Origin of the sequence: Natronorubrum sulfidifaciens JCM 14089 (assembly GCF_000337735.1) — an archaeon.
Taxonomy (GTDB): domain Archaea; phylum Halobacteriota; class Halobacteria; order Halobacteriales; family Natrialbaceae; genus Natronorubrum; species Natronorubrum sulfidifaciens.
Genome location: NZ_AOHX01000002.1, coordinates 57,672 through 115,342 on the forward strand (window position 1 = coordinate 57,672; position 57,671 = coordinate 115,342).

The window sequence follows — 57,671 nt, forward strand, 5'->3', positions numbered from 1 at the left end:
CTGGCGATCACTGGCGGGTTTTCTTCACATACACGCATATGTCCGTTTCCGGCAGTCGCGGCGTGTTGCCGTCTCGAGCCGTAGCAATACGATTACAAAGCACCGACGGCGGCTATCTCGATTCAATGCGGATCCTCGTCTTTGCGAACACGCCCGCGCACGTTCATCTGTATCGACACGCCGTTGATCGCCTCGAGTCTGCAGGCCACGACGTGCTGGTCTTGACTCGAGAGTACGCCTGTACGACTGACTTACTCGACTTTTTCGGGATGCCGTATCGGGTGTACGGCACACACGGAACCGAGAGCTACTCGAAACTCAGGTTCGCCCGTGAACTCGGTGGCCAGTTCGTCACGATCGCCCGCGAAGCGGTCCGATTCGATCCGGACGTCATCTTCGGTCGGGGACCGTACGCCGCCTATGCGGGCACGCTCACTCGGTCGCCGGTTGTGCTCGTCCTTGACGACGAACCGGGTGATTTCAACCACACCGTCTCTCGTCCGTTCGCGGAGACGATCCTCTCACCGGCGGTCACCCGCCGTGATCTCGGCGAGAACCACTATACGTTCACCGGATTCAAAGAGTGTGCGTATCTCCATCCCGACGTCTTCTCCCGCGACGAAAACGTCCGTGAGTTCCTCGGCGTCGGCCCGGATGAGCCCTACGTCATCGCTCGATTCAACGCCCTCGATGCGCTGCACGATGCAGATATCGAAGGCTTCTCTCCCTCCCAGCGACGTGACCTGCTCGAGCGACTGAGCGAGCACGCGACCGTCTTCGTCTCGGACGAAGGGGGTCGGATGGAGTTGCGGGACCTACCCGCCCGGCCGTACGATCTTCACCCCGCCTTGATCCACGACGCGATGGCCGAGGCGTCACTGCTGGTCGCCGATACGGGCACGATGGCCACCGAAGCGGCACTGCTCGGGACGCCCGCGTTCCGGTATCGTGGAACGGACACCCACGAGTACGGCGAGTTTCAGGAACTCGAGCGCGCGGGGCTGGCAGAGCAGTTCGACGAGTACATCGACGTTCGCGAGCGCTCACTCGAGATCCTCGCTGACGACGACGCGCCGGCTCGCTGGCAACGGCGGCGACAGGAATACATCGCAACCCTGACGAATTTGGCCGAGTTGCTGGTTGCGGTTGCCGAAGCTCGCGGATCGATCGACCGACTGAGTCCGGCGATACGGCAGACGGTCCAACCTGTTCAGCGGGAAACAGCGTGGCCGGAACAGTAGAGCGAAGCACGCTTTCTGTATTTAGAACATCCCGGGCAACTCGTGTCACGTGCAGGTGAAGCCATTAACACCACGGCAATCAGAATCTACGTTAATTATCATTTTGATTGCGGTTGCGTCGTGGTTGAGCTTTCCTGAATAGCGGCCTCGCAGCTACCGACAGTCCGATGAATAAGATAAAAAATGTGATTCCCAGCCATGAAGCTGGCAGTCCGAGGAGATATACTCCAACAGTTCCGATGAGTGCCAGCACGAGAACTGTTATAAGATCTAAATGAACATCTCCGAAAGCACCAGTGACCTTCGAATCACCGTACATATCATACTCTTCATTTTATTCATATATATGCATGGTGTATAACCCGATATCGGATTTTACATTTAGATCTGATAACAGATACTGAAGCCGTATTACCAATTACTGGTACCCGTACTGTCAACTCCTGCTGGTAACAGTCGGCCTCGAGCCACGGGGACCCGGAGACGGCAAGTCCGGGATGTATCCGCGTCTCCGTCGAATGTCTAGCCACACGATGTACCAGGATCTGTTGCTCGCCACCGACGGGAGTGAGGGCGCTCGCCAGGCCACAGAGCATGCGATCGAACTCGCCGCCCAGCTCGATGCGACCCTGCACATCCTCTCGGTGTCCGAGGAAGGACCGCACAGTTCGGAGAAACAGGATCGAATGCGCACTGATCCGGAATCCGAAGCTACCGACGCGCTCGAGAACGCCGACCGAGCAGCCACCGACGCGGGCCTCGAGACGACGACGACCGTCCGCCACGGGGTCGCACAGGAGGAAATCGTCGCCGTCGCCGAGACGAACCCGATCGATATGATCGTCATGGGAACTCACGGTCGAACCGGCCTCGATCATCTGGTCGTTGGGAGCGTCGCCGAAGAGGTCGTCCGAAACGCACCGGTTCCGGTCGTCACGATATGAGAGCGGACCTGAGCCTGCGCCTCGTGTCTCCGACTGATCGCGCTTTGTCATACGGATGCTGGTAGCACAGCCTCTCCCGTGTCCGAACGCGCCTTGACATCCTCCCCGCTGAAGGGCGAGAATTCCCGAACATTGGGATATTAAGGTTCGCAACCCACCTGTTCACTCGGTGCGAAACGCCCCGAGGTTTGGTTGAACAGGTAGGCTACTGGCCGTGCCAAACGACCGTTACTCATATCCCCCGAAGGAGGATTCTGAGTTATCTTTCTCCGAATGTTCACCGCGCCATTCACGTCCGCGTTCATCGTCACACCACACGACTCACAGACGTACAAGCCACGCTCTACACGATTCGCGTCACGCTTCCGACCACAGCACGAACACGTCTTGCTCGTGTCGCGCTCGCTCTTGCGGTCGACGAGAATACCGTGTTCTTCGGCCTTGTATTCGAGCAACGTGGTGAAACGGTCGAACTCCCAGCCGTGGAGTTTCTTGTTCCCACGCTTACCCCAGTTTCGAGACTCGCCGTTCTCGTCCTCACGAATCTTGCTCAAGTCACCGATAGCGATACGACCAACATCATGGTCGATACATCGCTCAACAATGTGTTTGGCGAGAGCGTGCAGGAAGTGGTTTTTCCGACGCGAGAGTTTCTGCCGAGCGCGAAGCGCACGGCGTGACGGGCCGTTCTCACCTTCCGTGTCGTACTCGTCGCGGGTGAAGTAGTGCTTGTCTTGATTCAGCACGTTCCCCGGATACAACTCGGCGTCCCCATTGTCGTAGGCGGTGGCGAGGTAGTTCTTGATACCGGGGTCGATTCCAGCGGTGTTGTCGCCGGGGGCGTCCTCGACGGAGATTTCGACCTTGCAGACGAGATGGAGTTCCCAGCGGTCGTCGTTCCAGACGGCACGTACTTGCTGGATGTTCTCCACGATTACGTCCGGGCGTGTCTCGTACTCTACGAGGATGAAGTCCGAACGGTGTTGTTTGAGGTTGAATCCCTTACTCAGACGGAGTTTGTTGTGTTTGGAATCGTGTTTGATGCCGTTTTGCTTCCACGTCACGGTGGAGCGTGGGTGGTTGTCACCTCGCTTCCGGTAGCCGGGTGGATTCGCGTCTGTGTCCCCGTTTTTGCGCTTTTTGAACCAGCCATTGAACGACTCAGCAAGCTCTTCTAGGATAGTGGTTGTGCGTGGAATATCCAGTCGTGCAGTAATCGGTAGAAGGCGTCATCCCGTGACGGCGCGTATCCCTGCCGTAAACGGCGAGGTTTTGCGCCTGTTCATCTCATAATCCGGCACTACTCGAGGGTATGGAACTGATAATTAACCAGTTCGCACTGCAACACCGCGTCATCGTGGCCGTTCGTCGTGCGAACTCCCGCAGTCGATCGCTGGCTGAGCAGCAGCCACCTCCCCTCGAGCGACCACGCTGGCGACCATCTCGAACGACGGTGAGCGGCCGGTGAGCGATGAGTCGACTGCTGCTGTCGGCGATGTCGTTCGCGTGCTCGTCGTCGGCGACTCGAGGCCGGTCGATGCGGCGATGGACGCACTGTCGTCGCAACTCTCCTCCATCTCGCTCGTCAGGGAGCGAACGCTGTCGAGCGCCGTTGAACGACTGACACAGCTCGAGATTCACTGTGTCGTCTGTCCGTTCGAGCTGTCGACACTCACCGCGCTTCGAGAGCGAGCCGATGCCGTGCCGATCGTCGCTGTCGTCGACAGCGAGACGGTCGACGAGGAGACGATCGAACAGGCACTCGAGGCGGGGGCAACCGACCTCGTCGAATCCGATGCGCCACGGTCGCTCGTCGCCACGCGAGTCAGCAACGTCGCGGCGCGGTCCCGACTCGAGGGCACGTCTGATCAGCGCAGTCGGTCGATCCTCGAACGATCCGACGCGCTCGTCTTGGTGCTCGACGAGGCGGGTTCGATCGCGTACGCAAGCGCAGCTGTCGAACCGCGGCTCGGATATACGCCGGCCGAACTCGAGCGAACGGCCCTCCCACAGCTCGTCCATCCGGACGACCGCGAACCGATCGAGAAGACGCTCGAGACCGTGTCAGCGGCTGCGTTCGGTGCGACCGAGCGGGTGGCCGTGCGGCTCGGTCACGCCGACGGCACGTGGCACGCGTACGAACTGACCGTCACCAATCGGATTGCCGACCCGCTCGTCGATGGCCTCGTGGCGACGCTCTCGGCGACCAGTGTCGCCGAGTCAGCCGACGACGCTCGGACGGCGTTCGAACGCCTCGAGGAGCCGGTGTTCACGCTCGGTCCGCAGTGGGAGCTTCGATACGCAAACGCGGCCGCACATCAGCTGTTCGATCCCGATTCGGCTCCCGAGCCCGGAACCGTCGTCTGGGATCTTCTCGACGACGCCATCCGAGAGCAGTTCTACGAACGCGTTCTCGAGGCGACAACGACGAACGCCACCGTCGAGTTCGAGACCATCGTTCCCACACTCGAGACTCGGTTCGTGGTGTCCATCTACCCCGGTGACGACGGCGTCACGGTGGCTGCACACGAGACACCCGACGCTGAACCTGTCGGGGTCGATCGGGAGCGGTTCGACCTCCTCGAGTCAGTCGTCGACACGCTCGATGACGGCCTGCTCGTCCTCGAGGGGGCGACGATCCGGTTTGCCAACGCGACGCTGTTCGAGCTTGTAGCTGGTGACACGCTCGTCGGCCGCGAACTCGATGCCGTCTTCGATGACGACCTCGTGGCGGCAGTTCTCGAGCGCGCGCAGTCGCCGGTCGTCAGGTGGATGGACCCCGTTTCGGGCGCACTTGTGGCTGGTGACGCTCGCCGTCCGGTCGACGTGTTCGTCGCACCGCTTCCCGGCGACGACCGAACTCTCTGTGTCGTCCGCGATAGACGCCGCTCACCGGCTGCGTCCCTGTCGACGATTCAACGCATGATCCGCGAAATGGGTGACGCCGAGAGCCACACCGCCGTTCGGCAGTCGGCCGTCGACGCGATGGTGGAGTGCTCGGAGGCCGATCTCGCCGGCTGGTATCTCGTCGAGGAAGCCGTCTTCAGACCGGCGGCCGTCGCCACTCGAAACGAGTCCAACGCTGTCGACCTTCCGCCGATCGAACGTTCCGGTCTCGAGTTGTTCGAGCGTCTCGAGGCCGAGACAGCCGGTGCTGGAGAGTGTGTGATCTTCGATCGGCCCGACATCGAGCCAGCGCTCTCCCGCGCTGGACTCCGAGCCGAGCGGGTGCTTGTCGTTTCAGTCGCCGATCACGGCGTTCTCCTCGCGACGAGTCCCGATCCGATGGCCTTCGAGGCACGCGAGCAACTTCCCGTCGAAATCGTCGCTCGAGCGGCGACGAGTGCACTCGACGCCCTCGAGTGTGAGTCGACGGTCCAGCGTCAACGCGGTGACCTCGACCAACTCGAGACCGCGGCAGATCGGTGTCAACATCTACACGAAAGCGAGCGGACGCTGTTAGCCTGTGACTCTCGGGACACCCTCGAACAGCGCCTCTGTGACGCCCTCGTTTCCCTCCCGTTCGACGAGCTGTCAGGGTCGATCGAGCAGGCATGGGTTGGCGACAGTACGACCGGTTCGGAACGAATCACGCCGAGCGCGTGGGCTGGCCGGAACGGTGACTTCGTCGAGTCGATCTCGGTGCCGATCAGGGGTGTCGATGAGCCGCCCCATCCTGCAGCACAGGCAGCCGAAACCCTCCAACCGGCGAGTATCGACGACCTCGACGCTGAGGGTATCGATCAGGCGTGGCGACGTCGCACGCTCGAGGCGGAGTTTCGGTCCGTGCTGAGCGTGCCACTCGTCGTCGATAACTTCTGTTATGGGACGCTGACTGTCTATGCGGATCAGCCGTCGCTGTTCGACGCCAACGTTCGACAGCTCTGTGTCCACCTCGCCGCGGTCGCCAGTGCCACCATCGCGTCGATCGAACGGAAACGCGCGTTGCTGGCCGATCGCATCACTGAACTCGAGGTCGTCATCCGGGACGAGTCGGCGGCGCTGTCGGCGCTTGCACAGCAGTTCCAGCGGCGGCTCGACGTACAGACGGTCGTCCCCCGGTCGTCAGGCGGCTCGACGGTGTTCTGTACGGTTCCCGATGTCTCCGAAGACGAAATTCACGCCGCCATCGAGTCAGTTTCGGGAATCGAATCGGGCCGCCTCGTCGGCGAGCGTGCCGACGAATCGCTGCTCGAACTCGTCCTCGCCGACTCGTCCGTCGCGGAGACGCTTGCGACACACGGTGGCGTGTTGCGATCGGTGACGCCGGTCGACGACCGAACGCGGCTGGTGATCGCGCTCTCGAGTACCGTCGACGTCCGATCGTTCGTCCGGATGCTCGAGCGAACCCATCCGGGCGCGGAGTTGCTTGCTCGCCGACAACGCGATCGCTCCGAGCGCCCGGTCCGCGCGTTCGATGCCGAACTTCGAAGTCGGCTCTCGGAGCGCCAACTTAAAACCCTCGAGACGGCGTACTACGGCGGCTTTTTCGAGTGGCCTCGAGAGAGTACCGGCGAAACGATCGCCGATTCGCTCGGCGTCTCTCAACCGACGTTCAGTCGTCATCTCCGGCTTGCCCAACAGAAGCTGTTCGAGCTGTTGTTCGATGAGCGCGACACCGGACACCGCAACTGAGCGCTCATGCACTCTCACCGTACGACGGTCCTTCGATGTATCTCTCTTAGATCATCCCGTCTGCTGTCCCGAGCACGGGTGTGCGGCGGGCCATGCCGCCAGCAGTCCGTCTCAGTCACACCAGTAGAACGGCGATCATCCAACGAACCGCCCTGTCTTGCCCGCCAATCCGTCGTGTGCAACGGTGGTATTCGGTACTTACTAATCCACGCAACCGTGACAATAGCGGTAATACGCTGTTTCTTTTCGCTTGAAACAGTCAGCATAAACGACGGCTGAATACATATAGCGGTATGGCGCCCCTGTTATTTCTTGTATAGCGTCTACGACCATATGCCAGCGGTCGAATCAGACGCTCAATGAGCGAGGTTGCGGTAACAGGATATTACGACGGTCATCCACTCGGATGGCGGATCGATCTGTGAGCATCGAGAGCACCAACGCCAACCGAGAGCCACGCATTCGGTCGCAGGCCGATGGCGGGATCGTTACGCAGCTCCGACTCGATCACTCGTCGCTGTTCTTGCGTCCAACCCTGCGGCGTGCAGCCGACGTCACCGTCGAACCGGAGTACTGGACGACCCTCGAGACGGGACAAACGCTCGTCTTCTGTAGCGTCTACGGGAGCGCGTTCGACACCTTCGAGACGGCCCTCGAAATGGACCGGACCGTCACTGATCCGATCCTCGTCGACCGCTACCCTGACCGACGCGTTTATCGGGTGGCACTTACCGATCGGGCGGTGCCGTTCATTTCGGAGACGGCGGCTGCCGGTGGTCGACTCCTCGAACTCTCGAGTTCACGCGATGGCTGGCTCGTCCAGTTGCAGTTCCCGAGCCGGGACGATCTCGTCTCGTTCAACGACTACTGTCGCGAGCGCGGGATCTCGGTGACGGTCGATCATCTGCGACTGTCTGACGACGACGACGACGGCGTCGTTGCACTGACCGAAAAACAACAGGAACTCCTCGTCGTTGCCCACGAGGAGGGCTATTTCGACGTTCCGCGGGGCATCTCGCAGGACGAACTGGCAGACCGACTCGGTGTTTCGAAATCGGCTGTTTCACAGCGTCTTCGCCGCGCAATCGGCGAACTCTGTGCGTCGAAGCTGTGCTGATCGTCGTCCCAGTTGTCTTTCGAACGTGCGACTCGCTGTCGGGGAGTCGTGATATAGTAACAACTGAACCGATTGACACACGCATCGCACAGCGAACGGGCCACGTCGTTTCCCGCTCGCCAGTTCGCGGTTCTCGCTCACGTCGTTCGCTCACGGGTCGTTCCTCCCCGTTCGCGTTTCCGCGGGTCTCGCTCACGTCGNTCGCGGTTCTCGCTCACGTCGTTCGCTCACGGGTCGTTCCTCCCCGTTCGCGTTTCCGCGGGTCTCGCTCACGTCGTTCGCTTCGACCCGCGCACGCTCCGACCCGCGCACGCTCCGACCCGCGCTCCCGTCGTGCGATGCGGTGTGTAGTGACGTGCAGTGGCTACTATAGTTACTACATTGCGGTCCGTTGAGTAGCCGGTTCGAAAAGGCAGAATTACTTCGTTCCACTGAGTTGCCCCGGTACCGCAGTGGATGCCGACTCTCGTGGCTCGTCTCCGATTGCTTACGCGTCGTCTTCGTCGTCGTCTTTCATCGAGCCGAGCTGGGAGACGAGCTCGTCGGTTGAGGCGTTGGACTCGAAGGACAGCTGTCCGTTGTGGTCGTTTTCGTGGACGTTGACGGCCTCTACGTCGTCGTCATCGTCGGCCGTCTGTTGCTGTTGTTCGGATTCGTCGTAGCTACCAAAACCCATATGACCAACTTGGTCAGTGAGTAGTAAAGGTGTGCCGGTTCAGTTTGCCGCTGTGGGCTGTCTTCATGAGATACTGTCGCATCTCTCCGTGAGCAGGCGCTTGACCCGTCACTTGAGCCGCAAGTACTGGCGATCGTACTCGGGTTCTCCTTGACGTGGATGGATCGTGATGAACGACTCCGGCGGCATTTCGGCGAGTCGTTTCGGCAGTTCCTCGAGTTCAGTGTGCCAGCCGACGTCGCCCTGACGCGGCGAGATGCTGACGATGAGATCGTCGCTGTCGGTTTCGGCCTCGAGCATCGGCAGGAGCGCCCCCCAGTCGTCGATTTCGTCGAACTCCGCTGTGGCGTCTTCTTCGACCAGTTCAAACAGCTGTTCGAACTGGTGGGCCGATCCCTCGACGACGATAACGTGTAGCTCCGCTCCGAGCCCGGCAGCCAGTCGTTTGACTAGGTGAACGGCTTCGTAGAACCCTTCGTGATGGTCGGCACCGATTGGGACGACTACGAAGATCCGTCTGGTCGTGTTGATCGGATGACCAAGCCGAGAGATCAACACGGGCAGTGTCGTCCGTTTGAGGACCTGATCGATGATACTCCCGAAGATTCGATGGCTAAACGTCTCGGTCGCGTCCCAACCCATGATGATCTGGTCAGATTCGACTTCGACCGAGCCCTGGACGACGCCGGACGCGATGTTGTGGTTGACACGCGTCTCCGTTTCGACAGGGATCTCTGCGGCACTGCCAGCCGCAGCGAGTTCCTCGAGATCGTCGTTGACCGACGCGACCTGCGTTTCGGTCGACCGCTTGCTGTCGGGCTGGACGACCGTCATCACGTGAACCGGTTCGGACCCACCGTCCCCTTTGATGACGAACGCCAGTTCGAGCAGCCGTTGCTGGAGTTCAGCGTTGTGCGACAGCGGCAACAGGATGTTGGGATCTTTTGCGCTGTCCTCACCGTTACCGACCTCTCGCTCGAGGGCGAGATCCGTCGCCGCCCGCTCGGTTAGCCACGGACTTACGAGGGCGGTCACGAGCAACAGCAAGACGACGGCGTTGAGGACTTCCGCACCGAACAGCCCCTCCTCGAAGCCGATGAGTGTGATCGCCAGTGCGGCGGCTGCTTGTCCAACCGAGAGGCCGAAGATGACGTTGCGCTCGTTGGGTGTGTACCCCTGAATCTGGGCGACGAACCACGCGGCTCCACCTTTCGTCAGAACCATCACGACGACGATGAGAGCCGTGATCTGGAGCGTCTCGGGACCGTCGAGAATTACGCTCGGATCGACGAGCATCCCGACGTGCAACAGGAAAAACGGGATGAAAAACGCGTTTCCGACGAACTCGATACGGTTCATCAGCGTCCCACCCTGTGGGATCAGTTGATTCAGTGCCAACCCGGCGACGAACGCCCCGAGAATGGCTGCGAGTTCGAGGAGTTCGGCGAGGCTGGCGGCCGCGAAGATCGCGACCATCACGAACAGGAACTCGAAGTAGCTCTCCTCGCTGAAGTTCTGGAAGAACCACCGTGAAACCGGCGGTAGGACGAACCAGGCGCTACCGAACAGGACGACGATGGCGAGACCGACCTGTGCGAACAGCCAGACGGTGAGTTCGCCTTCGACGGCCCCGGTGACGATCGCGAGGACGACCAGCGCGAGCGTATCAGTAAAGAGAATCCCACCAAAAACCGCAGTGACAGCTCGGTTTTTCGTCACACCCAGTCGATTGACGATCGGGTACGCGAGCAACGTGTGCGAGGCGAACACCGACGAGAGCAACAGCGCAGCCCAGATATCGAGTCCGAGGATCGTATACGTGGCTGCGGTTCCGATGAGAAATGGGATGAAGAAACTCGACAGTCCGAACAGCGCCGCGTTCTCGGGTGCCTCCTTGAATCCTCGCATGTCGAGTTCGAGCCCCACAGTGAACAGCAGGTAGATCAACCCGACTTCGCCGAGGAGTTCGATCGCAGACGAGTGCTCGACGATCTCGAGCGCACCCGGGCCGATGACCGCGCCGAGGATGACGATGCCGACGATCCCCGGCTGACCGAACCGTTTGACCACGAGTGGACCAACGAGAAAGACTGCCATCGCGATCGTAAAGACTAGCACCGGCTGGTCGAGGGGGAGTCCAAGGCTGTCGACGACGAGTGGCACGATCATTGACAGAGGGAGTAGCGTCGCTTTCGAGATGAGCAACTCGCTCGAGCAGTTGACGGGGTCGACGACCGTTCGTCAGTCGACTCATCGAGTCGGCGACAGTACCGTGCTGACGCCGGGGGTGCTGTTGCGAGTTCCGGCAAACGATGCAGCATTCGGCTGATTTCGTCTCGTAACAGCGTAATCATCGCGGAAAATGCACGGGTGAGTAATAAAATATCTCATTTCGATCTGTGGATTCGGATACGTGTGTAATTATTTTTTGGCGAGTCGACACCGACAAACGGTCGATCTATCGCAGCAACTGAGACTGTCTGCGGTACCGATGCCCCGTCACAACTGTCATACGGGTTCAGGCTGTGGCGGAACTGACCGTCAGCAGCCCGTCGCAGGCGTCGTGACATCCAACCCAGTGTGTGTCTCCGCTCCCCGACAGGTCCGGGTCGCTGTTTGGCTGTCGATACTCCGATTTCGTCTGTCCATACTCGTCGCCGCCCTGTCTGTTTGGTTTACATACCACTTTTCTAATCGCATTCTGGTCGATTTTCACCAAAATAAACCGGACAAATCATACAAACACGGTGAAGAGTGGTTCGAGAACCGAACTGTACTGCTTCCATATCTGTTCTTCACTCGCTTCGAGACCGTCTGTTACCTGCTAACTACCCTCTCCAGTAGTCCGTCTATAGTAATGACTGCAGACGAGTAGGTCTGTGATATGTCCGCGCACCGTTTCCCATCTCGAACAGTCGCTACGGGTGACCAACTCCCCATGAGGCCATCATACCCCTCCCACACGACGTTCGATACTCACTTTGCGGTCGCTCGAGGTCACGCTCGAAACCTATCACATCGGTCCGGGACCGCGTTCCCGAACGCGATCACGGGGGGTCACTGATGTGTGGAATCATCGGCCGGGTCGGTGATGGGAACGCTTTAGAGCCGTTGCTGACTGGTCTCGAGAATCTCGAGTACCGTGGCTACGATTCGGCTGGCGTCGCCGTCCAAAACGGCTCCGGTATCGATGTCCAGAAGCGATCGGGCAAGGTCGACGAACTGAAAGCATCGATCGGCGACACGCCGCTCGAGGGCGAGGTCGGAATCGGCCACACGCGCTGGAGCACCCACGGGCCGCCGACCGACGCGAACGCCCATCCGCATACGGACGGGACGAAAGACGTTGCTGTCGTCCACAACGGCATCATCGAGAACTACGCCGAACTCAAAGCGTGGCTGGCCGACCACGGCCACGAGTTTACCAGCGACACCGATACCGAGGTCATCCCACATCTCATCCAGTTCTATCTTGATGATGGCATGGGTAACGAGGCGGCGTTTCGTCGTGCAATCGGAGACCTCGAGGGAAGCTACGCTGTGACGGCGATGCTGTCGGGCGAACACGTCCTCTACGCTGCTCGACAGGGCTCGCCGCTCGTTGTCGGTATGGAAGACGGCGAGTACTTCCTCGCGAGCGACGTGCCAGCGTTTCTCGAGTATACGGACAGCGTGGTCTATCTCGAGGACGGCGACGTCGTCATCGTCGACGACGACGGCGTCGAGTTCACTGATCTCGAGGGGAACCCGGTCGCCCGTGAATCCGAAACGATCGAGTGGGACCCCGAACAGGCTGGCAAGGGCGAGTACGATCACTTCATGCTGAAGGAGATCCACGAGCAGCCGACGTCGCTGACACAGGCACTCGAGGGGCGGATCGATCCCGAAAACGGGCGGATCGCGCTCTCGGATTTCGAACCGGGAACGTTCGCCGACGTCGAGAGTGTTCAACTCCTCGCCTGCGGAACGTCGTATCATGCGGCACTGTACGGCTCGCTCGCGTTGAATCAGGCGGGCATTCAATCAACGGCGCTGCTTGCAAACGAGTACAGCGTTTCGGCACCGCCGATCGACGACGAGACGCTGGTAATCGCAGTCACTCAGAGCGGTGAGACGGCAGATACGCTGAGCGCCCTTCGACAGGCCAACGCTGCGGGGGCGACGACGGTGACAGTCACGAACGTCGTCGGCTCGACGGCCGCTCGCGAGGCCGACGAGACGCTGTTTATTCGGGCCGGTCCCGAAATCGGGGTCGCCGCGACGAAGACGTTCTCTTCACAGGCCGTCATGCTGTTGTTACTCGGTCAGTGTATCGCCGCCGACCACCATGGTGAGCCGCCGGCCGACCTCGAGACGCTCCTGCCGGCGCTCGCTACGATGCCCGATGCGATCGACGGCTTGCTCGAGACCTCCGAGGCCGACGCGATCGCCGAGCAGTACGCACACAGTCAGTCGTACTTCTTCATCGGTCGCGGACTCGGCTTCTCGGTGGCACTCGAGGGTGCGTTGAAGTTCAAGGAGATCACCTACGAACACGCCGAAGGCTTCGCCTCGGGTGAGCTCAAACACGGGCCACTGGCTCTTGTGACGCCTGATACGCCCGTTTTTGCCGTCTTCACCGGCGAAGAAGACGAAAAGACGCTCAAAAACGCCGAGGAGGCACAGACTCGCGGCGCACCCGTGGTCGCCGTCTGTCCGGATGACCATCGAGCGGTCGACGTCGCGGACGAACACCTCTCGATTCCCGAGACAGCACCCGACCTCGCCGGACTGCTCGCCAACGTCCAGTTGCAGCTGGTTTCCTACCACGCCGCTGATCTCCTCGATCGACCGATCGACAAACCGCGAAACCTCGCGAAAAGCGTCACCGTCGAGTAGCCCCGTCACATTTTCGCGCTCGCTCGAGTCCCGTTGTAAGTCGTTGTCGAACTCGAGTCCGAGTCATCGATGCCGACGGACCCGGACCACCCCCGTAGACTCGGGTCCGAACGGGGTTGCCGGCATCGATTCGCACTCGAACGAACGGAATCGTCCCGGAGAGAACTACCCACCAGTGTTTTCTGAACCGGGTTCCGCGCCGACGCAGCGCGATCGTGCGATCGGGTGGGTACCGCCGGCCAGTGGCGACATCTTCCGGGCAGGTCTCTCCATCTGGCTAGCCACCATACCGGCATATAAAGGCCACACGTGAGAGTGATGGGGAGTTGATAGCCGTCGCGGGAAGCTGTGCGTCGAGTGTCTCGTCGCCGCGGCCACGGCGGTTGGCCACTGACTGTGTTCGATAGTTCCGTTCTCGAGTCGACTTCGACATCGCTCGTTGTCTGCTATGGCGGTGGTGACGATGTCGAGACAAACTGGCGGTAACTACCCCGTTAAAACGAGATATTACGTGGTATAAATACCGTATTACTGCCGTGTAAACCTGTAACACTGCTGTTTTCAGAACATTCTTCTCTCAGTGATTTTCACGGGTTGAACTGGACTGGAATCGTGTTTATCTTGATTATGCTGTCTATAGTAAATACCGTTCTGTGGCTACGGGTTGATGATGTCGACGGAACCAACTGATACGAAGTGGACACCGATGACGTCCGGCCAGCAAACGACTGCCCCTCGCTGTGTCAACTGTGGGAATCAGGTCACTCGGCAGTTCGCTCGTGTCTTTGGGGACAATCGTGACGTCGTCCACGCCTGTCCCGACTGCGCTACGTACCGAGAGATGAAAACGTCCGACTTTATCCCGAAAGAGCAGCGGTAGCTAACTCTCGCGTGCGTGTGTCCGGTTGTGGACGCTGTGTTCGATCACTCGACGCGTTCTCTCACGACATGACGACGAGCCCGTTTCCATGTTCTTTGCTCGAGTGCATTGGTGCAGTCCTTTCGACAATCGCGTAGACGCGATCACCGGTTGCGACCACTGGTTGGCTCACTCATCACGACGGGATCAGCAGCCTCGAGTCAGCAGCGCCGATCTGAGCGTGTCACTCATTGTGCGACCCGGGACGGTGTTACACTCTCCGAGTGTCGTCCACCCGGACGAATATAGTAGCCACTGAAAGCCACTGCACACCAGATCGCATGACGGCTATGCGATCTATGTGTAAATCGTTTCAGTTGTTACTATAGCTGCTGTTGTCGGCTCGGGCTGTCCCTCCCTCGCCGACGTGATCGCCACTCCTTGCCTCCTGTGTGACTCGTGCCGTCCGCGGATATTCATACGGGCTCGAGTCAGTGCCGGCGCACTCGTGACCCTGCTGTGGATGCATCGGTACACCTGTCCGTCTCACTGATGGTATCCGACAGTAGACGAACGGTCGTAACAGCTGAAACGATTCTATACCGATCCTATGGGGTGTTTCGGACGACGATAACTGACTTTCAGTGGCTACGATACTCTCGTTTCTATCCGTTCACCACTGCGAGTGCCATCCCGTCGCCGAGCACTCCTCCGGTTGCACCCACCGTTCCCCCTCGTTAGATCCTCCCTATATTTCTGAACTGTCTGTATCGTATATACGGTACACTCGCGTCGGACCTATCTGATCATGCATTCAGTATCGTTTCGTCGTCGACGGGCCGAGTTGACCGACAGTGTGGCCGGAGATCGAACGCCGACTGCATCAGTTGCTCGAGCGAAATCACAGCGTGGCGTGCGAACTGAGACCGCTTGCCTGCGGAGCAAACGATGAGTGCCACCGAACCGGAGTCCGAGGTCGACGGCGAGGCCACTGACTCGGATTCGGAACCGTCGTTGACCGAACTTCCACCGAGTTCGAAACTCGTCTACAAGGTTCTCGAGTACGAGGGGTCGATGACCCAAGAGGAGATCGCCACGGAATCCCGACTCTGTCCGCGGACCGTCCGGTACGGGCTTGGCAAACTCGAGAACGAAGATCTCGTCACCAGCCGCATCTCGCTCGAGGACGCTCGACAGTCGAAGTACCGAATCGCCGACTGATACGGATTGCTGTCCCTGTGTCCCGCCGATCGCCAGCACGGGTCGGCGATCGGGGATCAGTGACGACAGGAAACCGGATGAGCGTATCCGCGTTTCGGTTTTGATCAGCGGTGTTTCCGGTACTGATCGACCACCAGATCGAGGCCGAACGCACCCGACGTGATCTCGTAGTGGAGCTCGAGACGGGGGTTGAACTTCGCTTTGTACCGGTTGATGCTTGGCACGCCGGCACCGACGAGGTCGTATCGCTCGAGGCCGTCTCGGAGGCCGTCGCGCATGACGTGCCAGTCGAGGAGGTCGTTGATCGGCAGATCGATCTCGGTGTCCGGCTTGACGCCACCTTGCCATCGATAGCGGGTCGTCTTGGATTCGACGACCAAGATCCCGCCGACGACCTCGCCGTCGACACGACAGACGTAGGGTCGGAGCGACCCGTCGGGCAACACGGTGTGAACGGACCGTGCGAACGCCGGGTTCAGATGGAACGCCTGTCCCTGGTTTTCATACCGTCTCGCGACCTGATCGACGATCCGCTCGACGTCGTCGGTGTCGCCTTCCTCGATGACGTAGGCGTCGTCGTCTGCGTTCCGGATGTTGTTCCGGGCGTCGCTGCTGAACCGTTTCAACAGCGTCTCCTCATCGTCCTCGAGATCGACGACGTACGTGTAGCCGGGTTCGACGGTGTAGCCGTTCCACGTGAACGGTCGGATGTCGTCGAACTCGGCGGCGACGAACTTCGAGTACACCGGCGAAATTTCGTCCTCGATCCACTCGATACTGCCCTCGAGGAACTGCTTCGTTCGCCGGTCGGCCTTTCGCTGCTTGAGTTTGCCGACGTTCAACAGTGATGGGCCGAGGTAACACGACCACGAGAACGGGGCTGGCGAGAACGCACCCGTAATAGGACCTTTGCTGTACTCGAAGACGGGGAAGAGACCGACGGCTTCCTGGCCTTTGAATCCGGCCAGTAGGTGCAGCGTCGATCCGGTATCAGCAGCCTGTAATCGCAGCGCCTCGGCTCGGTAGAACGGATTGGTGCCGTCCGATCGCTCGACGTAGCGGTTCCACTCGTCGGCGTCGGTCCACGGATCGAGTGTAGTTACCTCGATGCCCATCGTTAGAGATACCCCAGATCCGAGAGTCGGTCTTCGACGGCCGTCTCATCGGTCGCACGGATCGGATCGGGTTCGTAGGCGGGGTACGATGCCTCCGTCTCGCCGTCGATAACGGGGAGCGTCGTCCCATCCATCTCGGTGTCGACAGGGATATCGAACAGCGTACAGATTGTCGGTGCGACGTCGAATATCGTCGCGCCCTGAATCGTGGCCGACTCGTCGAACTCGGTGCCCGTGGCCGCGACGACGCCGGTCTGCTTGTGATTCCACGACTCCATCGGCTCGCCGAACTGGTCGACCCCGACGTCGGCGACGATCGCGTTGTTGAACGCTGTGGGAACCGTCAGGATATCGGGACCGTTGTCGATGTGCGGCCCGGAGAAGTACGCCTCCCGTGGTTCGACCGCCTCGAACATGGGTTCACCGTCCGGTGTTCGGACAGCGGAGAGTTGGTCGATGAGCTCCGCCCGGATCGACTCGTACTCCGATTCCGGCACTTGTCCGTTCGGCTCCCGTCCCTCGAGGTTGATTCGGATGCCCAACTCGCTTTTGGATCGGACGTACGCCTCCGACTCCGGGAAGTCGACCTGTTCGCTCGCGGCCCGGATCATGTCGTTGGGGATGCGGCTGCCGATCGGCTCTTTCAGGTTGACCGTCTCGAGGGCGCTTGCGACTCGCTGTGTCGTGAGCCCGACCGTTGCGGCCACGTTCATCAACTGCTCGAGGGCGCTGCCGTCGTGTTGGCCGGCGTCTTCGCCCTCGAGAAGGTCGTTTTCCCACGCTTTCGACCAGGTCGGCATCCCTTCGCCGCCGCTTTTGGCCTCGAGGAACCCCTGTTCGCGGAAGAACTCGTTGACCCGAAACTCCGTTCCGGTCACTTTCCCCATTCCGTGGTCGCTGACGACCAAGATGTTGTCCGGATCGGTCGCCTCGATCGTGTCCGCGAGTTGTCGGTCGACAACACGGTAGACGGCTTCGATCGCCTCTTTGTCCCCCGGTCGCTCGTGGAACACGGTGTCAGTCTGTTGGAACTGGAGGAAGCCGAAACCGGGATCGACCCGCCGACACAGGTATCGGAACGCCTTCCCGCGGCGGTCGATCGTCTGCTCGTAGCCGTCGATCGACTGGTCCGGCGCGTCGGTGCTCTGTGGGTAGACGTGATAGTCGCCACAGGCCATTTTGACGTCCTCGAGAACCCCTTCGGGGTGGCAGGTCGGTTCTTCCGGCGCGGTCATCCCCGGGATCAGTGCGCCATCGAACGCCGTGGGTGGATGGGTGACGGGAACGTTGACGACGACACTCGAGATGCCGTGTTCGCTCAACAGTTCCCAGACTGGCCGCTCCCGTACGTGTGTCGAGTTGACGACGTCCCAGTCGTAGCCGTCGAACGAGAGGAAATCGAAGACGCCGTGTTTCCCCGGATTCTTCCCCGTGTACATCGACGGCCACGCGCTTGCCGTCCACGGCGGAATCTGTGACTCGAGGGCGCCGCTGGTCCCGGTCTCGAACAGTCGCTGGAGTGTTGGAATCTCGTCCGCCTCGAACAGTGGCTCGAGGATCGAACGGCAGCCAGCATCGAGCCCAACAACGAGGAGGCGAAGGTCAGTTTCGTCGGCCGAATCTCTCATAGTCGTCTTCCACAGCGTACCGTGATTTTGTTATCCGACTGTTTTCACCTGTAGGCTCAGACTGCGTTCATGACATCGAATCGTGTGAGTAACGGGATCTGGTCTGTAAGCGATCCCTGATCATGCTCGTCTCGCTAGTATCATCCCAATCACTATAGACCACGTTCGTCGTATATGATGGCTGTGTTGACACGCGGACGCGCTCCGACGAGGCCAACACGCGTCACACACCGACCGAACACGAACACCGTCGCCACGGGAGACGCGTCTCGAGGCTCGTTCGGCCCGCGACCGACTGTCGTCCGATACTCCGATACAGATGATCAGCGAACATCCGATACTGTCCGTCCGCTCGCTATCCGAGCCACAGCCCGCCGGTCTTAAATCGTTTCTCGAGCGTTCGTCGACCGATTGCTCGTTCTATGGCTCCGGGAAGGCGGCGCTGTATGACGGTCTTGCCGGGCTCGTCGATGCCGGAGACAACGTTCTCGTTCCCGCATACCTTCCGGACGCAGTCGTCGAACCGCTGACCGAGCTTGGTCTCGAGACCCGCTACTATCGACTGCAGGAGGATCTCGCGCCCGATCTCGCTGACGTCGAACGGCGGCTCGATGACGAGACGGTCGCAGTCATGTCCGTCAACTACTTCGGCTTTCCCCAGCCCGGACTCGAGGAGTTCATTTCGCTCATCGATGAGTACGATTGTTACCACATCGACGACAACGCTCATTCCCCGATCAGTGTCGACAATGGTGTGTTGTTGGGGACTCGCGGTGATCTCGGTGTGACGAGCCTCTGGAAGCTGTTGCCGATCCCCGACGGTGCGGTCCTCTACTGCAACGACGACACCGTTGCCGAGCAGGTCGTTCCGTCGTCGTTTGCCGGTGTCCAGTCGCAGTTCGGAGGCGACGACTGTCGGTTTCTCCTCAAATCCGTGGTCGCCAGTCTGCTCGAGACGAACGAGACGATCCATCGGTCAGTCGATGCGTTCGTCGCCAGTCGTGGGCCGTCTCGGTCGGTTCCGGGTCCCGTGGCTCGATACGAGGCCGGAAAAAAACCGATGTCGAAACTGTCGGCCCACGTCGTCGAGCACGCGGACCCGCGGACGATCCGTGACGCCCGTCGCGAAAACTACCTCGCGTGGCACCGGATCTTCGACACTCGCCAAGACGCCGAGACTCTCTACGAGTCGTTACCTGAGGGGATCTGTCCGCAGGTCTTCCCGATTCGAGCCGCCACCCCACACCGACTCCTCGAGGACCTCGAACGCTGTGGTGTCGATGGCGCACACACGTGGCCACGCCTCTCGAGTACCGTTCTCGAGAGTTCGACGTACGACGTTTCGACGACGCTGTCTCGAGAGGTCCTCGTCTTGCCCGTCCATCAGCACGTCGAGTCGGCGACGATCGAGGCTGTCGGCGACCGATTGCCGTAGCGCGTTCGTCTCGAGGGGCGATTCGCGTGTCTCTCTGACGGCGTGTAGGCTGGGCCTGAATCGCCGCCCGGAACGCTTACTCGGCGTTTGCCATCGCGTTCAGTTCCGATCGGATGTCGTCATCGAGCGTGTACGTCCGTTCGGCGGGTCGATCGAGAACGCCTTCGGTCCGCAACTCCGAGAGCAGTCCCTGCACTGCGACCGCCGATCGATCGACGCGGTCGGCGACGGCAACTGTCTCGAGCGCTCCGTTTCGGGCCAAGACCACGAGCGATTTTCGTGCTGTTTCGACGGTACACTGTGACTGGTCGGCCGCGCGCGTGAGTCGGTCGTTGATCCACTCCCCGTCGAAGTCCGCCTCGTCAATCGCTGTCGTCGCTGGCGTGGTGACCGGTGACCGATCGCTGGTCGCCATCTCTTCCCTCTCATCCTCCGCAGTCGACTCCCCGAACGGCGTGTAGCCGAACTCGATCTCGTCACCGCCAGCCTGAATAATCGTCGACTCCGCCGTGGCGTCTCTCTCCTGTGTCGTCTCGAGGTCGGTCACTCGCTCTCGCAGCCGTTTGTTTTCCCCGCGCAGGCGCTCTATCGTCTCCGCTCGCGAGTCGAGTTTTGCCTCGAGCGTTTCGATCCGATCGTCTCTCTCGGCGAGTGTCGACTCGAGGTCGTCCCGCTCGGTCTCGAGGGCGTGGAGTTCGTCGTGGAGTCGCCGTTGTTCGTCCTCTGGCAGTTGTGTCTGAACGGTGTTCGGTCCCGTCAGCGCATCCGCCATCTGCTTGGCCGCACTCGAGACGTCCCGGGCCGACTCGAGGTCGGCTTCCAGTGTCTCGATGCGTTTTTCTTTTTTCTCGAGTTCGTTCTCGAGTTCGAGGATACGGTTTTCCTCGTGTTGCTTTCGCTCCGAGATGTCTTGGAGGTCGCCAACGAGCGCATCGGAGACGGACTTCAGTTCGGGCCGTTCGAAGTCGTCGAGTCCGGGCGTCGCGCCCGCGTCGAAGGTCCGTTTTCGACGGAACTGGACCTTTCGGACATCCGTTTCGGTCCAGTCGGTCTGAACGAACGCCTGTCCGTCGTTGAGTTCCGAGACGAGTTCCGAGTACTCGGTGTCGATGATTCGGCCGACGACCTTAGTGTCGTTATCCCATGTCAACCGGTGCCAGACGAGCCAGTTCGCCTGCGTGATGAAATCCTTCTTGACGTCGGCTGGTCGCTGGCTGATCCCGAGGATGCCGAGGCCGTGCTTGCGCCCGCGCTTGCTGATCTTGATCAACAGGTTCCCCGTCTCGCCGACGCCGCCACCCTCTGGAATGTACTCGTGGACCTCCTCGACGACCAGCAGGAAGGGCTTTTTCAGCTTCTTCTCTTTGACGAACAGCTGGCGGGCGATCTTCCGCAGGAGTTCGTCCGCAACCTCTTCGTCGAGGTAGCCCGAGACGTCGAGGATCACCGGGACGTTCTCCTCGAGTGCCAGCGACGCCATCTGTTCGGCGTGTTCCGGCCCGATTTGGATGTCACACTCCTCGTCGGCCCCGGCGTGGAGCATCTCGTACTCCTCTTTCAGCCCGTAGTACTCGCCGTCGGTGTCGACGATCAACAGCGGAAAGCCCGCCTCGAGTAACTCCTCGGCGATGACCGATGCCGTGTTCGACTTTCCAGAGCCCGACTTTCCGGTGACGAATCCGCGGCCGGTCAGCAACTCAACGACGGGCAGGTACAAGTCCTGTCTGTCGGCCGTCTCGCCGACGAGAATCTCACGTTGGTCGCTCACCAGCCCATCACCGTCGACACCTGCGACGCGTTCATATATTTTATACTCCGAACACTGACCCTTGAATATTGGCCTCGCGCGTGATGATCCGTGTGTGCGACCGCTGTGGTGAGTTCTCGCCCGACACTCTCTAAACAGCCCACACTTTTCACACAGTGTACACAGTGTATACGATGTACACGGTTCACACTGTTTGCACGTCACCAAGGGTTCGTTGTATCCGTCCGACTGCGACACTGGTTGATCGCTCACCGAATCACACTGTGTAGATCTTTTACACCGTGTATGCAGTTTCATTGATGCTCGCAGAACAGTTGCGACGACACTCGAGTCTCGAATGTGAACCTGCCTCGATTCGGTTTGGCTACGAACTGCTCGAGCGTTCCGAACGCCCTCTGCGGGACATACTGTTTACGCTGTTCGGACAGTTTACACTTTGTACACGGTGTATACTTTCTAAACTATCTAAACTTTCTAATTGAGATGTCTAACACGGAACTGTCCTACACCCCATCAGAACTCGACTATGGATAGCTTCTGGTACACCGTTCACACGGTGTCGTCCAATTTGACAGGTACACGGTGTAGACAGTGTAGAATGTGTAGACTGTTTTCCGCTACTGTTAAGTCCGATTGATTGAATGATAGGCGTGTTACTCGCCACAGCAGACTGGTTCACTCTCAACTGGACATCGCACAATGTTTCTACCGTGTACACGCTGTCAGACGCTCGCACACCGTCGCCGGGTCGGACAGTCGTTCGATCGCTCGAGACCGATGCTAACCGAACGGTCTACGCACTCCAGACGGCTTACACAGTTCACACTGTGTAGACGGTGTTCGAGTTCGAACCTGCTCGGCTCGTCCCGGTCTCGGCGGTATTTCTCCGAACAGTGTCCACGGTCTACACAGTGTCAACCGTCTCGACCTCGAGCACCGTGTTCGATTTCCGAACGGTCGGCACCGTCCACGCAGTTGCTGTGGCGACTGAGGTGTTCTTACGAATGACGACACAGACCCCACGCGCCGTCAGCGTCGCCCTCCAGAAAGGCGGCGTCGGCAAAACGACCATCGCGATCAATCTCGCGGAACGACTCGCTAACCGAGACAACGACGTCTTGCTCGTCGACTTGGACCAGCAGGGCAACGCCACCGAAGGTGTCGGGCTGAGCGAAGCCTACACGAGCGATGTCCACCTTGGCGATGTTCTGGAAGATGGTTCGGAGACATCGCTCGAGGACGTGATCCGTTCGACCGACGCCTTCGACGTGTTGCCGGCCCACGAGGACTTAGACAGCGTCGAAAACAGCATTCGAAGCGCGACCTTTGGCGAGTTGTGGATCAGAAACGAGATCGTCGACCCGGTGTTGGGCGAGGAGTACGACTACGTCGTCGTTGACTCGCCGCCGAACCTCGGTCCGCTCGCCGATGCCTCGCTGATCTCGACACAGAACGTTATCGTCCCGCTGCGGATGAGCGAACCAAGCGTTAGCGGCTTCGAGCGCATGTACACCCAACAGATCGGCCCGATCCGCAAGGAGATCGACCTCGACATTCTCGCGATCGTTCCGAACTCGCTCGCCGGCGACAACGAGGAAAAGCGAATCATCGGCGATCTCGAGGAGTCTCAGTTCGGCGACTTCCTCCCGTCGTTCGCTCGGTCGGACCACTTCGACGATCCCGATTCGCCCGGCCCCGGCCTCCGCGAGCGGATCGCGTTCAAACGGGCGTGGCGCGAGGGCGTCCCGCTTGCGGCGTACGACCCGGACAACGACATGCTCGAGCGACTCGACGAACTGGCGGCGACCGTCGAACGCGGAGGTGTCGACGATGCCTGAGGACAACCGGTTCGCCGGGCTCAGCGAGGCCGTCGACGAGGACGATTCTGACGATTCCGTTGACGAGTCGACGAGCGACGGTGACTCGAGTGCGACGACGGTCGAGTACGATTCGGCCGCGGACGAAACAGCGATCGACGACGAACCGTCCGCCGACAGCGCCGACGGCGAATCGACCGACGTCGACGACCCCACCGCGTTTCCGTTCGACGCGACGGAAAAGAAGACGGTGTATGTCCGTCCCGAAACGATCGACGCACTCGAGGACGCGCGGGCGCTAGTCGACGCCCAGTTGCGAACCGACCACGACGTTCGCGATCTGACCGGTCGGGAGTTCTACGACGCGGTCTTCCGGCTCGCAGCCGCCGATACCGACGGCTTGATCGAGGAACTGCTCGAGGCCCGCGAGGAGTAGCCCCCACGTTACTCGTCGCCGCTGTCGGCTTCGCGACTGCGGTCGACTGTCTGCTCTCGGATCGTCATCCCCTTACGACCGAGATGCTGGAGCTGTTTTCGGGCGAAATCCTCCTCGCGCGTGCCGTAGGTCGCGAGCACGTACACGAGCGCGCCGCCAGCCGGCCGCATCGTTCGGCCAGCCCGCTGGGTTCCCTGCCGTCGCGAGCCACCCAGTCCCGAGGCGATGATCGCGAGGTCGGCCGTCGGCAGGTCGATCCCCTCGTCGCCGACGCGGGAGATGATCAGCAGGTCGCGCTCGTTTCGTCGGAACTCCTCGAGCAACCGGCGTCGCTCGTGGTGGGGCGTTTCCCCGCTGAGGAAGGGAACGTCGAGCGCGGCCGCGAGGTCCCGTCCCTGCTCGAGGTAGTCGACGAAGACGATCGCCTTCGAGTCGGGGTGGGCCGAGAGCAGGTATCGGACGTCGTCGATCTTCCCGCGATTTTTGGCTGCGATTCGGTACTTCTCGCGGCCGTCGGCGGAGACGTAGGCGTTTTGCTGTTCGTCGTCACCCCACGGCACGTAGCGGATCTCGAGTTCCGGTTCGGCGACGAAGCCGGCCTCGAACAGCGCCTCCCAGTCGGTGCCGATCGGTGGGCCAACGAGCGTGAAGATCTCGGTCTGGCGGTCGTCTTCCCGGATCGGGCTGGCGGAGAGCCCGAGTCGATGACGAGACTGGAGGTGCGTACTCCGCCGGTAGACGTCCGAAGGGACGTGCTGGCACTCGTCGAAGACGACCAGTCCCCACTCGCGGTCGTCGAACAGCGACCGATGGCGGTCCATGCCAGCGATCTGGTAGGTCGCGATCGTGACCGGGCGAACCTCCTTTCGGCCCCCGTGGTACTGCCCGATCTGATGGGGCTCGAGGGAAGTGTACTCTGCGATCGACTCGGCCCACTGGCGCGCGAGATCCCGACTCGGGACGAGCACGAGCGTTTCCCCGCCGACGTGGGCCATCGCCCCCATCGCCGCGATCGTCTTCCCACTGCCCGGCGGGCCGACGAACACACCCTCACCGGCCTCGGCGAAGCGGTCGACCCACGTTTGCTGGTAGTCCCGCAGGCGTACCTCGAGGTCGATCGAGAGCGACTCGCCGGCCTCGAGATCCCGGTGGTCCTGAACCGGATAACCCGCTTCGTAGAGGATGCGCTTGATGGCTGCTTCTGCGCCCTCTCGTACCCAGTCTTCGGTCTCGGAGATCGGCGCGTGGACGTGTTCCTCGTCGAGTTTCTGTCGGGCGACGTTGCCCATCACTTCGGGCGTTTTGGCCTCGAGCACCGTGTAGCCGTCCTCGTGGGTCGCCAGTCGGAACTGATGGGCGCGATCCCATTGGCTCTCGACCCACTCCTCGAGCGCATTCGAGCGCTGGCCCAGTGCCTGTCGCATCGTCCGCGCGAGACCCTCGAAACTGTCGTGGGGGGCCTGCCAGATGTCCTCCGGGCGGACAACGTACCGGTAGCCGTCCTCTCCGTTGCCGTCCGCGAGGTGGGCGAACTGCGAGAGTTGGGCCCGCGTGAACTGCTCCGGTCGGTCGACGATTATCTCGCGGCGTTTCGGAAAGACGACCACGCGTTCCCGGTCGGTCAGGTCCTCGAGTTCACTGGGATACCAGACGACGGGATCGGTTTCCACGGCCAGTCGCTCGATGTCGCCGCGGGCTGTGAGCCCCACCAGCGCCTCGCTGGCCGTCTCGTGTGGGAGTTCGAGAGCCTGTGCGACGGACGCGGCGGTGAGCACGGGACGTCCCGCCTGCTGGCACGCGTCGTGGAACTCGTCGAGTGACAATTCTTCCAGTTCCTGTTCACCCTCGAGATCGTCCGCTGGCGGCTCGTCGCCGGCGTCTTCGCCGGTCGAGTGGTCGTCGGTATCGGGCGCATCCGGGGAGCGTTCGTCAGTCACTGGCCGGTCTAACGGCGGTATGGGTAAACCGATTTCGTTCATCGAGCGCCGCCCCGTCGTCGTATCGGTCGCCTCTCGGAATCGCGCTGTGATTCGAGGGCCGGTCTCTCTCTCGGTGCTGTAATTTATACGAGAACACGCACCCAACCTCGGCATGGTTCATCTCGAGTGGGAAACCGATCGTCGGAACGGCGTCACGTTCGTCTCGGCGATCGTACACAACGAGCAGCCAACACCACAGACCGTCCGCCTCGAGAGTCGATTCGACGGACCAACGTGGTCGCCCCGAGGAGACGCTGACACCGCTCTCGAATGGGACGGCGATCTCTGGACGGGAACGATCGCCCCGAAACGCCATCGTGGCGTGGGTTTTGCAACGCCAGCAGCGCCAGTGGAGCCGCCACTCGAACTCGTCGACGCATCTCGCACATCGGATACTACCGGAACTGAATCCGAGGCAGTGGTTCAGTCTCTCGACGAGTGGCAACCACCAAGAGACGTTCTGACCCGGATTCCATGATCGTCGCCGTGACTGGTGGCAAAGGCGGCGTCGGCAAGACCACGGTGGCGCTAAACCTGGCTCGAGAACTCGACGCCGTCGTCGTCGACGCCGATCTCACAACACCCGACCTCCCGCGCAGTGGTGGGCCTGATCTGCACGACCTCTTGGCCGGGCGCGCGAAGCCGCGTGAAGCACTCACACAAATTGGTTCTGTGCGTGTCCTCTCTGCAGGCAGAACGCTCGCCGGTACACGCGCGGCCAAGCTGACGGCGTTCCCTGAAATCGTCGACCGGGTTGAACGCCGATGTGGACACGTCGTCGTCGACTGTCCGGCAGGGCTGGCCCGTGACGTTGGCATCGCACTCGACAGCGCCCACGTCGCGGTGCTCGTCACCACGCCGACCGAGCCGGCGGTGGTCGATGCACTTCGGACGCGCCAGCTTGCACTCGAGCTCGAGACGCCAATCGCAGCGGTCGTCCTCAATCGGACGTCGACTATCGACACCGAGCGCTTCGACCGCAATTTCGCCGCGCCGACGATCGCGATCGACGAACTGTCGACCGTTGTTGAGGCACAACGACAGTGGCGTCCGGTTCGAGATGTCGATCCAACGTGTTCGGCCGTTGAAAACTTCGAAACGATCGCGCGGTCTGTCGAACGCTGCGAGCAACGCCGTTCTCGTCACCGCTGACACGACCTATACACGTACCGTCATCGTTCTGTCTCCGGAGTCGCTTACGCTGTTTCGAGTCCCGGCTCGATCGGTATCGGCTTCGAGTCGTCGAACGCGAGCTCGATCGTCGCCGTCATCGTACTGTCGGCGCGAAACTTCCGTACGGACAGTTCGTGTCTCACGTCTCGACCGGATTCCGCTATCGTCGTCTGAAGATCGAAGACGGCGTCGACGGCATGGATCGTCTCTACTCGATTGGCCGGCGGTGTCGGCTCAGTCAAACAGTGTAGCACGGCGATACTCTCACACTCGACCATCCGCTCTTTGAGATCGTTCAGAAACGAGACGTACGCTCGCCTCTCGTGGCGCTCGAGTCCGGCAATCGGGTCGATAAGCAGGGTGACTCCTGCTGGGAGTGTCTCGAGCAGTTCCGTCGCGTCCTCGAGTGTGTCTGCACCTGTGAGGTGGCGGATCGTTGGGGACCCGGTCTCCACTGTGGTCGATTCGATCGCTCGGCAGACGTTCGCTCTCGACCGCGCAGTCGAGAGATACAGCGTTCCCCGGGGTGCAGTCAGCTGATACAGCAATTGTTCCGACTGACTCGCTGGTGGGGCTGAAAACGCCACCACTGATCCCGGCGTGAGCCCACCACCGAGGGCGTGATCGAGCGCAGTGATTCCCGTCGGAAGCAACTCGTCATCGTACTCCGGTGGCGTCCGAGCCGTCGCATTCCGTCTCTGTAGCGTCTTGATAATCTCTCCGTATGCGTGCTGTGTCGCCTCGTCCGTCAGCGGCGTCTCCGTCTCGGGGATTAGTCCCAGTATCGGAACGTTGACCCACGACTCAATCGCATCTGGGACCGTCTCACACCGATTCAGTACGGCTCCGAGCACTGGCACTTCGAGCCTGCGAGCCATCTCTACTGTCGTCTCCGCAGCGTTGATGCTGCGTTCGGTCGCGGTCGTCACGACGATCACGCCATCGGCGGCCGACAGCGGTTCGACGACGTCCGGCCCCGCGCCCGACGGACAATCGACAAACGGCTGGACCGTCTTCGACTCGAGGCGCTCGAGCACTGACTCGATCGCGCCCCGTTCCGACGGTGTCGGGGCCGGAACGATCCCTGCGTTCGACGCTCGCGGACTCCGTTGGGCGATCGACTGGAGTTCGGTAGCCGTCTTTGTAGGCGACGTATCGCCCGAGTTCGTTGGTTTCCCAGTCGGCTCGAGTGCCGCAAGCGTCGGCTCGCGGTCGACTCCTGCCGTGACATGGAGATTCGGGAGTTGCCGGTCGGCATCAATCGCAACTGATGCCATCCCTGCTCGGGCGAACGCCTCGGTGAGCCCGATCGTCGTTACTGTCTTGCCACAGCCGCCTTTCGATCCAGCGATAGCGATCATGCCGACACTGGGTCGCCTTCCTTTTTGAACCTCAGCACCGTGGGCGTCCGTGATAGCTGTCTTCGCTGGTCGCCGGCCCGCCCGAGCTGTCACGTCTGTCTGCCACTCGCACCCGGGACCCGTCTGATACTGATTCGGCCCTATGCGCTCACGATCGTCACGTGATACGCTCCGGTTTCGGGATGGCGAGTAAGCCAGTCGACGTCGCTTGCAACGTCATCGGCTGTGGGTCCGGTCGAACAGAGATCTCGACTTCGCCCATCGCGCTCGAGCGTTCCGCTGCACGCCCGCGAGCCGTCGACCGACACCTCGAGTTCGATCGGGTACCGAAGCGCGTTCGTATCCGACTCGTCGTCCGGAAAGAGTTCGATATCGACTTCCCCGGTTTCGTCTGCCCGCACCGTTGTCGTCGCCTCTCGAGTTTGTGGATCGGTGCCGTGGTTCGCGTGGCGCGTTCCGGAGAACACGAACTCCAGTTCACGGCCCGGATCGACGGTGTGTGTGATCGAGACATCGGTCGCGTACGAACTTCTGCCGCTCGGGTCATCCGGAGCAGTGCCGCGCGCTGACACCGCGTGCACTGATCCCGCCTCAACGCGCACCGTTCGGACGGCGAGTTCGCCGTTTGCCGTTTGCCACTCGCCGTTGTCCTCGGCGGCGGCGACGACATCCTCGAGAAACTCGCCACCGGCGTCTCGCTGGTCGCTTTGGTGAGCGTCGCTGTACTCGGACTCAATCGGTGTGCCGTGGGCGATCGTCTCGAGGCGTTCATCGCCGAGAACGGGGACGAACGATCCGTAGGCAAGACTCGAGTGCGTTGTGCCGTGCTCGTTTCGTAACGAGACGGTAGGTCGATCGAATTTGACCTCGTCGGCGTCGTGGTCGTACGACGCGCTGGCGTCGTGTATGCTTCCCGTTGTCCGTTCGATCGTGTTCGCAGCTTGATTTGCGTCCGGTGGCAGCCCCGTCGGAAAGCTGAGTGCCAGCCCGGCGACGGCCACACTGACGAGGGCGACGGCTACCCAGACGAACCATGCATCGGCGGGTGCCTCCCAATCCATACGTGGAGTGGTCGCGGATTCGTATGTAAACCTCCGCAGCGAGGCTGGTGCTGACCGGCTGCAGGTCAGAGGATGATCCCGATCCCGCCGACCGTCACGACGTACAGTATCATCGAGGAAACGAGCGCGCGGCCGACGTGATAGCCGATGAGCGCCCGATCGACACCGTGTTTGAGCGCGATCGAAAGCGGTAGCAAAATCCCACACAGCATGACGAGATAGATGCCGACGACGACTGCAAGTGATTCGACCGGGAAGGCGGCTGCATCGACCGTACCCGAAGTGAACAGCGCCTCGTTGGACATCATCGCTGCCATGCCGACGGTCGCGCCGGCGACCAGCGGCGCGAAGTACGCAGCCGTGTTGTCGAGCGTTCCGGTCACGTTCGAGAGGCGCTGTTTGGTCTCGGCTTCGACGTCGGCGAGTTCCTCTAAGTGGTCGGCCATCGACACGATCGCACGGCCGGCGGGTTTTCCCTCGTCCGAGGCGATTGCGAGCAGGGCAGCCGTCCCTCGAGCTCGAGGGCTGGGGACGTCTCGTAGAGCACCGTACTGCCCGAGAAAGGCCGACTCTACGCCGACGTGGAGCCGTTGCTGGACGCCAGCAGCGTGTTCGAAGACCGTCCCCGTTTCGGCTGGGACGCGCTCTGCCGCGAGCTCAATTGCTGACTCGACGGATTCGCCCTCGGCAACCTGTCGGCCGACGATATACAGGGCGTCAGTGAGATGTGCTTCGACATCTCGGACGTAGTGTCTCACGGACAGAATCGGGCTGTAGACGGCCAGCAGAACGACGCCAATGCTGAGTCCGACGGCGACAACTGGTGCGAGATGGGCCGGGCCGACTGTGACCGTCGCCGCGTAGCTTCCAACGCCTGCGAACAGTCCCCACACTGCACGAAGCCAGAGTCGATCCGGAACGTCTGGATGGGCGTGTTCGACCTTCGGCGGTGGAAACGCGACTGGGCGGCGAACGAGCAACCAGCCGCTTGCGACGATCAGACAGGCCGGGAGGACGACGTTGTATACCAAGACGATGATCCAGATATTGATCGCAAAGCCAACCATCGGAATGGCTGGAACGAGTGCGATGAGTGCGAGCGGAATCATGACCCCAAACGCGAACAGGCCGTTCGTCGGAGCTCGGATCGACGACGTAAACGCTGCCATCTGGCTTCGCGTGCCATTGAGAACGGCCGCGAGCGCCCGATCGAGTGTACGTCCCCGTTCCGCTTCCGGCGCTTCCTGTGCTGTCGCAAGCAGATGCGCCGACCGTCGCACAGCCGGAAACCACTCGGCCCACTCCGTTGCAAACGAGAGCAACCCCGTCTCCGGCGTTCCCATCGCCCGGTCGGTATGCGCGGCGAGGCTGTCCGCCAGCGGACCGGTTCCGGTGTCGGCTGCAAACCGGACGGCGCTCTCGAGTGCTGGCTGGACTTGCATGCGAAGGACGATTCGACCGATGAGGTTCGGCGTTGCACCGAGTGCTTCAGTTCGATGGAACGCCGCCTGAATATGGGGTATCGAGTGGACGGTGTGAATCACCGAAAGCGGCGTCACGAGTGCGAAAAACAGCACGAACAGAAGTGGTGCACCAGTAAGCGCTAGTAGCAGTGGAACGAGTGTTGCGACGATGCCGGCACCGTAGCCTGCTCGAACGATCGTCTCGGCGTCGTGTGGCGAGCCGACGAACGAGAGTGCATCCACCAACTCGTCGTTGTCGGCATCGACGTCGGACGGGTAGAGCGCGGCGAGTCCTCGAATGATCACCGCGAGTGACAGTCCTCCCATCGTCGATTACCCGTCCTCGAGTCGCCGGCCGGCGTAGGCTGTGGCCACCTCCCGTGGACGTGTTCGCCCAGCATCCGCGAGGGTTTCGGTCCGTGTCGCTCGTTCGTCGATCGCCGCCCGAACGTCGGCGTACGTCTCGGTCGGTCTGGCGAGTTGGTTGACGACCCGGCTTTCACCGCGGTCGATCCGGCCAGTTGGAACGGCCCGTGTCCCCTCGAGTTTGAACAACGACTCGAACCAGATGTCGTCACCGTCGGTGACGACCTCCTCGATGCTGGCAAGCCGTCGTGTTCGCCCGGTTGCGGTTCGATGTGCCTGTACCGTGACCACGAGATCAGTCGTGCTGAACGAGGACGGGGCGACGCCTAGATCGGAGACGACGCGTTCGTAGACATCCCCGGCCCCGTCGCCGTGGATCGTGCCGAGAACCGCGTTCGCGTTGGCCCCGACTCGCATCGCTTCGTACAGCACCTGTGCTTCGTCGCCCCTAATCTCGCCGACGACGAGTGCGCCATCGCCGAGCCGAAGTGCTGTTTTGAGCGCGTCTTTGGGTGTAATTTCGGGCCCGTCACCGCTTCCGGTTCGAAGTGCCTGTACGTCTCGACCGACGGATTGGAGCGCCTCGACCGGGAGCTCGGGAGTGTCCTCGATCAAGACGGTTCGAGTACCCGGGGTGAGTTCGTACAGCAACGTGCCGAGCAACGTCGTCTTCCCCGACCCTCGAGTCCCGGCGATCAGTGCGGCGGCGTTTCGTTCGACGGCAACCGAGAGAAACGCTGCCACCTCGGCTGGCATGGTTCCGTTCGCGACGAGGCCCGGTAGCGTGAACCGGTCGGCCGCGCGTTCTCGGAAGGCGAAAGCGACGCCATCGGCGACCGGATCGGTGACGCCAGCGACGCGGACCCCGGTTCCGTTCTCGAGAGCTGCCGTGGCGTCGACTGTCGGATTTGCTCGCGAGAATGCGCGTCCGCTGGTCCGGCGAACGCGGGAGGCGAGTGCCCGTGCACCGTCTTGGGTCAGAAAGACGTTCGTCGCCATCGATTCGCCGTCGACGACGACGCGGACTGGGTTCCGCGCGACTGGCGACGTGACGTAGACATCGCTTACTCGCTGATCCGCAAACAGATCCTCGAGGATTCCATAGCCTGCCGTATGCTTTCTGAGCACGGTGGTGAGCAGCGGGTCGGCTGACTCGTCGCTTCCCTGCTCGAGCGCTTGCGATGCGACGCGGTCGCCCTCGACTGCTCCCTCGGCGATCGCTTCGTAGCCGTCGACGAGGCGTCTCCGTTCTGCGCTCGTCAGCGAGAGATCGACGATATCGAGGACGTAGTGTGGCACACCATCCTGTCTCGTATAAATTCGGACGTCAGTGCCCGTATCGAGCGTTCGCACGTCTCTGAGTCGAGTTCCGTCGCCGATCGATGGGTCAAGACGGTAGTGACCGATGGTGAGTCCAACGGTCGGTGAAAACGCGTCCTCGTAGCTATCGAGTCCCTGCGCAGCGCGTGTGAGTCCAGCGTCGATCCCGATATCGGCGACTGGACCGACCCGCATCGTCACTTCGTCCGCGATCGCGAGTGGGTCATCCAGCGCCGTCATCGTCAGTCGGTCGTTCCGCTCACCGAGGCGATCGACGAACCGGCCGGCTGAACTGCAGAGGCCGACGCCACGGCCACGATACTGGCGCTCGAGGCCGTTGCTCCGAACGACGATCCGACTCGCGTCTCGATCAGTTAACGCGTCGACGACGGTTCGGCGACACGCGGCCGCCGTCGCCAACTGGCCGTCGCAGTCGCTTGCCTCGAGGACGAGTGTGTCGCCGTCGAACGACACGTGACACGAACAGCCACCTGACGAGTCGTCCTCGCTGCCGAATCGATCGATACGACTGGCGAGTACTCCACGGATGTCCCGCCTATCGATGATCGAACGAAGCCCGTTTGTTGTCCCGTCCTGTGTCATGGCGACACTGGCCGCGTATTCTGATATAAACTCACGGATGACTCGCGACGATAACGGGATCTCCATTCGAATCCGAGTGGAGCGTGAGCACCACTTCGAACTCTCCTGGCCCATCGAACTCGATCGGTTCGGTGTCCGCTGGATCGAGCCAGACGACCCGTTCGTCGATGATCGTCTCCCGTGTCGTTCCGTCCTCGAGGACGTACCGAGCGTGGCTGAAGCTGCCGTTTTCGTGAGGAACGATCTCAAAGTGGTCGACAGCGGTGGTCGTCACTGATCGGGCCGGTACCGTCACCGTCACAACGCGCTGTGGATTGGGATGACTCGCTGGTGAGTGCTCCTCGGTTGCCACGGCCGTTGTTGCGTCGTCGATAGCTGCGATACTCGAGTCAACCGTTCGTTCGGTGTTCATCGTCGATCCACGGTCGAGGACAGGCATGGCAACCGCCAGCAGTGCGATCGTCAGCACAACGGCAAGCACGTATCGGATCACGGGAGCTTCGACCGAAGCGAGGCCAGTACACCCGCTCCTTCGCTCGAGTCAGCCGCCTGTTCTGGGGATGCTGAGTCAGCTGTCACACTGCTGTTGGTCGTCTCGATAGCGTCTGCGTCAGAGAGAACGTCTTCGGCGGTCCGTTCGACGGACGCCGACTCACTGGCCGCTCCAGCTCCCTTGCTGTCATCGTTCGCTCTGTTATCGCGACCGACTCGAGCGCTGGCTGGCTGGGATACGTTTTCCTCGTTGCTCTGAGTTTCGTCCGTCCATGCGAACTGGGTCGCTGCCTCTGATGGTGGACGCTCGTAGATCGTGCGCTCGAGTTCGTTGAGTCGGTACTCGAGTCGGTCGACAGCAGCCACGGCGGCGTCGGCCTGTCGCTCGACGGCATCATTGACCGACTCGACGTTTCCGGCGAAGCCGTCGAGGGCATCGACTTCTCCTTCGAGGGCAGCGATCCGGCGCTCGTGTGTCTCGATGCGTTCCTCGAGTCGGTCAACGTCGGCGGCGACCGTGGCCAACTCCTCAAGTTCGTCGATTGCGGTGTCGCCATCAGTGATGACGCGCTCGACGGCGGCCAGTCGCTGTTCGAGCCGGTCCCTGCGTGACATGGGCCGTCTGGGTTCGCCTTCGTATTTAAACCTCGATGTCGCTCGCTTGCGGACTGTCGCCGCCGTGGGCTGTCTCGCGCGTACGTATCTGTACTGCGTGGACCGTCTCCGTCGAATCGTCGACCACGACGACCTCGCCAGGTGCGTCCGGCAACCGGTCGGCATCGGCTAGCGAGCCGTTCATGTACGTCGGCTGGCTCGCTGCAAGCGCCTCGAGGTCTGACTGGGCGGTCAGTCGATGTGCGAACAAGAGGTCCGACTGCGAGAGACAGAGTTCAGGAACGGCGCTCGGACGCTGTGTTGCAGCGACGAGACTCACGCCGGGGGCACGACCACGCGTCAAAATGCGCTCGAGTGCGGGTTCGGCGACTCCCGAAAAGAAGGTGTGGGCCTCATCGAGCAACAGCCACGGCAGGCGCGCAATCGTCTCGGTGACGCGTGCCCGGTACAGTGCTTCGGCGACGCCCCGACAGACTGCGTTCATCGGTGCGCTCTCGAGGCCGGAGATATCGATGATCGTAATCTCCGGACCGGCAAGGTCGGCTGCCTCGAGGCCTGTCGCGTCGAAGACATCCCACGTGTCTGCGAGTCGAAGGTGATTTCGCGCAGCACGTTTGTCGACCAGCGGGGCGTCGGTGTCGTCGATCCGTGTCCGCATTTCGGCGATCGTTGACGACTGCTGTGCGGCCTGCCAGACCAGTCCTCCAGCACCCTGTTCAGGCGAAAGGCCAAGTAAGCCACACCACGACCGTGGATCGAGCGCAGTTGGTTTGACGGTCGGATCGTTGATCACCGTCGCCGGAATCTCGTCGTCACGTTCGACAGCCGTGTTCGGCTCCGCGAGTGTTTCGAACGCACCCATCGGGTCGATGATAACTGGTGCGAGCCCGGCTATTTTCGCGAGTTCTTCCGCGAGAACACCCATCGTATACGACTTTCCGTAGCCGCGTTTCCCGACAATCGTCACCGCGTGTGGCCCATCGAGATCACAGTAAAGCGGTGCGCCACTGGTGCCGTCCAGCGCACGATAGCGTCCGAGATGCCCGACTGGTCCACTGTCTCTGTCGCCGCGGCCGAGTACGAAACTCACGGCACCCACTCGGTTCGGCTTGCTATTTGAACGTTCGGCCCAGAGTTTACAAATGAAAGCGAGCCCAACTGGGATATGACTTCGAAACGGACGACGACAGACGACTCCAGTTCGGAACCGTGGCCACACCGCTCGTTTGTTCGGGACGACCGTGCGATCGAAGGGTTACCGATCCGGCTTGTAATCGCGCTTGTCGTCGGTGTCGCGGCGCTGGCGTTGATGTTGAATATGCTCGGCGGTATCGGCGATGTCGGCGACACGGAGGTGACTATCCAGATCGAAGACGACGAACTCATTCAAGCAGATCAAGGCGGTGTGGATGGTGAAGTTCTGGTGTCCGTGATCGACGAGAACGGCAATAACGTCGAGAACGCAACTGTCATCGCGACCGCAGGCTCTGCTCAGTTAGACGGTGTCGTTCAGGCGAAGACAGACGAAGAACCGAGTTCGCTTTCGGGGGATTATGAGCTCAAACCCCATCAGGCAGTCCTCAACTTCGACGGCGATCAGAGCCTGCGTGCCGACCAGGATCTCGGCACGATCGAACTCGAGGTTATCCCACCGTCGGATAGCAACTACATCGACGAACAACCGAACCCCGAAATCCGGGTCGCATCGGACTTCTGATGACCACGCCTCTCGAGATCGTGCTGGGACTCTCGTTCGGGTTGCTGCTCGGACTCCCACTTGCGGGGCTCGTTGGCTTTGGTCGCGTTGTCGTGGGCAACACCCCGATCGATCCCTCGCTCGGCGTACTCGCCAGTGTGAGTGCTGTCGCCGTTGCCGGACTTGTTGCGGCTTCGATGGAACTGACACAGCTAACGACGGCCCAGCTTCCACGGCTCTCGGTCGGTGCCGTCGTTGTCTTTGCGCTCACGCTGTACGCTGACAGCGCCGGGCGTCAGCTGGCCGACGAGTTACCACGAACGACCGCACGACCGACTGTCCGAACACAGACGCTCTCGGCCGACGCAATCGACGATATCGATGCCGCTGGCCAACTCACGGTCCGACCTGCGGGCCGCGTTCGAGCGTATCAGGGGTATCCACCTCTCGGATCGTCGCTTCGAACGACACTCGAAAACGGACGGTGGCGACTCCCGGCTGACGTGCCGCTTTCGACACTCGAGACGCGACTCGAGGATCGGCTTCGAACGAACTTCAACCTCGCAGCCGTCGACACCGCGATCGATGGTCGCGGCCGTGTGACGATCACTGCAGCCCCGCCGACAGACGACCTCGCGACGGACGTGCCGTCGGGGTGGCGAGCCGTCTCAGTTACAGCGCTCGTTCCAGCAGGGCTCGGTGCTGGTGACGAAATCCTCGTTTCGACGGCAGCGACGACCGCTCGTGGGATCGTCCTCCGACTCGCTGCCGACGAGGCAGATCCTGTTGGTGATACACATCTGACACCAGCGGTTGAGTTCGAGGAATCCGTTCTTCTCGCAGTCCCGACGCCGGACGCGGCTGGCATTCTCGAGGCAGATTCAGTTCGGCTCGTCGTCACCCCACAGCGGACGAGCCACGTATCCGATGCGGTTTCGCTGCTCGAACGAGACGGAGCAACGATTCAGCGGGTGACGATCACGACACCGATTCGAGAGGCCGTTCTCGACGATACTGTCGATATCGACGCAATCGCCGTGCGATCGGGAGTCGATCCCCTGGAGGCCTCCCGGAACCCATGGACGTTCGACCCGTCTGCTGATGCACTCGAGGTCGGTGCCGAGGCGTTCCTCGTCGGCACTGCGATGACGGCGTTGGAGTCGCTCGAGCGCACGCGGCCGACGACAGAGGTGAGCTGTTGATGGGTGATACCATTATTTTGCTGCTATTCGAGGCTCAACTGCGTGTGGTCACACTCGCGACGCTGGACCTGACACTCGAGTGGACGCGAACGGCTGCCATCGGTATCCTCGGATACGGACTGCTTGCGGGACTTGCTGCGACAGGGCTCGCGTTCGGCTATCGTGCTCGGACGACCCGACGGCTGGTCCGCGGTCCGGTGGTGCTTGCTGGGCTCGCGGTTCCGCTCACGTGGCTCACCCTCAAACTGTGGCGTCGAGGGGTGATCGTCGCTGATTCGCCGCTTTCTCATCACACGACTGGGATCTATCTGCTCGGTGTGGTGGCGATGGGGTCCATCCTTGCGACAGGTGGGTATCGACTTGGTGATCACCTCGCGTGTGATGTCTTCGGGATCTCTCGACTTGCGGCGTCCGGCCCAGCCGCAGACCGTATTCGTTCGGCTGGGCTTGCAGTTGTCCTGAGCCTTCCGGAGACGGTCGACGATGCAGACGGCTATCTGCCCGTTAGTGGTGCTGTCAAACGACGACTCGAGGGACGGGAAATGCTACTGGCACGGCATCTGTCACCGGATGAACGCAGAGAACGGCTTCGACGGCGGTTGAAGGACGATTTCGGTATCGACTACGTTGATCTCGAGTTCGGTGCTGATGGAACCGTCGAGACACTCGCCGTTGGCAGACAGTCGTCTGGTCTCGGTGCGACGCTCCCACCCGGCCGTAGTGCTGTCGCGATTCGGACTGCGTGTCCGCCGCTCGTGAGCGCTGGCGACCCGGTCGAAGTTTGGACGACCAATGCCGACTCGAGTCACCTCGTCGCGACCGGAACGTTTCGCGCTAGTTCGGGCACAGTTGCGACACTCGTCGTCGATGAAGACGATAGCACGGTGTTCACATCCGAGACTGCGTATCAGCTTACGATCCGGTCGGATTTTCCGTCCAATGCCAGCGACCTCGTTTCTGCGATTCGAACGGCTGATGAAACCGTTGTAACGACGACAGTCGTCTCGGATGGACCGCTCGAGAGCGAATTCGTCGGCTGGGTTCCGGGAACTGTTGTCGTCATCGAACGAGGTGATGAGATCATGACGCGTCCAGCAGACAACGAAACCGTACACGCTGGTGATCGGCTGTACGTCCTTGGAACTCCTGAAACACTCCGTGAACTACCGTAGCCAGTGCCCGCTTTCGTCAGTGTCCGTTTGCACGACGGCTGTACGAGGAATAATTCGACGGATACCATGGCTCCTGTCGGACAGCGCGGCTGCTGGTTTTTCGTCGTGCCGGAAACGACTCCCCGTTCGACTTTGGCCGATTGCTGTCTCGGTGACTCGAAACAACACCCCACACAGCAACTCCCGGAAACGAAGGGTGAGAAATACTACTAATATGATTTATGATTCTACAAAATTAGCAGAATATGTATGCTTTTGAATGCAGCTTACTCGTCTCGGATTCTAACGGGGAGCGATCCGAGCCAGTCACAGCTCACCGATATACACTTCAAATATAGGCTTTTCGGGGACAGGATTCGACTATGACTTGGTTTCCTCCACCGTCTCAATCGGTCTCGGAATGCAGTTCAAGAGGAAAATACGGGAAAGAAACTATTCAATATTGCTTATGTATCTACTATAGTATCAGTTAAATATCTAGAATTTACGCGAGTATCAGTGTAAACCGGTTTGGGTGCTGTTCCGATCACGGGCGGTACGCGGCGGGCCGTGCCGACAGTCGACCGTATCAATCGCCTTCTGTAGTTGGAGGCGTGATCGAGCGCCTGTACGCTTCGAAGTGCTTTTTATGTAGGGTCCAGTACAATACCTCATGGCTGATCAAACTAACTCCTCGGAGTCCGAGAGGCCGTGCTGTAAAATCGGACGAGTTGCAGATCGATATGATCTCTCGAGTCTCGATGCAGATCTCATTGCGTACTGGACTGGCGAGTCCGAAGAGCAGTACAGTACCCGTGAACTCGCGACGTACGTTAATCAGCGTGTCCTCGAGTCCGCACTCCAGACGGCCGGCGTCGCTGTCAAAGAAGGTGAAGTCGAAAACACGTACCGGTTGCTCACGGACACTGATGTCAGCAGCCGGACACAGGTACAGACGCGAACCGAACTCGAGCGTGACGGTGTCCCTGTCGAACAGGTCGAATCTGATTTCGTCTCTCATCAGACGGTGTACAATCATCTGACAGACTGTCTTGAGACCTCACTCGAAACGCCAAGCGACGAGGAGCGCCTCGAGCGAAGCGTAGAAAAACTCGGTGCCCTCCAGAACCGAACCGCCGCGGTCACGGCAGATACCATTTCCCAACTCAAGCGGAACGGGATCGTTGAGATGGGTGAACACAGTGTTACCGTCTCGATTACAGTCACATGTGAGGAGTGTTTTCAGGAGTATACAGTCAGGGAACTGCTCGATGAGCGAGCGTGTGATTGTTACGAATAAGACACTATCCGAGCGTAATTTCTGATTGGCATCTGCTTGGTGATCGCCAGTGTATCATCCGTGAGACTGGAGTGGTAATACCTATCTGTCAGGAGCCGAAACAGCGTAGTATGGAACATCGTTTGGACACGAAGCAACAACCCATTCCGGAAGAGGCAACGCTCGAGGTGGATAATATCGGTGGTATCGATGAAACGGCAGTGTCGTTTCAGCAGGGTGTGACCGTCCTTTCCGGTCGCAATGCGACGAACCGAACATCGCTGTTGCAGGCGATCATGGCCGCACTCGGCAGTAATCAGGTCAGCCTCAAAGCCGATGCAGCGGAAGGCAGCGCAACGCTCGAGTTCGGCGACGAAACCTACCGACGAACGCTGGAGCGTCGAAACGGCACGATCGTCACCGACGGCGAGCCATATCTCGAGGACCCGGAGCTTGCAGATCTGTTTGCCTTCCTGCTCGAGTCAAACGAGGCACGACAGGCCGTCGCTCGCGGCGATGACCTGCGCGAACTGATCATGCGCCCGGTCGATACCGCTGCGATCCAATCGGAGATCGAACAACACGAGCAACGAAAGCGCGACCTCGACGACCAGCTCACACAACTGGACAATCTCGAAGGCCGACTCCCTGATCTCGAAGCCAAACGAAAGCGAGTGACCGACGAGATCGAGACCCTCGAAGCAGAACTCGAGGACGCACAGGCGACACTCGATGAAACGAACGTCGACGTCGAAGAACGACGAGAGGAGCAGTCCGAACTCGAGACCAAACTCAACGCTGTACGCGACACGAGAGCCGAGATCGAACGCACTCGCAATCGAATCGAGACCGAGCGTGCGAGTATTGAGGCACTCGAGGACGAACGAGACGATGTTCAGGATCGCCTCGGCTCGCTCTCGACGGGCGACGAGACGGAGATCGGACGGCTCGAGGCGGAAATCGAAACGCTCCAAACCGAGAAAGCCGACCTCTCCGAAGAGATCTCCCAGCTTCAGAGCACCATTCAGTTCAACGAACAGCTCCTCGAGGACCCGGATTCGTTCCTCGGGGATGCAACCAAAGCCGACGATGGGCCGCTGACGGACCAGTTACTCGATGACTCGGAGACAGTCACCTGCTGGACGTGTGGTTCGTCGGTCGCCCGAGACCAGATCGAAACGACGATCGATCAGCTCCGAACCGCTCGACAGGAGCGACTCGAGGAACGGTCCGAGATCGGTGCCGATCTCGACGAGCGTCGGGAGACCCTGTCTACGATCAATGAGAACCGTACCGAGTACCAGCAGACACAGCGCCGCCTCGAGTCGATCGACGACGAGATCGATCGGCGGACCGATCGGATCGAAGAGCTGACCGAGGAGCGCGAGGAACTCACCGAGGAGATTGATGCGCTCGAAGCCGAGATCGACGACCTCGAAACCGAAGAGCAAAGCGGCGTGCTCGAACAACACAAGGAGGTCAATCAACTCGAGTTCAAACTCGAGCGAAAAGAACGCGAGCGTGACGAGATTGAAGACGAGATCGCCGAGATCGAAAGTCGTCTCGACGAACGCGAGGCACTCGAGGCTCGCCGAGAGGACGTGACTGACGAGTTGACGACGCTTCGAACCCGGATCGACCAGATCGAAGCGGACGCAGTCGATGCGTTCAACGAGCACATGGAGAACCTCCTCGAGACCCTTCGCTACGAGAATCTCGATCGAATCTGGATCGACCGAACGACACGTGAGGTTCGAGAAGGTCGTCGCAAAGTCTCGCGGTCGTCGTTCGACCTCAAAATCGTGCGCAGTACCGACGACGGAGCGGCCTACGAGGACACGATCGATCACTTAAGCGAGAGTGAACGGGAAGTAACTGGCCTCGTGTTTGCCCTGGCGGGATATCTCGTCCACGACGTCTACGAAACCGTTCCGTTCATGCTCCTCGACTCGCTCGAAGCGATCGATGCCGAGCGCATCGCAGCGCTGGTCGAGTACTTCGAGTCCCACGTACCGTATCTCGTCGTTGCGCTGCTGGAGGAGGACGCACAGGCGGTTGAAGGAGCACACGGTGTGATTACAGACATCTAGCGACGGGGTCGAAAGGTATTCGGTTCGGAGACGAGTCAGCCGCGCCAGCGCGATGCTGGCCGGGCTGAATTACACGAGTATGCTTGTAACGTTCGGTGGCGATCGTCGCACGCTGAGACACGATTCTGCAGTTCGCTCGGGAACTATTTCGAATATACCGAAATGATATCGGGAGCAGATATCCGCTTATTGTACGTATTTACGGCTAGGCGTGGTTATACGGCCCGTATTACGTCTGAAAGCTATTTCGACTATGCCGGAAACATCTGTCAACAATACTGCCGACAAACTGTTGGGTGAGTTAGAGAAAAGAGTGCGTGAGGCGGTTCTTATGACGGGTTAGTATATAAACCACATCGGATCTCGAGTTTTACTCCGCCCGCGATGGCGCTGACTAATAATATATTAAAAGAATATAATCTCCTGAAGGTGATTCGACTCCGCCGGAACAGCCTGGGTGCAGTAGTATCATGTTAACGACTACCATGTATTTACAAATTCATAATTTCTAGCCGACTCGAGGTCGTTTTCGACCGTCTAATCGAATATCATCACGAAAATCAGTGTGGTATACGAACATCCCAACGAACACGCCTCCGAAAACCCATCCGGCAGAGCCGAAAGCTTTGTGTGGCTGGCAGTTGTCTTCCCGGTTATGGGAGGGACATCAAATCGGTCGGTCGAACGGGCGTTCAAACTCGTTGATGAACTTGCAGAAAACGGTAGTGGGGGCGTTTCAGATCTCGCTGAACGGCTCGACATGCCAGTCAGCACGGTACACGACTACCTGCAAGCACTCGTCGAAACAGGGTACATAACTGTTGACGAAAAGACGTACCAGACGACGACGCGGTTTCTCGAGGTCGGCCATCGGCAGCGCCATCGCTTAGAGGTGTTCAAAGCAGTCCGTGATGAACTCGAGGACGTTGCAGCGGAGACCGGTGAACACGCCACCTTACTGATCGAGGAGGACGATCAGGCCGTTATTCTTGCCGTTCAGGAGGGGCCGGATGCCATCAATCTGTTCGCGTATCCGGGTGCTCGAATGCCCCTCCATGCGACCGCGCCGGGAAAAGCGATGCTTGCGTACATGCCTGCCGATCGAGTGGACGACATCATCGATCGGCAGGGGCTCGTTGCAGTCACCTCTCGAACGATCACCGATCCCGAAGTCCTGTTCGAGCAACTCGAGTCCGTTCGCCAGCAGGGGTATGCAATCGACGAGGGAGAACGGATCGCGGGCATGGTCTGTATCGCCGCACCGATCCTCGATAAGAGCGATCAGGTCCGCGGTTCGATCTGTGTCTGTGGCCCACAGAGTCGGATCGACGAGACACGGCGCAACGAAATCGCGGATGTCATCCAGCGGGCCGCAAACGTTACGCAGGTGAATCTGGACTACGTCTAACGGTTTGTCGGGATTCGATCGTCGTACTCGAGGTCGGTTACGAGTCCGAAACCGGTGCGAGTGCGTCGATCGTGTCTTCTGCCAGATCGTCGGCGGCTTGTTCCGGAATCGTCACGAGTGGCCGGTCCATCGCCGTCTCAGCAACCAGTTCACTGAGCTGGTCGCACGCGTCGTCGGGTGTTCCTGCAACGCCGAGTTCGTGGACCATGTCGTCCGTCACGAGGCCCGTCGCTTCCCCGCGGTCACCCGCCTGCCACGCGTCGGCGATACGGTCGGCTTCGTCCGGAAACACTGTCGAAACCGCATTTTGGTAGCCTTTGCCGCTGCCGACGTAGTAGGCTATGTGGCCACGAACGGCGTCGTAGGCCTCATCGGCGTCGTCGCTGACTGCTGCCGGAACATAGGGTGCGATCGTGATCTCGTCCGGGTCACGATCGGACTCACGTGCCGTCCGCTCGACGACCTCGAAGGCGTTCTCGAGTTCGGAAAACGGGATGTTGTGGGGCATCCAGCCGTCACAAAGTCGCCCGACAACGCGTCGGTTGGCCGGGCCGAGCGCCGCGTGATAGACTGGAACGTCGGCGTTTACCGGCGGAACCCCGGTGACACTGAGCAGTTCGCCGTCGTAGTCGACTGGCTCGTCGTCGCGCAGAATTTTCGTAATGATCTCGATCGTCTCGTGGGAGCGACGAACCGGTCGTTCGAACTCCATACCATGGATGTTTTCGACAGCCGTCGGCGTACTCGTTCCAACGCCGAACGACGCACGACCATCCGAGACCTGATCGAGCGTCGCTGCGGTCATCGCGAGGACGGCCGGTGTCCGCGAAAAGACGTTCACGATGGCCGTCCCGATCTCAACCTCGTCGGTCATCGCGGCGATCTCTGCGAGTTTGACGACGGAGCTCGTCCCCCAGAGCTCTCCCATCCAGACGGAGTCATACCCCTGTTGTTCCGCGTCGATTGCGAGATCAGTCGGGTCGTGTTCGCCAGTTCGTGGGATTACCAGGCCGAGATGCATATCCCAACGTTTGGGGTTTATCCTGATAAATCATTCTGCGGATGTGATCTGTTGAGTCCGGGTGTGTTTCGATCCTACCGACCGACGAACTCGGGGTCGCCGTCGCCGAAGAAGGCCTCGAGTCCGATTTCGTAGTCGTCAGTCTTCGATGCCTCGGCGATTGCATCAGCTTCCACAGCCAACTGCCCCTCGAGGCCGCGTTCGTAGCTGTCGGTCAGCAGTTGGGTCGCCGTGCCGAGCGCGTGGGTTGGGCCGGCTGCCAGCTCCGACGCGAGCGACTCGAGTCGCTCGTCGAACTCGTCGGCGGGTGCGACCTCGGTCGCGAGCCCCATCTCGACGGCTTCGTCGGGAGCGATGGCCTCATCGCGGAGGACGATCTCTTTCGCTTTTCGGAGCCCGACGAGTCGTGGCAGGAAGAAGGTCGCGCCGCCGTCTCCCGTCAGTCCAATGCCCGGATAGGCGAACTTCAGGGTTGCGTCCTCGCCGAGGACGACCAGATCCGGCATCAGTGCGAGGCTGAAGCCGATCCCGGCGGCGATGCCGTTGACTCCCCCAATGACGGGCGTCTTCGCCCGGTGGAACTGGACGATCGCTTCGTGGGCGCGACCGGCCAGTTCCCGAAGGTGGGGAGCGTCGGAGCCGTCGCCCGACAGTTGCGAGAGATCCGCGCCGGAGCCAAAGAAGGTCCCCTCGTGAGTCAGCACGATACATCGGGTCTCTGGGTCCTCACCGAGTGTCGTCGCGACCGACACCAGTTCGTTCGCCATCTCGAGGGAGAGTGCGTTCCGACCGGCAGTGCTGTCGAGCGTTACCGTTGCGACCCCGTCGTCGTGGTCGACGGAGAGGTTCTCGTACGAAGCCATATCGGTCGTCACTCTCTCCCGAGAGCTGTTAACGATACTGATCCATGACCCACCCGACGGCAGCCACAAAAGAAGACGGGCGATCTCGCGGGTCGCGATCAGTCGACGTACTCGGTCAGGTCGAGCGGCTCCGCCCGGAAGAGATCTGGATGCATCTCGGCGACGTCGTCTGCGACCGCTGGTGTGCACTCGAGTTGGTCGAGGACGTCTGCCTCGAGGTCGATGCCGGGTGCGACCTCGACAAGCGTGAGCCCGTCCTCGCGAAGGTCGAAGACGGCGCGTTCGGTGACGTACCGAACTGGCTGGTCAACCTCGCGGGCGTACTCGCCGCTGAAGGTGATCTGTTCGACGGAGTCGATGAACTTCGGCTGGTCGCCTTCGCGTTCGATCGTGAGTTCGCCGTCGCCGACGTCGAGTTCGAGACCGTTGGTCGTCAGCGTCCCACAGAAGACGACCGTCTCGGCGTTTTGGGTGATGTTGATGAAGCCACCACAGCCGGGCAGTTGCGAGCCGAAGCGGCTCACGTTGATGTTTCCGGCCGGGTCGGCCTGAGCCATTCCAAGGAAGCCGAAGTCGAGGCCGCCGCCGTCGTAGAAATCGAACTGCTGGGTGGAGGCGACGAGCGCCTCGTGTCCGGTCGCGGTCCCGAAGCTGATCCCACCCGAAGCGGAGCCACCGACCGGACCGGACTCGACGGTCTGAGTGATCTCGTCGTTGATGCCACCTTCCGCTGCGACCGCGGGGATGAGTTCGGGGACCCCGACGCCGAGGTTGATGACCGCATCGCTCGAGAGCTCCATCGCGGCCCGTCGGGCGATGATCTTTCGTGCTGAAAGCGGTGCATCGTCCGGCGAGTCGCTTGCGGGTGGCTTGATCTCGCCGCTGTAGGCCGGGTTGTACGCTTCGGCGTACGTCTGTGGGTGGTGTGAGGCCGGAGCCTCGACGACTGAGTCGACGAGAACGCCAGGCACGGCGACTGACCGTGGGTTGAGGGTGCCCGTTTCGGTGACACGTTCGACCTGCGCGATCACGGTGCCACCAGAGTTGTGGGCCGCCTGTGCCATCGCCAGCACGTTCGACTCGAGGGCCTCCCGTTCCATCGTGATGTTGCCGTTCTCGTCGGCGGTCGTTCCCCGGATAACCGCGACGTCGATGGGGACCGACCGATAGAACAGATACTCCTCGCCGTCGAGGGTCACGAGGTCAACGATATCCTCGGTCGTGCTGTTGTTGGCCTTCGCCCCGTCCTGTCGTGGGTCGACGAAGGTGCCGAGTCCAACGTTCGTAATCGTTCCGGGCTTGCCCGCAGCCGTATCCCGAAGCATGTGATCCATCGCACCGAACGGGAGGTTGTACGCCTCGACGTCCTCCTCGACGATTCGCTCCATCAGATCCGGTGTAAAGCCCCAGTGGCTGGCAATCGTCCGCTCGATCATGCCGTCCTGAACGAGATGAGAGATACCGTTCCCCTGTCGGTCGCCTTCTGCAGCCGGGTGATACAGTGTGAGATCGCCCGGTGTGCCCGTCTCCGCGTAGCGCTCGCCGAGTGCCTCGAGCAAATACTCCGGAATGCCGACGGCCACGAAGCCGCCGATGCCGACGGTGTCGCCGTCGTCGATACGCGCGACTGCTGCCTCTCGTGACTCGATGTGTGTCATCCGTGGTAGCTGTACGGGAGAGCAACCATTTTTATGTATCTATTCGCCGACGGATCGCACCCTTTAGTAGTCTACTCTCGAATAGCGAGGTATGGAGCTTACGCACGAACAGCAGCTCATTCAGGACACGGTGCAGGATTTCGTCGCAAACGAGGTCGGAGCCGACGTCCACGATGCCGACGAGAACCAGAAATTCCCGGAAGACGTCTGGGACGGGCTCGCGGAACTGGACTTTACCGGCATGACGGTGCCCGAGGAGTACGGCGGTCTCGACGTCGACGAACTCACCTACAGCATCATCAACGAAGAACTCGCCTACGGCCACCTCGCCGTTGCGACGGCGCTGTCGGTTCACTGTCTCGCAACCTCGTGTATCCGCCAGTTCGGCTCCGAAGCCCACAAAGAAGAGTGGCTCCCGGAGATGGCACAGGGCCGTCCCGTCGGCGCATTCGCCCTCTCGGAACCCGACGCTGGCTCGAACCCCGCCGAGATGTCGACCGAAGCCCGACTCGAGGGTGACGAGTACGTCATCAACGGCAAGAAACAGTGGATCACCAATGGCGAGCGCGCCGGCGTCGTCATCCTCTTTGCCAAAACCGATCGCGACGACCCCGACACCGTCACCCAGTTCCTCGTGCCGAAAGACGTCGAGGGACTCGAGGTCGGCAAAAAGGAGGACAAACTCGGCCTTCGAGCGAGCGACACGACGACGCTCATTTTCGACGACGTTCGCATTCCGGCCGAAAACCGCCTGACAGAGGTCGGACGCGGGCTCAAAGCCGCGTTCTCGATCCTGACTGGCGGCCGTGTGGCGATCGCGAGTCAGGCAGTCGGCGTCGCACAGGCGGCACTCGACGATTCGGTCGAGTACGCCAACGAGCGCGAGCAGTTCGGCGAGCCGATCATCGAACATCAGGCGATCAGCCAGAAACTCGCCGATATGCAGACCGACGTGCAGGCGGCCCGTCTGCTGACCCGTGATGCCGCGCGCAAGAACGAGGACGGCGTCGCAGCGAAGGCTGCGGCGATGGCCAAATACTTCGCCAGCGAGGCAGCAGTCGATGTCGCAAACGAGGCCGTCCAGATCCACGGTGGCTACGGCTACACCAAGGACTTCGACGTCGAGCGCTACTACCGCGACGCCAAGATCACCACGATCTACGAAGGAACGTCCGAGATTCAGAAAAAGATCATCGCCCGCCACCTCAAACGGTAGGAGCGGACGGGGTGCCCACTTCGAATCGCTCGAGGCGACGTTATTCGTACTCGTAGAAGCCCGACCCGGTCTTTTTGCCGAGTTCGCCTGCTTCAACCTTCCGCTTGAGGAGATAGGCCGGTTTGTACCGATCGCCGAGTTCCTCGTGAAGCGTTTCCGTGGCATGTAGACAGATATCGAGGCCGATGTGGTCGGCGAGCGTCAGCGGGCCCATCGGCACGTTCGTCCCGAGTTCCATCCCCGCGTCGATATCCTCTTTCGTCGCAACACCCTCGTCGAACGCGCGAATGCCCTCGTTGATCCAGGGCATGAGAATCCGGTTCGTGACGAAGCCGGGCTTGTCGTCCGACTCCCAGGTCGTCTTCCCGAGGTCCTCGGCGAACTCGTGGGCGATGTCGACGAGTTCGGGGTTGGTCTGTTCGCCGACGACGATTTCGACACCTGGCATCACCGGCACGGGATTCATGAAGTGCAGTCCGACGATCGACTCTGGTCGCTCCGTCGCTGCGGCGATCGACGTGATCGAGAGCGTGCTCGTATTCGTCGCGAGCACGGCGTCGTCGGCTGCGATTTCGTCGAGGTCGCCGAAGATATCACGTTTGATATCGAGATCCTCGAGCGCGGCCTCGACGATGAGGTCACAGTCTGCGAGGTCCTCGAGTTCGGTCGTGCCAGTGATTCGGTCGCGAACGGCTGCGGCCTCGTCTTCGGTGAGCGTCTCGTTCGAGACGAGTCGACCGAGACTGTCGTCGATCGTCTCGAAGCCGTTCTCGACGAACTCCTGTTCGATGTCGCGCATCACGACGTCGTAGCCGTGTGTGGCGGCGACCTGTGCGATACCACTACCCATCGTTCCCGCGCCGATAACGCCGACGCGGTCGATCGTCTCTACGTCCATCACCAGTGTCTGTTCCGAGCAACCCAATAAGTGTGCCGACTCGACAGATCTCACTGTCGGCCCCGCTGGCTATCGCGAGCCGTTCGATACACATATAGTCCTGTCTGCCCAACTGTAGCGTGGTAGATAATGTCGAAGGCATTCGTCGCCGGAACAGGGATGACTGCGTTCGGAACGTTCCCCGATCGGAGAGGGAGAGATATGTTTGCAGAAGCCGGGCTCGCTGCGCTCGACGATGCCGGGCTTGGTCCCGAGGACATCGACGAGGTGTTTTACGGCAACTTCATCGGGACGCTTGCGGAAAATCAGGGCCATCAGGGGCCGCTGGCAGCCGAAGCGCTGGGGACGACCGCCCCGTCTAGACGGGTCGAAAGCGCGTGTGCCTCGAGTGGCCTCGCGATTCGAGATGCAGTCCGTGCGGTCCGAAGCGGCGAGGCAGATGTCGTCGTCGCGGGTGGAATGGAACGGATGAGCAACATGGGAACTGCCGGGGCAACCGACGGATTGGCCCGTGCCGCCGACGATCTCTTCGAGATTCGATCCGGCGTCACGTTCCCCGCAGCGTACGCGTTGATGGCACGAGCGTACTTCGACGAGTTCGGCGGCGAGCGCGAGGACCTCGCTCACATCGCCGTCAAGAATCACGACAACGCACTCGTCAACGACCACGCCCACCTCCAAGAGGAAATTACCGTCGACGACGTCCTCGAGTCACCAGAAATCGCGGCCCCACTCACGCTGTACGATGCCTGTCCGATCAGTGACGGGGCAGCCGCACTCGTCTTACTGTCACCCTCCTACGCCGAGGAACACGGCCTCGACAGTGGCGTTGCGATCACGGGCTCGGGCCACGGCGGCGATACGATGGCCCTGCAGGATCGCCAGTCGCTCGCAACGGCCCCAGCGACACGCGATGCTGCCGAGGAGGCCTACGACGACGCGGGGATCAGCCCCGACGACGTCGGCCTCGTCGAAGTCCACGACTGCTTTACGATCGCCGAAGTGCTCGCCCTCGAGGGGCTCGGGCTCTACAGCTACGGAGAAGCGATTGGGGCAGCCCGACGCGGCGAGACGTGCCGCGACGGCGACCTCCCAGTGAACCTCTCAGGTGGACTCAAAGCGAAGGGCCACCCCGTCGGCGCAACCGGCGCAGCACAGGTCGCAGCCGTCAGGAATCTGCTGACCGGCACTCATCCACGAGCCGATGCCGTCGGCGAGGATGTCACCGTCGGCCTCGCACACAACGCGGGTGGGACGGTTGCCAGTGCAGCCGTACACGTTCTGGAGGTGACACGATGACGGACACACAGGATGGGAGCTACGACGCGTTCCTCGACGCACTCGAGGCCGGCGATGGCTACTACTATGAGTGTGCGGATGGCCACGCGCTGGTCCCGCCTCGGCGTGTCTGTCCACACTGCGGTGACCGAGAGTTAGAGCGGGTGGAACTGCCCGAAACGGGTTCGATCGTCACTCACACGACTGTCGCCGTTCCAACGCCACAGTTCGAAGACGATGCGCCGTACGTCACGGCGATCGCGACGTTCGGACAGGTGAAACTGACCGGCATCCTTCGAGATGTCGATCCGAACGACGTCGAAATTGGGCAGGAAGTCACCGTCACCATCGACACAGCCGAAACCACTGACGATCGGACGATCACGTTCGACCGACACAGCTAGTTCGATGTCACACACGACACCGATTACCGTCGACTGGGGTGATACCGACGCCGGCGGGCTCATCTACTATCCACGATTCTTTCATTTCGTGATCGTCGGGCTGAACGACTACTTCAGTCAGGCCACGGACGGCGAGCATCCGATGGAATCGTACCGAAAAGATGGGTATCTCCTCCCCGCAGTCGAGGCGTCGGCATCGTTCCACTCGCCACTTCGTGCCGGGGACACCGCGTTACTCGAGACGACCGTCATTGAGAGCGGGACGTCGTCGCTGACGGTGGCGTTTACCATCGTGCGAACGTCGACCGACGAACGCGTTGCCGACGGCGAGGTCTCGTTCGTCTTCGTCGACGAGACGTTCGAGGCGACACCACTGCCCGACGATATACGCGAGTGTATCAGCGAGCGCGGTGACGCAGCGAACTAAGACCGGAACCACGTCCTCGCGTCCATGGGCACTTTTCGAGCACACGGAGAGCAAGTACCCCTCGAGTTGTACATGTCGGATAGCCGTGTGATACTGTCTGCTGTACGTCATCTCCGGCAGGATCGCGATCCATCCTGCGGTCCCGTCGGTAACTCGGGACAGCAAACCGTCTGAGACGGCCACAAAGCCGTCGATTCGTGAGCGGTCCGATCACCGACCGAAACGAGTGTACGCGGTCGGTGGCTGACCGATCGTTTAGTTGTGTTTTTCTTGCTCCTGCTGGCGAAGCTCGACGCGACGGATCTTGCCACTCGAGGTCTTGGGGAGTTCGTCGACGAACTCGATCCGGCGGGGGTACTTGTACGGTGCCGTCTCCTCTTTCATGAACTCCTGCAGTTCGACCTTGAGGTCGTCGCTGCCTTCGTAGCCCTCGGCAAGGATGACGTAGGTTTTGACGACGCTGCCACGTTCGTCGTGTGGGCTGTCGACGGCGGCTGCCTCGGCGACGGCGTCGTGGCTGACGAGCGCGTCTTCGACCTCGAAGGGACCGATACGGTAGCCCGAGGAGATGATGATGTCGTCGGCGCGGCCTTCGAAGAAGAAGTAGCCGTCCTCGTCTCGGGACGCCAGGTCACCGGTTCGGTAGTACTCGCTCGAGAGCTTTTGCTCGTCGAGTTCCGGCTTCTCGTAGTAGCCGTCGAAGATCGCTGGAGAGTCGACTGGCACCGCGATCTCGCCGATCTCGCCGGGTTCGACCTCGTCTTCGCTGTCGACTTCGATGATCGTCGCGCCGGCACCGGGCGTTGGCTTGCCCATGCTGCCGATCTTGACGTCGATTCCCGGGTAGTTCGTCACGAGCGCGACCGTCTCGGTCTGGCCGTAGCCGTCACGTGGCGTGACACCCCATGCGTCCTGAATGCGCTCGATCGGCTCGCGGTTGAGCGGTTCACCAGCCGACAGCGTGTCGTTGAGCTGAACGTCGTACGCATCGAGATCCGCGTTTGCGAACATCCGGTACTGGGTCGGGACCGCACAGAGTTTCGTGACGCCTTCGTCCTCGAGGATTTCGAGGAACGTCTCGGGTTCGAAGCCGCCGTCGTAGATAAGCTGTGTCGCACCGGTGGTCAGCCCGACACCGATCGGGCTCCAGAACCATTTCGCCCAGCCGGTTCCGGTTGTTGCCCACAGCAGTTCCTCCTCGAGGTCGGTGTCCTCGTCGACGCCCCACCAGAACGGCGCGTTGATCTGGTTGAAACAGTACTGCCAGCGGTGTTTGTGCAGGACCGGTTTCGGCTGGCCGGTCGTGCCGCTGGTGTAGTTGATCGACATCGGGTCGTCGGCGACGAGGTCGGGGCCGTCGTAGTCGGCCGACTGGCCGTCCATCACGGCGTCGAACGTCGTCCAGCGGTCGTCGTCCAGATCGGCGTCGTCGCCGTCGAGGACGATCACGCGCTCGAGTGGCGTGTCCTCGAGGACCGGCTCGACCATGTCGGTGAGCGACTCGTGGACGGCGATCGTCGTCGCGTTACAGTCGTTTGCACGGAACTCGATGTCTTTCGTTCGCAGCATCGACGAACAGGGGACCAGCAGCGACCCCGTCGCAAGCGCGCCAAGCTGGATGGCGAACGTATCCGGGTGACGGGGAAGCAGGTGCATGACCCGATCGTCTTTTTCGACACCGCGTTCCTCGAGACCGTTCGCAAAGCGATGCATATCATCACGAAGGTCGGCATAGGTTCGCTCCTCGCGATGGCCGTCCTCGTTCAGAAAGTGGATCGCAACGCGGTCACCGAACGACGCCGCGTGGTCGGCGACGGTCGACGTGACCGTATACGATTCCGGAATGTCCCATTCAAACTCCTCAACTATGGTATCGTAATCCACACCCATACTCGACCAATCATACCATGCCTGCTTTAATGTTTTGTTGCTTCCAGCGGTCGTACTGATATCAACGCATATATACGTTGTAGACCACAGTCGCCCGGTAAGCCGGTGATGGCGAGTGCCGGTTTCGCTCGAACTTGGCCATGGGGTGCGAACACTTAACAAGAGACGGGCTGGTACTCGAGTATGGACACGAGCACGCAACTGTACGAACTCGAGGCCACGGGCTGGAAGCGAGGGCTGTATGATGACGTCAAACGGACGTTCCGTGCGCCGATCGTCAACTGGATCTTTCGGACGACGATTGCGAACTACCCCGAGTTCGTTCGGTACGCCTGGGGACAGGTGAAACCGGCGTTCGAGACCGCTCGCTTCGGCCAATGTTCGGTTACGTACCGCGATACCGTTCTCTCGGCGGTCACGAATGAGCGATCGATACCGACCTATCGCTGTGACGAACTCGAGATTTCACCGGCCGAATACGGCGAACTGCGCGGCCAGCTCGAGACGTACGACATCGTCGCACCGCGACTCGCGGTCCTCTTCGAACTCGTCGATAGAGGGCTGTCCGAGGAGCCGATCGGCACCGATCCAGATCGCACTCGAGCGGCGACCGCACCGCTACCGGACTGGCTCGATGCCAACCGAGGGCGGCCGCCGACGATGGTCGCGTTCGACGAGCCGCCAGCGGATCTGGCCGACGTCGTCGACGGAATCCAGTCGTTTCACGGCCTCGAGGACGGGTTGCCGAGTATCTACCGGACACTCGCTCAGTGGCCGGAGTACATCCTGCAGCTGTGGGCCGACCTCGAGCCGGTGCTCCGAAGCGACGGGTTCTCGACGGCAGTCGACGACGGTCGGAGAGTCATCACCGAGTACGTCGACTCGCTCGCCTACACGCCACAACTCGGTCCCGACGCCCTCACACAGCAGGGTCTCGACGAGTCGGCGATCAGCGAACTCCAAGGGCTGTTCAGGGAGTTCAATCAGGGTGCAATCGAGACCGTCATCCCGGCGCTCCCGGTGTACGCAACGACGGTCGGTGCCGTCGGCAACCGCTCGCTCGAGTAGACGAACCCGTCCATCTCGTTCGACGAGAGCGATACGAACGCCACCCGAAGTATATTACCACTGTCTGCGAACTGTGCTCACATGACATTCGATCCAACCATCGTCGAAACAGTCACCGTCGACTCGTACGGAACGCTCGTCGATCCATCGACCGTCGAACGGGCACTCGAGGCATCCGTCGACGCCGAGCACGTCCAGTCGATTTCGAACCAGTGGCGGAGTCGATCGCTGCTGTATACGATGGTGAGTAACGCAACCGACAGCTACCAGCCGTTTTATGCGATGAACCGCGATGCGCTCTGCGTTGCGCTGGCAGCCCACGATGTCGAGCTGTCCTCGGAGGCGATCGAAGCAATCCTCGCGACCTACCACGACCTCGACCCGTTCGAAGACGTCACACGTGGACTCGAGGCGATTACCGACGCCGGATACGACGTCTTCGTGGTGTCGAACGGCAACCCGGAGATGCTCGAGTCGATGGTCGAGACGGCTGGTCTCGAGTCAGTGCTCGCGGGGACGATCAGCGCAGACGAGATTCGAACGTTCAAACCCGACAGCGAGATGTATCGACACGCAGCGGCACGAACGGGGACACCGATCGAGTCGATCGCACACGTCGCCGGGCCGACGTTCGACGTTCAGGGCGCGATGCACGCGGGTATGCAAGGTGTCTGGATTGACCGGACGAACAGTATGTGGGACCCGTTTGCGGACGAACCGGACCTGACAGTCGAAACGTTCGATGAGGTCGCGGCCGAACTCAGCACATAGTGTCGTCACCTGTTGTGAAGCGTCGGCATCGAGTGGTGAGTGGCGTCCACCGCGGTACCGATTCGGTGCGGTGTTGAAAGATACCAATAAATATGGTTTCAAATTAGCACTACGGATTTGGATATTACGGTAACTGTCTTTGAGAGTACCATTCGACCAGGTAAGTGGCCCGCACATACATAACAATTTAATACTTGGAATATCACTGGGAGTAGTGTATGCAGACTCATACCAAGGAAGCGCTGGCATCATTGGTTGCTGCGTTAGCACTCATTGGTGTCATTCATTCGGGGATCTGGTTCACCATGTTCGGGACCCCGGATCTCACGGTGTTGGGGTTCCCGTTCCACTACTTCTGGTTAGTGGCCGGTGGGCCGGTGGCAATGTTCGTCCTGTACTGGGTTTACTACCAGTACATTACAACCTCAATCATGGAGGAAAAAGAGCAACTGAAAACATCGACCAGTGGCGTTGGAGCAGCCGACGATATCGGTGCCAAAGCAGGTGAAGACGATGATTAGCCCGCTCCAGCAGGCCGGTGAATACCCGTTTCAGGAGACGTTCAACGAACTCCTGATCCCGGTCGGGATCATCCTCGTGATGTTCCTCGTGTTCTACGGGATCAGCTACTACATGAAAAGCAACATCCAGGGCAGCGACGACTACATGGTCGCTGGGCGGACGATCGGTCCGTTCGTCAACGGGTCCGCAGTCTCGGCTACCTGGGAAAGTTTAGCGACGTTCATGGGTGTCGTCGCGCTGATGGTGCAGGTCCAGATCCCGTTCCTGGCGGTGTGGACCAACTTCCTGTTGTCGATCCCGTTGATCGTCATCCTGTACGGCCAGACGCTGCGCCGACTCGGCTCGTACACGCCCGCGACGTTCTGTAAGGATCGCTACGGCAACACGATGTCGGTCGTGATGGCGCTGCTCATCGTGTTCGTCATGCTGATGTACGCCCTCGGTCAGTTCATCGGTCTGGCCCAAGTCGCCGAGATTCTGTTCGGGTGGGACTACACGCTCTCGCTGTTCGTCATCGCGACCTTGGTCACCGGATACGTCGTGATCGCCGGGATGTGGGGTGTGTCGTACAACTCCGCCCTGCAGTTCTGGATCATGCTCACCGCGGCCTTTATCCCGATGATGTTCGTCCTGAACCAGCTCGGCTCCTCGGGCTGGTTCTTCCCGCCGCTTGGCTACGGTGACCTCGTGCCGGAGATGCAACAGACCAATCCCGACTTCTTCGACATGACGTTCGATACGCGGTGGTACTTCGCGATGTTCCTGGCGATGGCGCTGGGACCAATCGGAATGCCCCACCTCGCCCAGCGGATCTTTACCAGCCGCAGCGTCGAAGCCGGTCGAAAGACCGTCTTCTGGTTCGTCCTCGTGACGGGCCTGATGTTCGCGACGATCTACTCCGTCGCGTTCGCCGGTGTCTACTGGCTCGGTCAGGAAGGGTTCGAGGTCGCCGAAGCCGACTTCGACAAGATGATCTTCTACCTGAACTTCGCGTTCAGCGGTGATTCGATCACCGGCTACGTCGTTGCTGGTGCAATCGCCGGCGGCCTTTCGACCGTGAGCGGCCACATGCTCGCGATCAGTGCCGCCGTCGCAAACGACGTCATCGAAGCCTTCGAACTCGATGTCACCGAAGATCGAAAGACGCAGTTCGGCTACGCTGCCGTCATTGGGGCCGGACTGATCGTTGCTCTCCTCGCACTCAACCCGCCAGCGTTCCTCGTCGTCAGTATCCTCTGGGCGTTCTCAATCAGTGCCGCCGCGATCACCCCCGTGATCGTCCTCGGCGTCTGGTCCGCCCGTGTGAACCGATACGGGGCGATCGCCTCGAGCATCGTCGGCTTCGCCACAGTCATCGTCCTCTCGCCACACGCGCTCGGCGGAATCGGCGCCGGTGCGGAAGGACTGACGGCTGACCTCGGGATCGACGCGATCATGATCGCGTTCCCGCTGTCGCTGCTGACGTTCATCGTCGTCTCACTGGTCGCGGAGCGAATCGACTCGCTGAACGTCGATCCGGAATCGAACCGCAACCTGATCAACGAGATGCACGGCTACCCGGATGACAACGTCGATCGCTTCACCAGCGCAACGCCGCTTATCATCCTTGCCGTGTTGATGCTCCCCATTCTCTGGTGGGGCATCCAACCCTGGTAACCTGATCGGCTCTCTCACACTATGCAGCTCTTTGGCTCCAAAATGGGAACCGTGGTGTGGCTGCTCATCGGCGTTGGAACGGCTGGACTCGCCGTCCACAACGACAACCAGCTTACGGCATTGATCGCCGTCGGCTGGGTCGCCCTCGCCGTGTTCAGTTGGGCCGAGTATCGAAAAGAGGACTAACGGTCGAACCCGTTTTTGCGGTGAATCAGACGTTGCTACTCAGCAAGACCGGACGCTGAGACTTTCGTATCACGGTTTCCGTAACACTTCCGAAAGGCACCTTGCCAGCGGTGTTCGTTTGCGCCCACACATGGCGATACCGTCAGCCGCGATCTCCGATACAACCGCGATGAGTCGATCGGATGGGGCCCGTGTTCGAACCGCTTTTCGACTGTCGCACCGTCCTCCTCAAGGACGGTGGCGGCGACGACATGTAGATCCGCGACCGAACCCGGGAGCGACGTGACAGCGTGTGCTGCGCTTCGTGCACGGGTGTCATCCTCGTCGACGAGATGGAGTGCCGTGTTCAGTATGGTAGTCACACACAAAGGCAATCACGTCGATTTTTCGGAGAAGGTGACCGCACGTAGGATTTCAACGGCACCAACACGTGTCCCAACGCCGGCAGGTCGGTGCACGGCGGGACGCCGACCACAGTCCGTCTCAGTCGCGATGGCTCATCCGCCACATCTCGACCGCAAAATAGCGTCGACCGATTACGATTCGTCGAGGAGCACGGTAACTGGCCGTGTCGACTCGAGCAGCACCGACTGGGTGACACTTCCGAACAGCATTTTGCCGGCAGCGCTTTTCTTTCGGCCGCTCATGATGATATTGTCGGCGTCGATGTCGTCGGCAACGGCGAGTATCTGTTCGGTGACATCGCCCCGCTCGAGTCGTGTGTCGACGTCGATCCCGTGCTCCGTAAGCAGTTCATACGCTGCGTTCGTGCTGTCGGGAAGTT

At 60.7% G+C, this 57,671-nt stretch carries 47 protein-coding genes and 1 pseudogene (1 of these 48 only partly in view); 27 read left to right on the forward strand and 21 right to left on the reverse strand.

Going from position 1 to position 57,671, the window contains the following annotated elements; all coding sequences use genetic code 11:
- The first annotated feature begins 125 nt into the window (after positions 1 to 125).
- Entirely contained in the window at positions 126 to 1,241 is a 1,116-nt protein-coding gene (locus tag C495_RS00510) for a DUF354 domain-containing protein (protein ID WP_008158950.1), read from the forward strand.
- A 533-nt stretch (positions 1,242 to 1,774) separates the two neighbouring features.
- Complete coding sequence (locus tag C495_RS00515; RefSeq protein WP_008158951.1) at positions 1,775 to 2,185, forward strand: universal stress protein; 411 nt, start codon at positions 1,775 to 1,777, stop codon at positions 2,183 to 2,185.
- Between the two features lie 140 nt (positions 2,186 to 2,325).
- Here the strand turns inward: C495_RS00515 and C495_RS00520 are convergent.
- Positions 2,326 to 3,366: pseudogene (locus C495_RS00520) on the reverse strand (RNA-guided endonuclease InsQ/TnpB family protein); the annotation flags it as partial.
- Between the two features lie 283 nt (positions 3,367 to 3,649).
- Here C495_RS00520 and C495_RS00525 point away from each other — a divergent pair.
- Together C495_RS00525 and C495_RS00530 are read left to right on the forward strand one after the other, a co-directional pair.
- Positions 3,650 to 6,820, forward strand: coding sequence for a bacterio-opsin activator domain-containing protein (locus tag C495_RS00525; RefSeq protein WP_008158955.1), 3,171 nt, complete (start codon positions 3,650 to 3,652; stop codon positions 6,818 to 6,820).
- Positions 6,821 to 7,226: 406 nt separating this feature from the next.
- A complete protein-coding gene (locus tag C495_RS00530; RefSeq protein WP_008158957.1) occupies positions 7,227 to 7,937 on the forward strand; it encodes a helix-turn-helix domain-containing protein in 711 nt (236 codons plus the stop codon).
- A gap of 487 nt (positions 7,938 to 8,424) precedes the next feature.
- Here the strand turns inward: C495_RS00530 and C495_RS00535 are convergent, their stop codons facing one another.
- Together C495_RS00535 and C495_RS00540 are read right to left on the reverse strand one after the other, a co-directional pair.
- Positions 8,425 to 8,613 (reverse strand): DUF5786 family protein, encoded by a 189-nt coding sequence (locus C495_RS00535; protein WP_008158958.1) that lies wholly within the window; start codon positions 8,611 to 8,613, stop codon positions 8,425 to 8,427.
- A gap of 108 nt (positions 8,614 to 8,721) precedes the next feature.
- Positions 8,722 to 10,782, reverse strand: a complete 2,061-nt coding sequence (locus tag C495_RS00540; RefSeq protein WP_008158960.1) for a cation:proton antiporter — start codon at positions 10,780 to 10,782, stop codon at positions 8,722 to 8,724.
- An 894-nt stretch (positions 10,783 to 11,676) separates the two neighbouring features.
- Here C495_RS00540 and glmS point away from each other — a divergent pair.
- The 3 genes from glmS (at position 11,677) to C495_RS00555 (ending at position 15,571) form a co-directional block, all read left to right on the forward strand.
- A complete protein-coding gene (gene glmS, locus C495_RS00545) occupies positions 11,677 to 13,491 on the forward strand; it encodes a glutamine--fructose-6-phosphate transaminase (isomerizing) (RefSeq protein WP_008158962.1) in 1,815 nt (604 codons plus the stop codon).
- A 670-nt stretch (positions 13,492 to 14,161) separates the two neighbouring features.
- Positions 14,162 to 14,371: a DUF7563 family protein gene (locus C495_RS18285; RefSeq protein WP_006090878.1), complete on the forward strand. Its 210-nt coding sequence runs from the start codon at positions 14,162 to 14,164 to the stop codon at positions 14,369 to 14,371.
- A 927-nt stretch (positions 14,372 to 15,298) separates the two neighbouring features.
- On the forward strand, positions 15,299 to 15,571 hold the full coding sequence (locus tag C495_RS00555) for an ATP-binding protein (protein ID WP_008158967.1): 273 nt from the start codon (positions 15,299 to 15,301) through the stop codon (positions 15,569 to 15,571).
- Positions 15,572 to 15,675: 104 nt separating this feature from the next.
- Here the strand turns inward: C495_RS00555 and C495_RS00560 are convergent, their stop codons facing one another.
- Together C495_RS00560 and C495_RS00565 are read right to left on the reverse strand one after the other, a co-directional pair.
- On the reverse strand, positions 15,676 to 16,686 hold the full coding sequence (locus tag C495_RS00560) for a lipid II:glycine glycyltransferase FemX (RefSeq protein ID WP_008158969.1): 1,011 nt from the start codon (positions 16,684 to 16,686) through the stop codon (positions 15,676 to 15,678).
- A 2-nt stretch (positions 16,687 to 16,688) separates the two neighbouring features.
- A complete protein-coding gene (locus C495_RS00565; RefSeq protein ID WP_008158971.1) occupies positions 16,689 to 18,314 on the reverse strand; it encodes an alkaline phosphatase family protein in 1,626 nt (541 codons plus the stop codon).
- 319 nt (positions 18,315 to 18,633) lie between these two features.
- On the opposite strand from C495_RS00565, the gene C495_RS00570 reads away from it, so the two are divergent.
- On the forward strand, positions 18,634 to 19,749 hold the full coding sequence (locus C495_RS00570; RefSeq protein WP_008158973.1) for a DegT/DnrJ/EryC1/StrS family aminotransferase: 1,116 nt from the start codon (positions 18,634 to 18,636) through the stop codon (positions 19,747 to 19,749).
- A 76-nt stretch (positions 19,750 to 19,825) separates the two neighbouring features.
- On the opposite strand, the gene C495_RS00575 is transcribed toward C495_RS00570, so the two are convergent.
- Positions 19,826 to 21,517 carry a helicase HerA domain-containing protein gene (locus C495_RS00575; protein WP_008158975.1) on the reverse strand — a complete coding sequence of 564 codons (1,692 nt, stop codon included), beginning with the start codon at positions 21,515 to 21,517 and terminating at the stop codon, positions 19,826 to 19,828.
- A 1,004-nt stretch (positions 21,518 to 22,521) separates the two neighbouring features.
- On the opposite strand from C495_RS00575, the gene C495_RS00580 reads away from it, so the two are divergent.
- Both C495_RS00580 and C495_RS00585 read left to right on the forward strand, forming a co-directional pair.
- Positions 22,522 to 23,355 (forward strand): ParA family protein, encoded by an 834-nt coding sequence (locus C495_RS00580; protein ID WP_049890072.1) that lies wholly within the window; start codon positions 22,522 to 22,524, stop codon positions 23,353 to 23,355.
- Positions 23,348 to 23,770, forward strand: a complete 423-nt coding sequence (locus C495_RS00585; RefSeq protein ID WP_008158979.1) for a hypothetical protein — start codon at positions 23,348 to 23,350, stop codon at positions 23,768 to 23,770. The genes C495_RS00580 and C495_RS00585 overlap by 8 nt, the downstream gene beginning before the upstream one ends.
- Before the next feature lie 8 nt (positions 23,771 to 23,778).
- Here C495_RS00585 and C495_RS00590 read toward each other — a convergent pair whose 3' ends face one another.
- The gene (locus C495_RS00590) at positions 23,779 to 25,707 is read right to left on the reverse strand and encodes a DEAD/DEAH box helicase (RefSeq protein ID WP_008158981.1); all 1,929 of its coding nucleotides are present in this window, start codon (positions 25,705 to 25,707) and stop codon (positions 23,779 to 23,781) included.
- A gap of 154 nt (positions 25,708 to 25,861) precedes the next feature.
- On the opposite strand from C495_RS00590, the gene C495_RS00595 reads away from it, so the two are divergent.
- On the forward strand, positions 25,862 to 26,227 hold the full coding sequence (locus tag C495_RS00595; protein WP_008158983.1) for a DUF7857 domain-containing protein: 366 nt from the start codon (positions 25,862 to 25,864) through the stop codon (positions 26,225 to 26,227).
- Positions 26,224 to 26,901 (forward strand): MinD/ParA family ATP-binding protein, encoded by a 678-nt coding sequence (locus C495_RS00600; RefSeq protein ID WP_008158984.1) that lies wholly within the window; start codon positions 26,224 to 26,226, stop codon positions 26,899 to 26,901. Before C495_RS00595 ends, C495_RS00600 begins: the two co-directional genes overlap by 4 nt.
- A 44-nt stretch (positions 26,902 to 26,945) precedes the next feature.
- Here the strand turns inward: C495_RS00600 and C495_RS00605 are convergent, their stop codons facing one another.
- The 7 genes from C495_RS00605 to C495_RS00635 form a co-directional block, all read right to left on the reverse strand.
- Positions 26,946 to 28,283 carry a DUF7125 family protein gene (locus C495_RS00605; protein WP_008158985.1) on the reverse strand — a complete coding sequence of 446 codons (1,338 nt, stop codon included), beginning with the start codon at positions 28,281 to 28,283 and terminating at the stop codon, positions 26,946 to 26,948.
- A gap of 140 nt (positions 28,284 to 28,423) precedes the next feature.
- Positions 28,424 to 29,344: a DUF7283 family protein gene (locus tag C495_RS00610; protein ID WP_008158986.1), complete on the reverse strand. Its 921-nt coding sequence runs from the start codon at positions 29,342 to 29,344 to the stop codon at positions 28,424 to 28,426.
- A gap of 65 nt (positions 29,345 to 29,409) precedes the next feature.
- The gene (locus C495_RS00615; RefSeq protein ID WP_008158987.1) at positions 29,410 to 31,134 is read right to left on the reverse strand and encodes a type II secretion system F family protein; all 1,725 of its coding nucleotides are present in this window, start codon (positions 31,132 to 31,134) and stop codon (positions 29,410 to 29,412) included.
- A gap of 6 nt (positions 31,135 to 31,140) precedes the next feature.
- Positions 31,141 to 33,096, reverse strand: coding sequence for a type II/IV secretion system ATPase subunit (locus C495_RS00620; protein WP_049890074.1), 1,956 nt, complete (start codon positions 33,094 to 33,096; stop codon positions 31,141 to 31,143).
- Between the two features lie 31 nt (positions 33,097 to 33,127).
- Positions 33,128 to 33,589 (reverse strand): DUF7311 family protein, encoded by a 462-nt coding sequence (locus C495_RS00625; protein WP_008158989.1) that lies wholly within the window; start codon positions 33,587 to 33,589, stop codon positions 33,128 to 33,130.
- Entirely contained in the window at positions 33,586 to 34,203 is a 618-nt protein-coding gene (locus tag C495_RS00630; protein ID WP_008158991.1) for a DUF7310 family coiled-coil domain-containing protein, read from the reverse strand. Before C495_RS00630 ends, C495_RS00625 begins: the two co-directional genes overlap by 4 nt.
- Positions 34,204 to 34,228: 25 nt before the next feature.
- Entirely contained in the window at positions 34,229 to 35,293 is a 1,065-nt protein-coding gene (locus C495_RS00635) for an ATP-binding protein (protein ID WP_049890075.1), read from the reverse strand.
- Between the two features lie 75 nt (positions 35,294 to 35,368).
- Between C495_RS00635 and C495_RS00640 the strand changes: the two genes are divergently transcribed.
- The 6 genes from C495_RS00640 (at position 35,369) to C495_RS00665 (ending at position 43,029) form a co-directional block, all read left to right on the forward strand.
- Positions 35,369 to 35,920, forward strand: a complete 552-nt coding sequence (locus tag C495_RS00640; RefSeq protein ID WP_008158994.1) for a DUF7382 domain-containing protein — start codon at positions 35,369 to 35,371, stop codon at positions 35,918 to 35,920.
- Positions 35,920 to 37,101, forward strand: coding sequence for a hypothetical protein (locus tag C495_RS00645; protein WP_008158996.1), 1,182 nt, complete (start codon positions 35,920 to 35,922; stop codon positions 37,099 to 37,101). The genes C495_RS00640 and C495_RS00645 overlap by 1 nt, the downstream gene beginning before the upstream one ends.
- Positions 37,101 to 38,273 (forward strand): TrkA C-terminal domain-containing protein, encoded by a 1,173-nt coding sequence (locus C495_RS00650; protein ID WP_152418833.1) that lies wholly within the window; start codon positions 37,101 to 37,103, stop codon positions 38,271 to 38,273. Before C495_RS00645 ends, C495_RS00650 begins: the two co-directional genes overlap by 1 nt.
- Before the next feature lie 652 nt (positions 38,274 to 38,925).
- Positions 38,926 to 39,552, forward strand: coding sequence for a rod-determining factor RdfA (gene rdfA, locus C495_RS00655; RefSeq protein ID WP_008158999.1), 627 nt, complete (start codon positions 38,926 to 38,928; stop codon positions 39,550 to 39,552).
- 110 nt (positions 39,553 to 39,662) lie between these two features.
- A complete protein-coding gene (locus tag C495_RS00660; RefSeq protein WP_008159000.1) occupies positions 39,663 to 41,621 on the forward strand; it encodes an archaea-specific SMC-related protein in 1,959 nt (652 codons plus the stop codon).
- Between the two features lie 655 nt (positions 41,622 to 42,276).
- Complete coding sequence (locus tag C495_RS00665; RefSeq protein ID WP_008159002.1) at positions 42,277 to 43,029, forward strand: IclR family transcriptional regulator; 753 nt, start codon at positions 42,277 to 42,279, stop codon at positions 43,027 to 43,029.
- Between the two features lie 37 nt (positions 43,030 to 43,066).
- Here C495_RS00665 and C495_RS00670 read toward each other — a convergent pair whose 3' ends face one another.
- The 3 genes from C495_RS00670 to C495_RS00680 all read right to left on the reverse strand — a co-directional run bounded on the left by C495_RS00670 (position 43,067) and on the right by C495_RS00680 (position 46,571).
- Positions 43,067 to 44,050, reverse strand: a complete 984-nt coding sequence (locus tag C495_RS00670) for an LLM class flavin-dependent oxidoreductase (protein ID WP_008159004.1) — start codon at positions 44,048 to 44,050, stop codon at positions 43,067 to 43,069.
- Between the two features lie 74 nt (positions 44,051 to 44,124).
- Entirely contained in the window at positions 44,125 to 44,913 is a 789-nt protein-coding gene (locus tag C495_RS00675) for an enoyl-CoA hydratase/isomerase family protein (RefSeq protein ID WP_008159006.1), read from the reverse strand.
- Between the two features lie 98 nt (positions 44,914 to 45,011).
- Positions 45,012 to 46,571 (reverse strand): acyl CoA:acetate/3-ketoacid CoA transferase, encoded by a 1,560-nt coding sequence (locus C495_RS00680; RefSeq protein WP_008159007.1) that lies wholly within the window; start codon positions 46,569 to 46,571, stop codon positions 45,012 to 45,014.
- A gap of 91 nt (positions 46,572 to 46,662) precedes the next feature.
- On the opposite strand from C495_RS00680, the gene C495_RS00685 reads away from it, so the two are divergent.
- Positions 46,663 to 47,787: an acyl-CoA dehydrogenase family protein gene (locus tag C495_RS00685; RefSeq protein WP_008159008.1), complete on the forward strand. Its 1,125-nt coding sequence runs from the start codon at positions 46,663 to 46,665 to the stop codon at positions 47,785 to 47,787.
- Positions 47,788 to 47,827: 40 nt separating this feature from the next.
- Here the strand turns inward: C495_RS00685 and C495_RS00690 are convergent, their stop codons facing one another.
- Positions 47,828 to 48,685: a 3-hydroxyacyl-CoA dehydrogenase family protein gene (locus C495_RS00690; RefSeq protein ID WP_008159009.1), complete on the reverse strand. Its 858-nt coding sequence runs from the start codon at positions 48,683 to 48,685 to the stop codon at positions 47,828 to 47,830.
- 129 nt (positions 48,686 to 48,814) lie between these two features.
- On the opposite strand from C495_RS00690, the gene C495_RS00695 reads away from it, so the two are divergent.
- Genes C495_RS00695 through C495_RS00705 form a run of 3 tightly spaced genes read left to right on the forward strand, consistent with a single transcriptional unit; the run spans position 48,815 to position 50,794 of the window.
- Entirely contained in the window at positions 48,815 to 49,984 is a 1,170-nt protein-coding gene (locus tag C495_RS00695) for a thiolase C-terminal domain-containing protein (RefSeq protein WP_008159010.1), read from the forward strand.
- Positions 49,981 to 50,367, forward strand: coding sequence for a Zn-ribbon domain-containing OB-fold protein (locus tag C495_RS00700; protein ID WP_008159011.1), 387 nt, complete (start codon positions 49,981 to 49,983; stop codon positions 50,365 to 50,367). The genes C495_RS00695 and C495_RS00700 overlap by 4 nt, the downstream gene beginning before the upstream one ends.
- A 4-nt stretch (positions 50,368 to 50,371) precedes the next feature.
- A complete protein-coding gene (locus tag C495_RS00705; protein ID WP_008159012.1) occupies positions 50,372 to 50,794 on the forward strand; it encodes an acyl-CoA thioesterase in 423 nt (140 codons plus the stop codon).
- A gap of 255 nt (positions 50,795 to 51,049) precedes the next feature.
- Here the strand turns inward: C495_RS00705 and C495_RS00710 are convergent, their stop codons facing one another.
- Positions 51,050 to 52,684: an acyl-CoA synthetase gene (locus C495_RS00710; RefSeq protein WP_008159015.1), complete on the reverse strand. Its 1,635-nt coding sequence runs from the start codon at positions 52,682 to 52,684 to the stop codon at positions 51,050 to 51,052.
- A 183-nt stretch (positions 52,685 to 52,867) separates the two neighbouring features.
- Here C495_RS00710 and C495_RS00715 point away from each other — a divergent pair, with 183 nt between their 5' ends.
- The 5 genes from C495_RS00715 to C495_RS17915 all read left to right on the forward strand — a co-directional run bounded on the left by C495_RS00715 (position 52,868) and on the right by C495_RS17915 (position 56,887).
- On the forward strand, positions 52,868 to 53,752 hold the full coding sequence (locus tag C495_RS00715; protein ID WP_008159017.1) for a halocarboxylic acid dehydrogenase DehI family protein: 885 nt from the start codon (positions 52,868 to 52,870) through the stop codon (positions 53,750 to 53,752).
- Positions 53,753 to 53,833: 81 nt separating this feature from the next.
- Positions 53,834 to 54,523: a haloacid dehalogenase type II gene (locus tag C495_RS00720; protein WP_008159018.1), complete on the forward strand. Its 690-nt coding sequence runs from the start codon at positions 53,834 to 53,836 to the stop codon at positions 54,521 to 54,523.
- Positions 54,524 to 54,741: 218 nt separating this feature from the next.
- Entirely contained in the window at positions 54,742 to 55,044 is a 303-nt protein-coding gene (locus C495_RS00725; RefSeq protein ID WP_008159020.1) for a hypothetical protein, read from the forward strand.
- Complete coding sequence (locus C495_RS00730) at positions 55,037 to 56,701, forward strand: sodium:solute symporter family protein (protein WP_008159021.1); 1,665 nt, start codon at positions 55,037 to 55,039, stop codon at positions 56,699 to 56,701. The genes C495_RS00725 and C495_RS00730 overlap by 8 nt, the downstream gene beginning before the upstream one ends.
- Before the next feature lie 42 nt (positions 56,702 to 56,743).
- Positions 56,744 to 56,887, forward strand: a complete 144-nt coding sequence (locus C495_RS17915; protein ID WP_162471207.1) for a hypothetical protein — start codon at positions 56,744 to 56,746, stop codon at positions 56,885 to 56,887.
- A gap of 35 nt (positions 56,888 to 56,922) precedes the next feature.
- Here the strand turns inward: C495_RS17915 and C495_RS00735 are convergent, their stop codons facing one another.
- Positions 56,923 to 57,249, reverse strand: a complete 327-nt coding sequence (locus C495_RS00735; RefSeq protein WP_049890062.1) for a hypothetical protein — start codon at positions 57,247 to 57,249, stop codon at positions 56,923 to 56,925.
- A 174-nt stretch (positions 57,250 to 57,423) separates the two neighbouring features.
- Positions 57,424 to 57,671, reverse strand: the 3' portion of a protein-coding gene (locus C495_RS00740) for a universal stress protein (protein ID WP_008159025.1). Its footprint extends 187 nt past the window's final position; the window shows 248 of its 435 coding nt (coding positions 188-435); the start codon falls outside the window, past its right edge; it ends in the stop codon at positions 57,424 to 57,426.

What these genes read in the sequence shown, in the direction of transcription:
- C495_RS00665 (WP_008159002.1), top strand. Translation starts at nt 42,277, where the DNA reads ATGGGAGGGACATCAAATCGGTCGGTCGAACGGGCGTTCAAACTCGTT.
- glmS (WP_008158962.1), top strand. Translation starts at nt 11,677, where the DNA reads ATGTGTGGAATCATCGGCCGGGTCGGTGATGGGAACGCTTTAGAGCCG.
- C495_RS00685 (WP_008159008.1), top strand. Translation starts at nt 46,663, where the DNA reads ATGGAGCTTACGCACGAACAGCAGCTCATTCAGGACACGGTGCAGGAT.
- C495_RS00715 (WP_008159017.1), top strand. Translation starts at nt 52,868, where the DNA reads ATGGACACGAGCACGCAACTGTACGAACTCGAGGCCACGGGCTGGAAG.
- C495_RS00645 (WP_008158996.1), top strand. Translation starts at nt 35,920, where the DNA reads ATGACCACGCCTCTCGAGATCGTGCTGGGACTCTCGTTCGGGTTGCTG.
- C495_RS00710 (WP_008159015.1), bottom strand. Translation starts at nt 52,684, where the DNA reads ATGGGTGTGGATTACGATACCATAGTTGAGGAGTTTGAATGGGACATT.
- C495_RS00695 (WP_008159010.1), top strand. Translation starts at nt 48,815, where the DNA reads ATGTCGAAGGCATTCGTCGCCGGAACAGGGATGACTGCGTTCGGAACG.
- C495_RS00705 (WP_008159012.1), top strand. Translation starts at nt 50,372, where the DNA reads ATGTCACACACGACACCGATTACCGTCGACTGGGGTGATACCGACGCC.
- C495_RS00630 (WP_008158991.1), bottom strand. Translation starts at nt 34,203, where the DNA reads ATGTCACGCAGGGACCGGCTCGAACAGCGACTGGCCGCCGTCGAGCGC.
- C495_RS00650 (WP_152418833.1), top strand. Translation starts at nt 37,101, where the DNA reads ATGGGTGATACCATTATTTTGCTGCTATTCGAGGCTCAACTGCGTGTG.
- C495_RS00680 (WP_008159007.1), bottom strand. Translation starts at nt 46,571, where the DNA reads ATGACACACATCGAGTCACGAGAGGCAGCAGTCGCGCGTATCGACGAC.
- C495_RS00725 (WP_008159020.1), top strand. Translation starts at nt 54,742, where the DNA reads ATGCAGACTCATACCAAGGAAGCGCTGGCATCATTGGTTGCTGCGTTA.
- C495_RS17915 (WP_162471207.1), top strand. Translation starts at nt 56,744, where the DNA reads ATGGGAACCGTGGTGTGGCTGCTCATCGGCGTTGGAACGGCTGGACTC.
- C495_RS00670 (WP_008159004.1), bottom strand. Translation starts at nt 44,050, where the DNA reads ATGCATCTCGGCCTGGTAATCCCACGAACTGGCGAACACGACCCGACT.
- C495_RS00530 (WP_008158957.1), top strand. Translation starts at nt 7,227, where the DNA reads ATGGCGGATCGATCTGTGAGCATCGAGAGCACCAACGCCAACCGAGAG.
- C495_RS00720 (WP_008159018.1), top strand. Translation starts at nt 53,834, where the DNA reads ATGACATTCGATCCAACCATCGTCGAAACAGTCACCGTCGACTCGTAC.
- C495_RS00595 (WP_008158983.1), top strand. Translation starts at nt 25,862, where the DNA reads ATGGTTCATCTCGAGTGGGAAACCGATCGTCGGAACGGCGTCACGTTC.
- C495_RS00620 (WP_049890074.1), bottom strand. Translation starts at nt 33,096, where the DNA reads ATGACACAGGACGGGACAACAAACGGGCTTCGTTCGATCATCGATAGG.
- C495_RS00610 (WP_008158986.1), bottom strand. Translation starts at nt 29,344, where the DNA reads ATGGATTGGGAGGCACCCGCCGATGCATGGTTCGTCTGGGTAGCCGTC.
- C495_RS00640 (WP_008158994.1), top strand. Translation starts at nt 35,369, where the DNA reads ATGACTTCGAAACGGACGACGACAGACGACTCCAGTTCGGAACCGTGG.
- C495_RS00580 (WP_049890072.1), top strand. Translation starts at nt 22,522, where the DNA reads ATGACGACACAGACCCCACGCGCCGTCAGCGTCGCCCTCCAGAAAGGC.
- C495_RS00515 (WP_008158951.1), top strand. Translation starts at nt 1,775, where the DNA reads ATGTACCAGGATCTGTTGCTCGCCACCGACGGGAGTGAGGGCGCTCGC.
- C495_RS00600 (WP_008158984.1), top strand. Translation starts at nt 26,224, where the DNA reads ATGATCGTCGCCGTGACTGGTGGCAAAGGCGGCGTCGGCAAGACCACG.
- C495_RS00615 (WP_008158987.1), bottom strand. Translation starts at nt 31,134, where the DNA reads ATGGGAGGACTGTCACTCGCGGTGATCATTCGAGGACTCGCCGCGCTC.
- C495_RS00660 (WP_008159000.1), top strand. Translation starts at nt 39,663, where the DNA reads ATGGAACATCGTTTGGACACGAAGCAACAACCCATTCCGGAAGAGGCA.
- C495_RS00535 (WP_008158958.1), bottom strand. Translation starts at nt 8,613, where the DNA reads ATGGGTTTTGGTAGCTACGACGAATCCGAACAACAGCAACAGACGGCC.
- C495_RS00700 (WP_008159011.1), top strand. Translation starts at nt 49,981, where the DNA reads ATGACGGACACACAGGATGGGAGCTACGACGCGTTCCTCGACGCACTC.
- C495_RS00585 (WP_008158979.1), top strand. Translation starts at nt 23,348, where the DNA reads ATGCCTGAGGACAACCGGTTCGCCGGGCTCAGCGAGGCCGTCGACGAG.
- C495_RS00675 (WP_008159006.1), bottom strand. Translation starts at nt 44,913, where the DNA reads ATGGCTTCGTACGAGAACCTCTCCGTCGACCACGACGACGGGGTCGCA.
- C495_RS00690 (WP_008159009.1), bottom strand. Translation starts at nt 48,685, where the DNA reads ATGGACGTAGAGACGATCGACCGCGTCGGCGTTATCGGCGCGGGAACG.
- C495_RS00565 (WP_008158971.1), bottom strand. Translation starts at nt 18,314, where the DNA reads ATGAGAGATTCGGCCGACGAAACTGACCTTCGCCTCCTCGTTGTTGGG.
- C495_RS00570 (WP_008158973.1), top strand. Translation starts at nt 18,634, where the DNA reads ATGATCAGCGAACATCCGATACTGTCCGTCCGCTCGCTATCCGAGCCA.
- C495_RS00555 (WP_008158967.1), top strand. Translation starts at nt 15,299, where the DNA reads ATGAGTGCCACCGAACCGGAGTCCGAGGTCGACGGCGAGGCCACTGAC.
- C495_RS00540 (WP_008158960.1), bottom strand. Translation starts at nt 10,782, where the DNA reads ATGATCGTGCCACTCGTCGTCGACAGCCTTGGACTCCCCCTCGACCAG.
- C495_RS00560 (WP_008158969.1), bottom strand. Translation starts at nt 16,686, where the DNA reads ATGGGCATCGAGGTAACTACACTCGATCCGTGGACCGACGCCGACGAG.
- C495_RS00510 (WP_008158950.1), top strand. Translation starts at nt 126, where the DNA reads ATGCGGATCCTCGTCTTTGCGAACACGCCCGCGCACGTTCATCTGTAT.
- C495_RS18285 (WP_006090878.1), top strand. Translation starts at nt 14,162, where the DNA reads ATGTCGACGGAACCAACTGATACGAAGTGGACACCGATGACGTCCGGC.
- rdfA (WP_008158999.1), top strand. Translation starts at nt 38,926, where the DNA reads ATGGCTGATCAAACTAACTCCTCGGAGTCCGAGAGGCCGTGCTGTAAA.
- C495_RS00605 (WP_008158985.1), bottom strand. Translation starts at nt 28,283, where the DNA reads ATGATCGCTATCGCTGGATCGAAAGGCGGCTGTGGCAAGACAGTAACG.
- C495_RS00730 (WP_008159021.1), top strand. Translation starts at nt 55,037, where the DNA reads ATGATTAGCCCGCTCCAGCAGGCCGGTGAATACCCGTTTCAGGAGACG.